The organism is Parabacteroides sp. ASF519, assembly GCF_000364265.2.
Lineage (GTDB): Bacteria > Bacteroidota > Bacteroidia > Bacteroidales > Tannerellaceae > Parabacteroides > Parabacteroides goldsteinii.
Map to the genome: position 1 here is coordinate 57,672 of NZ_AQFV02000006.1, position 57,671 is coordinate 115,342.

Below are 57,671 nucleotides of genomic sequence, written 5' to 3' on the forward strand. Positions count from 1 at the left end.
TATGGTAACCAGATCCTGTTTATCGCCATGACGGTGGAAGCATTGGTATTCTTTATCTCCGCTTTTGAACACCCTTCAAACGAATATCATTGGGAAGAAGTATTCCCCGTACTGAAATCGAAGAACCCGATGGACCGTCCCGACTTTGCCGGCACAGGCATGTCCAACCTGATCAACTCATCGGACAATATGGATGACGACAATACCTCAGGCGGCATAAACATCCATGTAGGCAACGGCAGAAAAGCAGGTGTCGCAGGCAACCTGGGCGGAACCTCCGTACTGAGCAACCTCGATGTCAGCGAAGAAGATACAAAAAACCTGTCGGAAAGCATCAAGAAACTGAGCGGCGCTGCCGAACAGATCTCCAAGATGGCGGAACTGACCGAAGCTACCCAGAAATACCTGGAACAGCTATCCGGCATGTCCGAAAATATGGAACGTTTCAGCCACGTCACCAACTCGCTGACCAACGTATCCGACACATTGCTTAACTCTTATAAAAGCATCACAGACAACTCTGACGGTATCAACCAGAACTCACGCGGCTACGTGCAGCAAATGGAAATGTTGAACCGCAACATCTCCGGTTTGAATACTATCTACGAAATACAGTTAAAGAGTATCAGTTCGCAGATCGAATCGATCGAACATATCAACGGCGGCCTGAACCGCATCCGCGAGATGTACGACGGTTCGGTAACCGACAGCTCGGTCTTCCGCAACGAAACGGAAAAGATGACTCGCCAGCTGGCCGAACTGAACCAGGTATACAGCCGTTTGCTACAGGCAATGACGGTCAATATGGGTCCGGCAACCGCTTACCAGCAGCCTGCCCCCCAGCCGCAACAGCCCAATTACCAGCAACAGCAGCCTAACTATCAGCAGCCCTACCAGCAACAACCGTACGGCTACCAGCAGCAGGCTCCGTATACAAACAATCCCGGACAGCAATCCGGCAGATAATAAACAAACGAAACTGAAAGAAGATGTCCGGAATAGCAAATAATCCCAACTCGCCCCGTCAGAAGATGATCAACCTGATGTATCTGGTGTTCATCGCAATGATGGCACTGAACGTGTCGTCGGAGGTTCTCGACGGTTTCGAGCTAGTGGAAGACAGTTTACGCACCTCCATCAGCAACTCGGCTCACCGAAACGAGATCGTGGCAGGCGAACTGGATACCTACTACCAGTCCAACCCCGAAAAGGTAAAGGAATGGTACGATAAGGGTAAACAGGTAAAGTCCGCTTCCGACAGCCTGTACAACTACGTGCAGGACCTGAAGCAACGTATCGCGGTAATTGCCGATGGGAAAGATGCCAACGTAAACAAGATAGAGCATAAAGACGACCTCGAAGCCGCTTCACGCATCATGCTGGGCCCGGTTACCGGAGAAGGAAAGAAGCTACGCGAAGCCATCGACGCTTACCGCGTAATGATGGGCGAAATGGTACAGGACAGTGCCAAGACCCGCATCCTGGAAGCAAGCCTGAGCACTACACCGCCTCACAAGGCAGGGATCAATACCCGCACCTGGGAAGAAGCGTTGTTTGAAAATATGCCGGTTGCCGCAGCCGTAACATTACTGACGAAACTGCAAAGCGATATCCGCTACGCAGAAGGCGAAGTGCTGAACAACCTGTTGAACAGTGTCGACGTAGGCGACTACCGCGTGAACCAGATGACCGCACAGGTCATACCGGAGAGCCAGATCGTCATGCGCGGAAGCCAGTACAAGGCGAACATCGTCCTGTCTGCCGTCGATTCAACCAAACGTCCGGCCGTATTCGTAAACGGCAAGCAGTTGCCGGAAGACAGCCGCGGACAGTTCACCGCCATTGCCGGTGCCCCGGGTACTTACCCGATCAAAGGGTACATCGAGATGCCCAATAACGACGGCAGCATGATGCGTCAGAACTTCGAAAGCGAATACTTCGTAACGGAACCGAGTGCAACCGTTGCCCCGTTACTGATGAACGTATTATATGCCGGAATCGCCAACGAGATGCGTATCGCCGTACCGGGCGTACCGAGCGGGAACGTAACGGCCACCATGACAAACGGAACCCTGACACGCAAAGGCGATATCTGGGAAGCCCGCCCTCAAAAGTCGGTACCGACGCTGTTATATCCGTCAATGCCCGCATGGCCGACGGTCGCAGCGTGGAAATGGCCAAGAATACCTTCCGCGTACGTGCCCTGCCCGACCCGATGCCTTACATCGAGTATAAGGACCAGAACGGCAATATGCGCAAGTTCCGCGGCGGAAACATGACCAAGCGTAATCTGATCGAGACGGAAGTACTCCAGGCAGCTATCGACGATGAAATATTGAATATAAAGTTTGACGTACTACGTTTCGAACTGTTGTTCTTCGACTCCATGGGAAATGCAATACCTGAAGTTTCTCAGGGTCCCCGGTTCTCGGACAACCAGAAAGACAGGATACGTCGTCTGACAAGAGGAAAACGCTTTTTCATCAGAGGTGTAGTAGCCAAAGGACCTGACGGCCTGGAACGTACCCTCACCCCGATCGAAGTCATTGTAAATTAAGTAGGGGCGGTTCGCGAACCGCCTTCAAACTAAGAATATAAAATATGAAACGTTTTTATTACATACTGGCAATTGCAAGCGCCCTGTTCTTCACAGCTACCTCCATACAGGCACAGGAAGAAACAGGAAACACCCAGCAACGGGCAAGAAGAAGCCCGCAGGCCACCCGCGGAGAACGGGCTAATGATAAGAAAGACACCGGTATACCCGAACTGACCGTGCGGGCACAGGATATGAACGAGCGTATGACACAGGAAGTGGGCAACGCCCGCTGGATGCGTGTCATGTACCGGCAGATAGACCTGATGAAAGAGAAGAATGCTCCTCTGTATTATCCGGTCACCCCGATGAACGGACAGATGAACCTTTTCTCCATCATCTTCAGTCTGATCAGCGAAGGTAAAATAGATGCATACCAGTATGAAGACGGTTACGAAGATTTCAGCGACAACAGCAAGATCAATCTGAAAGACATGCTCGACCGCTTCGGCATCTATTATGAGGAAGTACCCGGACAAGGTAACCAGGGAACCACTTTCGTGATCAACGAAAGCGATATTCCTTCCGAAACCGTCCGCTCTTATTATGTAAAGGAAGCCTGGTATTTCGACCAGAATAACTCCGTATTCGATGTAAAGACACTGGCCATCTGCCCGATCATGACCACTTCAGGTGATGTCGGCGAGTTAACCATGCCCATGTTCTGGATTCCTTACGAAAGCATCCGCCCGTATATCAACACGGCATTTATCATGACATCGAACATCAACAATGCCATGACCTTCACGCTCGACGACTATTTCCGCCGCCGTATGTTCGAAGGCGAGATCTATAAGACACAGAACCTGATGAATCAGCCGTTGATGGCTTACTGCCCGACTCCCGATTCCCTCAAGAAAGAACAGGACCGCATCGAAGGCCAGTTGGTTGCCTTCGAAAAGTCACTCTGGTTCCAGCCCGACACTACTCAGGTAGAAGACCCGAAAGCGGCTAAAAAAGCGAGAAAATCATCAGCCCGCGGACAAGGCGGAGCCACTACCGAAAAGGCTGTTAAAGAAACCAAAGAAAAAACAGTAAAGACAAAAGCGCCGAAAGCCGAGAAATCTTCTCCGGTTCGAAGCGTACGTCGCAGAAGATAAGAACATATAAACTCAAGAAAAAGTAAAGGCTATGTCATCACGATATAGCCTTTACTTTTTTTATCAAATTCTATCTAACAAACCATAGTTTTTACAGAACTATGGCCTTTTGTCCTATAAGAAAGTAGGAGATAAGTAAAACAGGGGCATTTAGCGTGCAAAACACTCTTCTTTAAAGAAAGAACAGAGATTCTATAACTTATTTTTCACAATTTAATACCTAATAAGAAAAATATTATTATTTTTGACACGATAAGATATCATAGTTCTGTAAAGACTATGTCTCTCATCTAAATTACAAGTTTTCACTAGTATAATATTGCGACTTATTAACCTCTTAAATCACAGGCTTATGTTAACTCAACTAAAACTGACCAAAGTGTTGATTATCCTGTCAGTATTCAATTTGTTTGGGAATATTCACACAGAAGCGAATACTCTTTCCCGACAAGCTGCGGTAACTCAACAAAAAAGCAAAGTGACCGGTATCGTAGAAGATGAAAACGGAACCGTTGTCGGAGCCTCCATTTTCATCAAAGACAGTTCCACCGGAACAATTACTGACTCAGAAGGAAGATTTACCCTGACCGATCTCAAAAAAGGCTCGACACTCGTATTCTCTTTCGTCGGTTTAAAAACCCAGGAAATAATCTGGAAAGGGGAAAGTATACTAAACGTCAAAATGGTCAGCGACACCCAGGATTTGGATGAAGTTATCGTAGTAGCCTATGGAACAGCCAAAAAATCAGCATTCACAGGTTCAGCCACAGTTATCAGTGCAGAAAAACTGACACAACGCTCAACCACCAATGTCGTACAATCATTACAAGGACAGGTTGCCGGATTACAAATGACAACTGGTTCCGGACAGCCTGGCGGAGGTTCTCCATCCCTTATCATACGAGGCATAGGTTCTATCAATGCTGATATCGACCCGTTGATTATTGTCGACGGCATGCCTTATGAAGGAGGTTGGAACAATATCAACCCTTCTGATGTAGAATCGGTCTCCGTATTGAAAGATGCCGCATCGAATGCTCTTTACGGAGCAAGAGGTGCCAATGGTGTTATTATTATCACCACGAAACAGGCAAAAGTGGGAGAAGCAAAAGTAACGGCTTCCGCCAAATGGGGCGTAAATACGCGTGGCACCATCGATTACGACTACATCAAAGACCCCGGAGAATACTACGAAGCTCATTATAAAGCATTATATAATCAACTAAGATACGTCAAAGGATTATCTGAAAATGACGCATATACGCAGGCGAATATCAATATGGTAGGCAATACCAAAGAAAACGGCGGCTTAACCTATAACGTATTCAACTATCCGGAAAACGAATACCTGATAGGAAAAGACGGAAGACTCAACCCCAACGCCAAATTAGGACGGGTAGTGAACGGATATACGTTATCTCCCGACGACTGGGTCGATGAAGCATATAGCAGCGCCTTCCGGCAGGAATATAACGTCAATATATCCGGAGGAACCAACAAAATGCAAATGTACGGCTCCTTTGGTTACCTGAACGACGAAGGTATTGTCCCCAATGCCGGATACGAACGCTATTCTGCCCGCTTCAAAGGTTCTTACCAGGCAAAGAGTTGGTTGAAATTCGGTGCTAACGTAAACTATACTCACAGCGAAACATCGACCTTGTCAGAAGACTACAGCACAGATATGGCAAGTGTCGTAGAACAAGTTGCCCCTATCTACCCGGTCTATATCAGAGATGAGCATGGAAATATCATGACCGATGAAAACGGCAAACTGTATGACTACGGAACAACAAATACCGCGTTGGGATTAGCCCGCCCCGTTCTTCCGAACTCATCCATACAAAGCTCCATTCTCAATCTGTCGGAAACAAATGCAAATACGTTTAACGGTAACGGCTTTGTCGATATCACCTTCCTGAAAGACTTCAAATTCACGTTCAACGCAGGAACGACAGTACGCGAACAAAGATATTTCAAAACCAGCAACCCGTTCTACGGTTTCGGGGCGGAGCAAAACGGTACCATATCCGTGTTCCATTACCGCACAACCACACTAAACTTACAGCAGATCTTAAACTATAACCGCAGTTTCGGTAAACATAACGTATCGGCCATGTTGGGACACGAAAATTATAAATACAACTATGTCCAATTATCTGCCGAAAAAAAGAACATGTTCTCTTACTGGGAGAACCATGAATTGAACGGAGCCATCATTGACGCCGCTTCTGCCGACTCCTACGCAACGGATTACAATACGGAAGGATACTTCTTCCGCGGCCTCTACGATTACGACGGCAAGTATTTCTTCTCCGGTTCTTATCGCCGCGACGCTTCTTCACGCTTCCATCCGGATCATTGGTGGGGTAATTTCTATTCCATCGGAGCTGCTTATCTGATCTCGAGAGAAGACTGGTTCAAAACAAACTGGGTAGACTTGTTAAAAATCAAGTTCTCTATCGGACAACAAGGTAACGACAATATCGGTAACTTCCGGTATATCGATACCTATACCATTAAAAACAACAATGACGAGTTATCGCTCGCCTTTGCCAGCAAAGGAAATAAAGATATCACCTGGGAAACAAATACGAACATGAACCTGGGAGTTGAATTTGAATTATTCAAACATAAACTGACCGGTAGCTTCGAATTCTTCAACCGCAAGACGACCGATCTGTTAAACTGGTTCACCGTTCCTCTGTCGTTGGGATATGCAGGTTATTATGACAATATCGGAGACATGAATAACAGAGGTATCGAACTCGATTTGAGATATACCCCGTTCAATAAAAAGAACTTCTCATGGACGATCAACTTCAACATGACTCATTATAAAAACAAGATCACCTATCTGCCTGCCGAGAAAAAGACGACAGAGATGGAAGGCCACGGTGGTTATATGGACGGAAGCAGGTATTACGGAGAAGGATTACCCATCAATACATGGTATATGCGTCAGTATGCCGGTGTGTCGGAAGAAGGTCTGTCCATGTGGTATTACACCGACAAGGAAACAGGAGAAAAAAAGACCACAACCACCAACTCCAGCGCAGACTATTATCTGTGCGGCGACCCCAACCCGGACCTGTACGGAGGTTTCGGTACGACACTGAATGTCTATGGTTTCGACCTCTCTGCCCAATTCAGTTATACGATCGGAGGCAAAACCTACGACTACGGATATGCAGGCATCATGGCTAATCCGACAGCATCAAGCGTCGGTAACCGCTGGCACAAAGACATCGCAGACGCATGGTCGCCCGAAAATACAGGGTCAAACATACCGCGCTGGTATTTCAACGACTTATACACCACCGGCATGTCGGATCGTTTCTTGATGGATGGTAGCTACCTCAGCTTGCAAAACGTACAGGTAGGATATACCATTCCCAAGAAATATACCTCTTATCTGGGCATAGACAATCTTCGTTTATACTTTGTATGCGATAATGTATATTACTGGTCAAAGAGAAAAGGATTGGATCCCAGACGCTCCTACAAAGGGGAGGGCGCTTCCGGAAAAATCTCTCCGCTCCGCACTTTCACCGGTGGCATCAGTTTACAATTCTAAATTCACACAAATTCCATAAAGCATAAAACAATGAAAAAGAAAAATATATTTAAAACAGTAATTGTTTCCAGCGTGTTTTTCCTGGGATTAGGCATGAATAGCTGTATCGAACAAACATTCCCCGAAAGTTCTACGGCCACAGCGGATCAGGTAGCCAACTCGCCAGCCGGTATGCAGGCTATGATGAGTGCAATCGTCGGATATATCAATACGTATAATTCTTATGGTAATAATTATAGTTTCGACTTCGGCTATAGTGCGTTCGGCATAACAAGAGAGACGATGTGCGAAGATTTCTTCGTCTATAATTCAAATTACGATTACTTCAGTTCATTCGGACAATGTCTGGCATTGGCGGAAAACAGTACAGTAAACAGTCTGTATTACTACTACTACAAATTCCTCAATAACACCAACAACCTGATACGCCTGATCGACCCGGAAACGGCCACCGAAACCAACAGGCAGTATTTGGGGATCGCCAAAACATTCCGGGCTTTAATCTATATGGATATCTCCCGTTTCTTCGAGTACAAGAAAACGGGCATAGCCAAACTGGACAACGAAGCCGAAGCGAATAAGATATACGGCCTGACCGTTCCCATCATCTACGAGAATATAACGGAAAGCGAAGCCCGCGACAACCCCAGGGTCCCTTTCTACACCATGTATGAATATATCCTGAAGGATCTCGACGATGCCGAAGAATACCTGAAAGACTACACCCGGCCTGCCAAGAATATGCCGGACCAGACAATCATCTACGGGTTGAAAGCACGCCTATGGCTGGAAATGGGTACGCGTTTCGAAAAATACCCGAATGATTTGTCAGCCCTCACCCAGAACGTCGACCTCGGTGTCAACTCTGCCAAAGATTGTTATGCAAAAGCTGCTGAATATGCCCGCAAAGTCATCTCAAACAGTGGAGCACAACCGTTATCAGAATCGGAATGGTTCGGAGGTAAAAACTATACGGCCGGATTCAATACCATTCAAACCGGCGCCTGGTTATGGGGTTCGATCATGAACCAGGAAAATATCCACAGCACATGGTTGAACTATGCCGGAAATATATGTACCGAACAGACATTCGGTGTAGGCAACTCCACCTACTGGGCTATCCGCACAATCAGCAAGGCCTTATACGATCAAATACCGGATACGGACTGGCGTAAAATTACCTGGATAGCCCCGGAAGATGCCGGAAAAGAACCGAGAAATAAATATCGTACCATATTATCCGATGTCAATTTCAAAAAGCTACCAGCTTACACGAACCTGAAATTCAAACCGAAAGAAGGCAACATGATCGATGCCAACATAGGAGCAACGATCGATTATCTGATGATGCGTGTCGAAGAGATGTACTTCATCGAGGCCGAAGCATTAGCTGCAAGCCAGGGAGTAGCAGCCGGCGTAAATGCCCTCAATAGCTTTATGACTACCTATCGCTATCCGGAATATAATTGCCAGGCGACTACATTGGATGATTTCCGTAAAGAACTCATACTGCAAAAACGTATTGAATTCTGGGGAGAAGGTATCATTTTCTGGGACTACAAACGTTTGGAATTACCTGTTAAAAGAGGATATCCCGGCACCAACGCACCGGTAGGCTACCGCATGAATTCTATTGAAGGGTATTGCGCCCCCTGGTTCAATATCTTCTTCAGTAAATTCGAGTCACTTAAAAACACAGCCATCGTTTTGAATCCGGACCCGTCGGCCGTTATTTCAGACTGGACCGAATAAAAGGGATGAAACATTCTACTTTTGATTAACAGAAAAAATCGAACGCGGAAAACTCATATCGTCCGCGTTCGATTCTTTTTTTAGTTTGCCCCTCTACGTTATCACCTCATCATCTTCACCAAACAACTCCCTACTGCACACAGCATCAGGGTATATCCGGCCGCGACGGTAAGCTGTTTCCGGAATCTTCCCCGGAATCGTTTCCGCACCCCGAGAGTGTCAACAGGGCCCCGATCGAGGCCAGGACAATTTCTGTACGGTCCGCCCACAAAGCCGTCATCCCCAGTATCACCAGGTAACACACGAGCCACCTCCGGCTGATTATCCGGCATAACCACTTTCTCTTTTTTCTCATCTTTCTCCTTCTTTTTCAGGTTCAACAAAAAGCCCAGCAGGGCTCTGATAAATTGCAGGATTTGTCTTAATTTATTCATTGTTTTAAATGTTTATGTTGTTATCAGAAGTGAACTATCTAATTATTGACTGGTTGTAACCGGCTCCCCTCTTGAGAGGGGGAAGGGGGTGTGTCATAGTTTCGCCCTATAACTAGCTTTAACACACCCCTTATCCCCTCTCGAGAGGGGAATTGGTTACTCCCGGCACTATAAACTGATAGCTCAATTATTTCTCTAATTGGCACATTGGCATATTATCCCATTAGCACATTATTTTGCCCTTCCCCGCATCCAATCATACATATCCTTTAATGTGATGATCTTCTCGGTTATGGCAATCAGGTTACGGCGGTATAAGTCACGGTTATCGCCGTTCTGCTCGCTGATATAGGGGCTGTAGGCTATCTCTTTCGCATAGGCTTCGGGCTGGCGGCTGAAACTCCAGGCATGGCGGTAACCGGTGCGGATCAGACGGGCAAAATCAAGGAATGAGAACTCTACACCGGCATAATGACGGAAATAATGCACCCCGCCGGCCCCTTCCACCTTCGCCCGCTCTCCATGCCAATAACCGTTGGATGCCCCGTACCCCATGATACCGAAATAGTTATGATGTTCCCTGGCCAAATGTGAAGTACCCCAACCGCTTTCGAGCGCACCCTGTGCCAGGATTACTACCGGGTTCATGTCATAGGTCCCACCCGCCTTCTCGGCTGCCGGCAGACATGTCTGCAAATACTGTATCTGTTTATCCATTTTATATGATATTAGTTAGTACTTTATTTGAATATGTGCATAATAAATCGTATCTTTATTGATATATAAACCTTCAAATACATGCCGTATGGAAAATTCATTCAATCAGAACAGAGTATGGGGATGGGGCGAGCTTGCCCTGCAATACTTTCCCAATATTTCACAGAAAAGTGCCACGATGCAATTGTTGAAATGGGTCCGCGTAAGCAGGGCACTCGTCGACCAACTGGAAGAATCAGGCTGGCATCCGGGAAAGAAATACCTCACTCCCCGACAAAAGGACTATATCGTCCAGCACCTGGGTGAGCCGTAAAAATGGCTCTCTGCCAGGTTGCCGGGCTATCCCCCTATTCGATCTCCGGACGGTCGCTTCCTCCGCCTCCTTCTCCCCCGCTTCCTTCTTCTTTGTCCGACGGATCGGGAATCTTTTCAAAAGAATAATTGCTGATCGCATCGCGCAGCATCTTGCCGGGACGGAACACAATCCGTTTGCTTTTGATCAGCGCCTGGTTGAACTCCTTTTTCGTCGTCGTACCGGTACTGCCGAACTGCAACTGGAAATTCCCCAGTTCGCCCACCTGTACCACCTCCCCTTTACCCAGGCTGCGTTTCATCACCTCGATCAACGAATCGAGTATCAACCGCACGTCACCCGGTGAAGCGGTGGACGACAGCGAGATCAGATCGCATAACTCATACATACCACACGTCCCTGCCGCTTTCGCGTTCGCATAAAACAACTTGCTGCCTTCCGCAGCCCCTTTGCGCATGTCCTTACGCAATACCAATGTGTACTTTGCTGGCATAATCATACTTTTTAAAGTTAAACATCTTGTCGATTAATCACATAACAAAGATACAACCGGCATACCCCGGCCAACGGAAAGGGACGGAAGGAGGGGGACAGAGTGGAAAGAAAAGGAAAGTTACTGCTTACCCGTATAACCGGAAGGCAACCATTCATCTAAAGAACTATAAATGAATGAACTTTCTGTGGCAATATTTGTATATATAATAATTTAAAGGTAATTTTGCCACAGAATAAAAGAAGAAGATTCATGAAAACGACAAATCAGATCATTGGAGAAAACCTAAAGAAAATCAGAGAATTATCCGGATTCACACAAGATCAGGCAGCCAAATTTATTGGTGTTGAACGCTCTGCTTATAGTAACTATGAAGGAGGTACAAGAGAAGTCCCATATCATATCCTCGAAAATATTTCAAACCTATTCGGTTGTGAGCCTATTCTACTGTTTGAAGATAATATTCAGGCGGAGAATGAAATAATGGCTACAGCTTTCAGAATTTCAGATTTGGAAGACAATGATTTGAAAGCAATAGCAGCATTCAAAGATATTGTAAAGTCTTACCTCAAAATGGAACGTATAGCACAAAATGAAACCGAATAAATTTATCATAGAAAAGCAGGTTTCAGAGTTTCGGACGGACAACGGACTCAGTTCATCCGAACCCATAACCTTAAGAAGCTTACTTCTGAAACTAAACATACTTACGATTTTCAGACCTTTATCCGAAAACTTTTCAGGCATGTGCCTGAAAGATAGTTCAGAGCATCGTTTTATGCTCATTAACTCCAACCAGCCACAAGGCAGACAACATTTTACGATTGCACATGAATTATACCATCTTTATATAGAAGATAAACCGACTCCACACAAATGCAATCCCGGATATGGCAGCAAGAACCTGACAGAACAATGTGCCGACATGTTCGCTTCTTCCTTATTGATGCCGGAAGCAGGTATATGCCAGTTGATACCTGAAACGGAGTTGAAGACTAAAAACATTTCGATCGCTACGGTGTTAAAACTCGAACATTATTTTTCAGTTTCCCGACAGGCTTTATTATACAGATTATTGAACATCGGACTTATAGCGGAAAGCACACGCTCCAAATTAGCGGAAGCAGGAGTAAAATATTCAGCCAGATGTTTCGGATATGATACAGCTCTATACGAACCGGCAAACGAAGGATTAGTCATTGGTGATTTCGGAGAAAAGGCCCGCCATCTATTTGAACAAGAGAAAATTTCGGAAAGTCACTATATAGAGTTACTCCATAAAATAAATATCAATGGGACAGAAGAAAACGAAGATAGTACTCGACGCTGATGTGATTATTCATTTTATGGAGGCAGATTGCTTTTCGCTATTACCTGACATATTTCCGGAATATGAATATCTGATATTGGATGTAGTCTATAGTGAGGTCTCTAAAAACTCCAGAACCAGAGATTTTATAGACAATTACCTTCGATTCTTCCCTACATTGAGAAAAGAAGTTTTTGCTCCCCAAGGGGATTCCAGGAAAGAGTTCTTTTCACTACAACGCACATTAGGAAAAGGTGAAAGTGCATGTATGATTTATTGCAGGAAGAAAATGACAAAAGAGGAATGTTCCGGATTTATGCAAGCTGTAAATAAAGCAGGAAGTAAACTTCCGATCATTGACATTACGCAGTATGCATGTACTGTACAAATCTGATTTTCGCCCTATAGGGAACCTTCTTCTCCCCTATATCCTACCCTTTGTTCCCCTATACCCTGTTGCACGGTAGACTACAGGGTAAAAGGCTGAATGTCAGAGGGAAACAAAAGTTAAGGACAGAAAAGGACAAAAAGGACACCGCCACATTTTCAGAAAACACTCATCCGATCAGGCGGCAGGGGAAGTGTTTTTACGGTAGAGGCCGTGAGACAGACGGGTGATGAAGACCGGCTCCAAACGGGAAAGGTGGCGTCTGACGGAACGGTCGCTTATACCGGCTGCCTGGCTGAGCGCATACAAGTCGGACACGGTGAACTGATCGTCCAGCCGGTCGAATATTTTACGGAAATAATCCGGGCAGGTCAGCTCGGGGATATCTGCCGGGGCGGTAAGCTGCGTCATCAGCAAGCGGCTGTGTTCGAGGCAGACATCGACCATGGAAAGGGCCGCCCGGAAATGAACATCGTCACAGAAACGCTCGTCCACCCCGTAATCGAGCGAAGCGACATCGAGAGCGGTAAAGATCATGCAGAGACGGAAAGTCATCAGTCCATGACGCTTCACGGCACCCAGGAAGTCTTCTTCCCCAAACAGGTCGGTTTCACGCAATAGCTGCGCAAAGTGACGGTTCAGTTCATCCCACTGCCGGAGAGTAAGGCGCACCTGCAAACGTCGTTTACGCAGCAACAGGGCTATATCACGCACACGTTCGGAGAGGCTGTCGATCCAGGCCTCAAAACCTTCCGCTCCATTCTGAGGCGAAACATCCTGCCAGACCGCCTTGCTGCGGCAGGTATACAGCAGCAGACGGCTTGCCAACCCGTTCTCCGCACTCGGCACCAGGCGGGGAAATTGTCCGGGTGTACCCGCCAGCAAAAGAGCCAGACGCGGCTGGGGAACGCGGATCATCTCATTATCCACCTTACGGGAGGAGGCGACAGGTTCATGCTGGAAAGCCTTACGCAACAGATCGTCGAACTGCCCATAGTCCTGACGGCTGGCTGAGATCAGAGTATCGATCTCACTGTCGACCATCAGTCCGCCGACCTCGCCATTCTCAGCCAGGTGAACCAGCAACTTGGCTTTCGTTATCTGGGTAGGGATGAAAAAATAGCAGGTAGAGGCTTTTACAGGGGCATCGGTCACTTTTACCGCCTGTTTCTTCTGATGGGCAGCCGCTTTCTTCAGTTCCCATTCTTCTAACGCCTGAAGATACTCGTCCTCCTTGCGTTTCGTCTCGATCTCGATCTGTGAAGCATAGCTGTCAGCCAGGCGGCGCATGTCATTGATACACCCTTTGCCGTTGGCCGCCGGAGCCACTTCGACCGTGAAAAGATGGGGATAGACACGTTTTCGGTTATAGATACCCCATACTCCCGGGAGGCAGGCACTCAATACGGTACAGGCTGCCAGGAAAGCCATATCATGCTCGCGGCGGTCGGTGTAGAAACGAAGTGCATCGCCCAGCAAAAGGGGAAGACCGGTGGTTATATTTTCCGGTAGAAAAGGGGTTTGTTCGCGAAGCTCTTCACCCGAAAATGTGGCGGTGTCCTTTTTGTCCTTTTCTGTCCTTTTGCTTGGGGGACGGGTAGCCGACTCATCAGTATGTCCCTGATAGGCAGAATATAAAGCCTGACGGATCTCTTCTTCGGGGAAGTCGTCACCGTGCAACAGGGGGATGCAAAAAGAGGCCGTCTCATCGCGGTCGAAGCCTCTCCGGTTAGCTTCGCAACCCAGTCGGTAGACAGTCTGGTTGCGGCTGCCTTCGACGGCAGGATGGGCACGCAGCCAGTCGTGTACAAACACCTGGCCCTGCACAACAGAGGCAGGGGAGAATACCTGAGCTTCCGGATTATAGAAAGCCTCCGGATCATCGCTCACGTAGCAGCAACGACTGATGTCCTTACAGGCACGGTCGCAGAAAACGCCTGAGAGGTGCTCATAATGGGCGGCTACCGCTGCAAATGCAGCGGCATGCTCTTCGCGGGCGGTATCGACACGGACAAAGACTTTCAGCCCCTCGCCTCCGGGACTGATAAATAAGGCCAGCGTAAAAGGCTGCCGGAGGAATAGAGCGATCAATGCAGCCAGGTCGGCCACATGATCGAAATCCAGTCCCACCACCTGGCTATAGGCTTCCAGCTGGTTGGCACGATGTCCTCCTTTGAACAGGCCGGAGGGAGTAAAGCCCGGAAGCTGTGCTTTCAGGGAGCGGGCAGCTTCTTTGTCACCGGAAGCCAGGGCAGTGCGGTAAGCGGTTATTTCATGTATCCAGCGTCGGGTACGGATCAGGATAATGATTTCTTCCAGGGTAAAGGACTGTGATGTCGACAGGTAAAGTTTCACGAAATAAGAGACTGAAGGTGTTGCGTTCATACTATTTAAATTTAGGCTGTTCAGCCGGTTAATATGGACGCAATATAGGCATTCCTTTCTTACACAAAAAGCAGTTAAAAAGACCGGTCATAGTCTTCACCAACGCAGTCTCAAGGCTTCTGGTGCGACTGAGCCACGAAAGCGAGCACTATAAACCGGTCAATTTTAAGGGGAATCGGGAGAAAATTTATTTCCCGTTTTCCTTTTCATCCTCCGACATATAGTAATATCTCAGGAAGGTTCCGCGAGATACCTCAAATTCAAATATGTCGAAGAGCAGAGCGAGCAGCTTGCCGTCATTGATTTCACCGAAATGTTCTTTCAACCGGTTATTCAATTCTCCCATATAGAAGGCCAGCTGCATATGTTCCTTTGCCGGAATATGCAGACGGTCTTCAGGAAAAAGAACGACTGCTCCCAGCAACCCCTGCAACCGAAGTTTGCAGACTTTCAGTTTCCGTTCGTTACTACGCGACAGACAGCCGCTTTCTTCTCTCATCCCGCGCAGACGCTTTATCTCGTCGCACAGCACATCCAAAGAGAGGATGACTTGTTGTTTTTTTTCATCTGTTTATTCTTTATAATTGTCCTGTGATGACACAGGGTTTTGTTAGTAGCAATAATATGCCAATGAGACAATGTGCTAATGAAGATAGCAAGAGGTTCAATTATTATCAGATATGAGTGTCTGTTTAGTGACTGGTTGTAGCTGGCTCCCCTCTGGAGAGGGGAGCCAGCTACAACCAGTCACTAAACAGACAGTTCACTTTTTCTATATTGGCACATTGGCATATTGCCACATTGGCCCATTATTTTCTATATTGCCACATTATTTCTAACGACGAAACCCCGGAGAACGTATTCCCCGGGGTTTGTTTTTGTCTGTCTTCGCTCTTCACAGAGATCGAACAGAAGAACTTTATTTCATTACTTTAGTATTAATATCGACCGCTTGTTCGCCTGTCGCAGGATACTTGTCATGGAGGTGGGTGAACCCCACCTCTACGACACGCAGTCAATTTAAATTTATTGATTATAAATAATTTCTTATTTTACGATAGCAGGTACTGCTGCTTCACCTTCAACCGTTACATAAACTACACCTGCAGGAACTGCGATTGTAGCTTCGCTTGAAGTGATTACCGTGTTAACCACTACCTGACCAAGTACGTTGTTGATAACAACCTTCTTGCCTTCAGCGCCCTTAACAGTTACTGTTCCCTTACCGCCGATTACAGCGATTGTAGAAGTAGTGATATCTTCGTTAGCGACAGATGAACCTTCTGAAGATTCTACATTGTAGATATCAGCAGATGAAGCATCGAAGTTTTCAAAGTTGTCTTTTACAATTACAGGAACACCGTTCTGGACTTTCAACCAACCGCCTTCAGTCATAGGACGAGCAGCACCGGCAAATGCATTGTCATTCTTCCAAGATTCAGACTCGATCAAGAAGTCTTGAGCTTCATCATCATTGATCAGACGGAATTCAAACTTAGCTGCATTATGTTTGTTTTCAGCAATAGTTACTTGTTTGCCATCAACAAACAATTTAGTATAGTTGCCTGTACCCGGCATAGTTCCTTCTTCTTTCACTACATAACCTTTCAGGAAGGCAAGACGAGTATATTTGTTTTCCCAGTCATACTTGTTGTATTTAGCGTCAATCTTCAAGTTAACCAAGAAGTTACCGAATATAGTATCAGGTGTAACATGAGTATGTACGCAAGCCAGAGAATCAGCTAATGAAGCATGGTCTTCGCCACACCATTTAACAGAGCCTTTTTGTTCTGTTACATTGCGGCCAATAAAGTACTGAGGCATCAATACGCCAGTTTCAGTTGTCGGAATCACTGTCATTTCTGCCAAAGCATCGGCATTGTCTCCCTTACCTTCTACTGCCAACAGATTCAAATCAGTAGCTTCAGAAGCATAGAGATATTCTTTATCAGTTGAACGTGTGCGATAGAATTTCAACATATTCTTTTCACCCAGTTCGTCTTTAGTAAATTCACGATAATAACGAGTTGAATCAACGACTAAAGCAAATGATGAAGTACGTGTTTCAGCTGTAATATCTTCAGCTTTGATCAAACCTGTAGCATCAACAACACCGGCTTTCTTGTCCCAGGCGGCATCAATCAATGCATAGTAGTGAGTACCGTCTACATCATTTACTTCTTTCAAATAGAAGTTAGTTGCAGAAGCTGCATCGGATACTACCATCATTTCTGTTCCATCTACATTTGTGATCTGTACATATTTATTATGCTTGTTCAACTTATTCGGATTGTAAAGACTGATCTGATATAAACCGCGTTCCAAAGAGTTGCCATAACCATATTCCCGGTTGTTTCCGACTCTGTGTAATCTGAATTTATCTTCAGAGTTAGCAGATACAACTAAAACAGAATCATTATTGATTGTCTTATCACCTACTTCAACATTCAATCCGGAAGAAATATTCAGATAATTCAATGTAAAGAGCGCTCTCGGATCTTCCGTTGCTGTACGGTAATAACCTTCTTCACTTTCAGGAGCCACACTCAATACGAATGTATCATTTTTCTCTTCAACATAACCCTGATAGATATACTGGCTGATTGTTACATAATATTTACCGTCTTTTTCTTCTACTGTATACGCACCCAGGTTCAGTTTTTCACCTGTTTCCATATTGTAAATATTCGGATAACCACCGAAGTCTGTCGGAGTAGAACCTACATACCACTTCGCAGCCGGCATATGGGTAAAATCCATCTTACCCTGATCAGCCGGAGTCACTTTAGTCAGCGAGTAACCATCAACATCCAACATCAAACGGGCACCGTTTTCCTGAGTATTTGCTTTTACAATATCCAGATAGTACAGACCTGCAGGAACATTAATAACATTTACAGGGCCAGCCAGACTTAAACCGATACGGTCATTGATTGTCCATTCCAATGCATTCGGACGTTTGATATATTCAGAGCTACCAACTGTTACTTCACGATGTTTACCCAGAACTGCTACTTTCACTAAATTCTGTTCGAAGCCCGGAGCAAAAGATGCTCTGTAACGGATTTCACTGTCATCACGATCTTTCCAATTGGCTGTTGTAACATCCTTCTGGTTGTAACCGTCAGCTTCGATACGCAAAGAGTCCTGAGTCGGGAAATACAAGAAACGGAAGTTGAAACGACCATTGATGTCGCGAGCAGCAAGCGGTGCATTCGGATTTTCAAATTTCTTATATTCTCTTGTATTGAATGTCAAGTGGTTTTGACCAGCCACTTCATCTGACAGATAAGCAGTATCAACCATCAGGTATTTACCGTTATCAGCTTTCAGAGATAGCCAATACGGAGTTTTAACTGCATTCAAATTAGTATAAACTGCATATAATCCCTGGGCAGTACGGGCAGCCTTAGCGGCAGCTCTGTCGGCAAGTGCCCATTTATGCATGTGATAAATAACATCACCCTTGTCGAATTCAAGATCCTGGCTTAAAGCGAGAATTCTGTCTATCGAAGTCATGCAAGCTTTATTCAGTGTATCTTCCTTACTTTCTTCTTCTTCAATTGTAGCCTCCAACTCAGATTTCTGATCTTCCAGACGTTTTTGCAACGCTAAAAGGTCTTTATCCAGCTCGCCAGAATGAATAATGCTATTTTTTACGGTAATATATGCTGTACGTGCCTTGCTCTCTGCAGCCTTGGCAGCGTCTAAACTTTCCTCTGCAGCAGCTTTTTTTGTTTCCAGGTCAGCTACTTTTTCTTCAGCCTCCTTTACTGTTTGCTCAGCAGCAGTCACCTCTGCATTAGCCTGATTTAAGGCTTCATCCACTACATTTGTGATATAAGTGGCCGTCGCTGTTTTACATTCAGTCTGATTAAGTGTCCAGGCATCAGCACCAGCTTCTCCTGCTATCACATTTGCGTATAATTCTTTCGCAAAGGCCATAAACAACTCTTTATCTGATTCAGTCTCTATAGCCGCAGCAGTAAAAATCGTATTCCAGGATTTTGAATCGTCAAGATATTCCTTATTGAAAAGATCGAATGTCAAAGCTGCTATATCTGCATTAGCATCATCTTGTAATCCTTTGAAGGCCTCTGCTAAATTTTTCTTTTGCTCAGCAACACTTTGGGTAGTTAATGCTGTTTGTTTTGCAGTTGTTGCAGCAAGGAGTTCCCCATTAGCAGTCATTAACTCTGCCTCACGGTCACTTACAACTTCATTTGCTGCACTCAATGCATCCTCCGCATGTACTAACTCACGAAGTAATCCTTCGATCTTTTGTTTCTGTGCATCACTGATATTTGCATTATTCTTAATGTTTTCTTCAATAGACTGTAATCTTTTATTAAGGTCTTTCAGTTCATATTGATGTCCACGCAGAGAAACACTAACAGTCTGTAATTGTTTTACCAGATCATTATAGTTCCCTTGTTCATCTTTCAGCATCTTCGCTGTTACAGCGTAATCTTCTTTCTGAGAATTCAATGCTTCTAAAGCTGCGTCTACCAGTTTTACTTTGGCTTCGTAAACCGCATAGGCTTTTTCATAAGCTTCATAAGCATCAGCCACTTCGCCATAAGACAATGTACCCGGCTTCGGATCAACAGCTTCATATTCCTGCTCTACCCATTTGTTAGGTATACCTTCGGAAACACCTTTGGCAAATGCGAAAGCGACCTTGTCGTCAGCCTGAGTCTGAAGTTTACTATTCAAATCATACTTACTCAACCATACGGGACCAGCAACAACCGGTTTGATTCTAAAGAAATCAACTCTTTCCTGAACATCTTTTGTTGCATACTTAACAGCAGCCACTTTACCAGAACCATCTGATGCCGGAAGCAAAGTCATGATAGAGTCTGCATGAATATATGTTTCCGGAGTTCTTGCAATTGTCAGGTTTTCACCAGCTTCATCAAGCATCCATGTCCATGAAACATCCTTTCCTCCTAAATGGGAAGCAGTCCGTACTCCACCTTTATAATCCTGTGCTTTTGCAGGATCGAAAGACAAAGTAAGGTGATGAGCCAGGTTTCTGAAAATAAAAGCAGTTCTGGATTTGTCGACATTAGAGTCTTTTTCTACAGTCCAAAGAGATTCTCCAATATTAGCCTGAAAATAAGGGATAAAGGCCAATTCATAGTGAAAACCGCCGCCCTGCAGATCTTTTACTTTCTGCATAACCAGCACATTATAACCATCCGATAACTGATAAGCTCTACCATCGGTAACCTTAGACACAGCTTCTATAGAAGGAGCCGTAGCCTTAGTATACACATCCTGAGTCTGAGCATAACCAGTTCCAACAGTTGTCGCCAGCAACATACCGGCCACCAAAGTAGAAAACTTTTTGTTCATAATCTTTCGTTTAATATTAATAATAGTGTTACTTAAAAAGCCTTTTAACCTTAGATCAGGAACGCTACTCAGAAGCTAATGACTAGAAAAAACGTTCCTTTTTTCTAGTCATTATTTTAGGTATGTTTTGACTTTGTGCAAGAAACAAGCAATTTTATACTTACTTTGCTATCCAATTGATAAGAAAGCACATAGGTTTAGGAAAAAATATTGGGGAATGTATTGCCCATTCAAAAGTTATATTTAATTTTGCTGGCGAGAAAAAAGGAACCTTTCTTTTAGTCATTACTATACATTCGTAATTACACTATAACACAATATATTATCTACCATTTTACACCATAATTATATGTATGGATTTAAACACGCGTACATATATTAATATGCTGATACACAGCATACCTCTTTGTAGGAATTTGGCATGCAAATGTTAAAAGGGTTATTTCAGAGCATTTCAGGCACAAAAAAGGCCATCGTTAAAAACGATAGCCCTGACTCATTGATCCTATAAAAAAGACTTACAAGCTATTAATCTCTTCTTCGGAAAGGCCCGAAGCTGTTGAAATAGCTTTAACATCTATCCCTTGTCTTTTCAAGTTTGCAGCCATAAGACGCATCCCTTCGAGCAACCCCTCGGCACGACCTTCCGCCAAACCTTCAGTCTTACCTTCGTCTTTAGCATAATCAACAATATTCTTGCAGTCACGATACACCTTTAGCGCCTCATCATATTCCAGGCGCTCCTCTTTGGTGAGATTTCCTATACCGGCAATCTGTTCCAGCTTCTCGAATAGTTGTTTTTGTGCCTTAAAAGGCATACGCTCTAGCTTATCCATATTCTTTAATATATATAACCACATTTCAAAAGGGGTTTCACATTCATCCTCCTCTTTCGTAAAGAAGGGCATCTCCAAGTAGACCTGACGGATCTTATCGCTAAACAGCTTTCCTGTCTCCCTATCTGCCAGGATTATATCCGTTCGCAGTTTATCGGTTCGTCCGGACTTGAAGTTCAACAGGAATACTCCGTATACCGGACAGATACCAAATTTCCATTCCGGACCTTTTTCTCCCTGTTCACACACTGCTCTACAAAGATAGTATAATCCGCGTTCATGGAAATAACATTGGGAAGCATTTTGGACCTCTACGATAAATACGGCACCATCAGCATCCTTACATTTCAGATCAAATATGGCACCACGCCCTTCTATCGTCTCGGAAGGCAATTCCACATTCAGGAAAGTAAGATCGACAATACTGTGCTCTCCATCGAACAGATCATTCAAGAAATCTACCAGCAAATCTTTACTGATTTCACGGCCAAACAGGATTTTAAAACCCCTATCGACCCAGGGATTGATAAACTTTCCCATAGTTATTTACGATTTTAGTTGTTAATAATACTAGTACTACAAGGATTTTCATATCCTTGCAGCAAATATAAAGTATTCACCTGATATAAAAAAACTTTTATACAGATTATATTGTCCTTTTAATAAAATGCTAGCCCTTCCATAGAAAAGCCCTGTATCCGGGAGTTTCTTTACTACCGAATACAGGGCTGAATATTTACTTTATGAATGTATTACAACTTATGTATCACCTTCATCAACTGTTCGCCCAAGCCGATGGTGTATCCCTGGGATACGAATACGACACGGTTGAAGGTATCGGCGATGATGAAGATCGGAAGCTGGCTGGCATTCTGTAACTTCATGGCCGATGCGATCTCTTTCTGGATATGACCATCGGCATCGATACCGTATGTGATTGTGCCCGGTAGGTCACCGAACTCTTTCGGATCGAAGTTTTTGTAACCTTTTTCATCCGGGAACAGAAGCACCATGCTACGGCCCCATTCTTCCAGATCCTTCTTCACGGCTGCAATATCACGCATAGCGTGGTTGGTCGGTTCCTGACGGGCGCCCAGGATGGCTACAACGAAATAACCACGGCCGGTTGTTGCCAGTACGCTGGTTTCTTCACCGTTATCGGCACGTTTGAACTTGTTTTCCGAATTGAAGTTACCGATTACCTGTACTTCGTCGGTGTTCTCACGCATTTCCAGTTTAGTATCTGTTGTCTTGTCCGGTTCTACGTTGAAGAAAGATACTTCGGCCAGGACGCTACCGTTTGCCATACGGGTTCCGGTTACCATCATATAGTTACCTTCGTCCATCGACAACGGTTTCTTCAACATACTGCTCCAGGTATCGCCAACGCCCATATCTACATTGCCGGTACGTTCGAAGTTCAATGTCTGCAACTTCGCATCCGGAAGAATCTTGGCAATCGTAAAGTGGCTGTAATATTTCGGATCCTGCAAGGCCTTGATCGGGCTGTAGGAAGCGACCACCTTACCTTGTTTGGCTGTAGTCTGAACGGCTGCTTCGAAGTCAACGTCCATCCAGTTGCCATCCTTCATATACTGTACCTTACGGGCTACCGGTTCGATACGTGCCGGGATACCCAGGCTACGGGCAACTGCGACAAAGAAGATATTACGTGAACCCTTATCGGCAATGCGGGCCTTGAACACACCCATCGGCATAACCGGAATACGCTGCGGATTCAATGCATCATTGATTGTGATATTCTTTTTCACCCACTCAACCAGAGCCTGCGGGTCCTCTTTTGCCTGTTTCGCCAGTGCTGCATCTACATTTGCCTGGAAATAGCTACGATATGGAGTAAGGAATTCGTTAGCTACGCGCGGGTTCAATATATAATTATTGAACTGTTCGCTCTTTACTTCTTCCGTATTATTCAGGTGATCTGCCAGAACGGAAGCCGGCGTATCACGGAGGTCTTTAGCCGAAATCACATCCAGTAACGCCATAGCAACCGGACGTTTATCAGCCGGGGTTTCACGCAGGAACTTTTCGATTTCCATCCAGTTACCGCGACTACCGATCAGAAAGTCGGAAGTCTTCAGCGGGTCGATACCGAGTTCTTTAGCCAATGCTTCAGCTTTTTCTTCGGTATAGAAAGTTGCTACATATTTGTTACGGATAGCATCTTCTTCCAACAGGCGTTTGGCGTTGGCCTCTTTCTGTTCCGGAGTTACTTCGGCAGGGATAGAGCCTTCTACCGGAGGAATAATGTCAAGAGTAACTGCTCCGAGTGCATCCCCCGATTTCTTATCCAGCTTGATCGTCGCGTCACCTTTTCCAAAAGATACTTTATCGAAACCGAATTTACCGTCTTTGGTTGCCCATACGAACATATCACCTTTACCAGCGGTCAGGAAAGTCTTTCCTTCGGCATCGGTTTTCTTATTGGCTACGGTATAGAACTCTGCATAGTTGTAGATTTTAAATTCCACGTTTGCATCGGGGACAGGGTTACCGTCGGTATCGACTACGGTCACGATGGCTTTGCCTGTCGGTGCGTAGTTGTCGATCACATTGATTTCTGTGTAACCGTCTGTTTCAAGCATTACTTCTTCCGGACCGTTATATTTGCCGAATACTTTCGTGTGCATCAGCATACCCCGGTAAGCCGGACCGTTAAACCATCCCAGATTCAGGACCGGTTCCGGTTCGCAGGCCCCCAGGAAATACCATTTGCCGTTCACCCAGGCTTCTACCCAGGCATGATTGTCGTCGGTATGTGCCCAACGCGGGGTATATACCTGGCGTGCAGGGATACCTACCGAACGAAGCGCAGCCACCGTAAAGGTAGACTCCTCACCGCAACGCCCGTAAGCTGTCTTTACAGAAGCCAACGGGGAGCTGGTACGGGCATCGGAAGGCGTATAAATAACCTTTTCATGACACCAGTGGTTTACTTCCAGCACGGCATCGTATAAGGACATGCCTTTCACACGGTCTTTCAGTTCGTCGAAGAAGACCATACGGCTTTCGTCCAGGTTCTCATTGTTTACACGGATAGGAAGAACAAAATGACGGAAGATGTCTTCAGGGATACTGTCACCCCACGGCATTTCCTGCTTTGCCTGGAAAGAACTGCGGATATTATCCAGGTAAAGTTTTCCATCATAGTCGGTAATATCGCCGATCGGCATATAGGCGTACAGGAATGTAAGCGCCTCTTTTTCTTCCGGCGTCATTTGTTGATTGAAAACTGCAAACAGATCTCCGTCAGGCAGGGCTGCCTGTTTGGCCTGGAAATCTTTTTCTACTTCGGCTCTGAATGCATTGTCAGAGATGAAGTGCTTCTCTTTGTTACACGCCGTCCCTATCAGGAGAGCGAACAATAATACGAATAAATGTGTTTTATGCATAGTGTTTATTTTACGCCGGCAAATATACGTAATATATTCATTAATCAGTATATAAGCTTGTTTTTTCGGCATTCAAACCATTGTAGTTTCAGTTTTTTTTCGTTATTTTGAAAGATAATTTAGAGTAAACCGTTTCCGCTTATGTTCCACGACTTAGACATTTTACATAATGCGGAGGGAATCTTGTTGATTGCTTCCGTCATTCTTTTTTTCAGTATTTTCGCCGGTAAGGCAGGTTATCGTTTCGGACTCCCCGCCTTGTTATTATTCCTGGGAGTCGGTATGTTGTTCGGCAGTGACGGACTGGGTATCCAGTTCAGTAATCCCAATGCGGCACAGTTTATCGGTATGCTGGCTTTGAGTATCATCCTGTTCTCGGGTGGTATGGACACGAAGATATCAGAAGTAAAACCGATTGCTCCACAAGGGGTTATACTTGCGACGATCGGGGTATTGGCTACCACCTTTATAACGGGTGGTTTCATCTATTACTTGTCCAAACTGGTCACCGGCTACGAGACGCTGACACTTCCGGAGTCGCTATTGATGGCGGCCGTCATGTCGTCAACCGATTCGGCTTCCGTATTCTCTATCCTGCGAAGCAAAGGGGTGTACCTGAAAGAACGGCTTCGTCCGACATTGGAGTTGGAAAGTGGTAGTAACGACCCGATGGCGTATATGCTGACTTTGTTACTGATCGCTTATATCCAGACGGCAGGGATGAACCTGGCTGATGCTGCCTTATCGCTGGTTATCCAGTTATCGGTGGGTGCTATTGCCGGTTTCCTGTTAGGAAAGATAGCTGTATTTATCATTAACAAGATAGATATCGACAACGAATCGTTGTATCCGATCCTGTTGTTGGCTACTGCATTCTTTACTTTTGCCGCCACTACACTATGTAAAGGAAACGGCTACCTGGCCGTATATATAGCCGGCTTGGTGGTAGGAAATGCCAAGATTGTACATAAAAAGAGTATCGGTACGTTCTTCGACGGTTTTGCCTGGTTATGGCAGATCGTGATGTTCCTTACGCTCGGATTGCTTGTCAACCCGCACGAACTGCTGCCGGTGGCCCCCATCGGGTTAACGATCGGTATCTTCATGATTATCTTCGCCCGTCCGATCAGCGTGTTCCTTTGCCTGATTCCTTATAAAAACTTCTCCTTTAAAGGAAAGTTGTATATATCGTGGGTAGGTTTGCGCGGCGCCGTACCGATCATCTTCGCCACTTACCCGATGATTGCGGGAATAGAACACGCCGGACTGATATTCAATGTGGTATTCTTTATCACCATCCTTTCGTTGCTGATACAAGGCACTACCGTAACACAGGCTGCCAAATGGCTGGATATGATCGACGAACCGGAACGAAAAGATGTATTCGGTATCGAACTGCCGGAAGGCATCAAGAGCGCGATGAGTGAAATCGACATCACTCCGGAAGTGCTTACGCATGGGAATAAACTGATGGAGCTTACCCTGCCCGACCATACACTGGCGGTTATGGTGATGCGCGACGGACGTTATTTCATCCCTAAAGGGAATACGGTTCTTATGGAAAACGATAAGTTACTGATGATCTCCGATAACGACGAAGCGTTGCTCCAGGCTTATGAGGCACTGGGGATTACGGATTATACGCTGACAAAGAATTAATATTACTATAATCTGAATCTTCGTTTCTCCCGAGGAAACCCTTGTTTCTTGCGGGAGAAACTTTTGTTTCCCGCCAAAGAAACTTTTATTTCACCTGGAGAAAATAGGTGAAACACCTGGAGAGGAATTGAACAACTTCCTGAAGACGTTTTCTCGTTCTCGAGTACTTTTTCAATGACACTAGTTCGATTTTAATAGCTCATCTATTGCTTGGGTTATTTCTTTCCCGGTATGTTCCAGATTATAACCTTTTATGATTCGTTTTATAACTCTGTTCTCATCCAGTATGAAGAAAAAAGGAACGCCTCGGTCGCCATTCAGATAAGTATTCACTATTTCATCGTTACCGGCAAGAAACAAGTAGTTTATATGTTGTCTATTTGCATAATTCTGAAGTGACGGCATTTTCCGATTCCAGATTTCAACGGCAAGAACCGTCAGTTGTTCTGCGCTGTATGTCTCTTTCAATTTATTCAGGAAAGGGATAGAAGCTGCGCAAGGGCCGCAACCGATTCCGGTAAATTCCATTACAATGACTTTGCTACTCAGGTCGGACAATGAGACTTGCAGATCTTTGGTATCCGTTAAAGTCCAATCGGGAGCTTTTTGACCAGTAATATTTACCTCTGGCTTGGTGTCATATTTCTTGCCATATTCTCTGACCTCGTAATCTGCCGGGATGTAGTCGGAGGCAGTAATTCCTTTAGCGCTCAGTGTATTAAACTGGCCTTCTATATAAGTATATTCAGTTATGTTATGTGACATTTCTCTTCTGACCTTGTAGGGTAAATTATCCGATTTACGGATGTGTACCTCATATATGGAAGTCGGGTCTTGGTAGAACGGCGGCTTGGGAAGATGGTAAGGTCGTCCGAAAAATTCAACTTGTACATCTTCGTTAATAACCAAACTAAGCAGATATTCATCTCCGCAATCTTTCATGTCCACGGAGATACTGTCCTGGGTTGTCAGCACATATTTAATAATATTCTTCGCATAGTTGAAATAAGGAGTTCCTACGCCTACCAGTCTGAAAGGCAGGTTTCTGCGAGTAAAATCATCAACCATAACTCCGTGTTTATCATGGTAAAAGGATAGACGTACATCCCCATCATAACAGGAACTTATTTGCTTTTTCTCAGCATCCGAATAGTCCGCATAACTGGCACCTACCGCAGTGTCTGCCGGATTATCATATTCTTCTACAAATGTATAGACAGAATAGCCCGGTATTGTGTCGCCCGGTTCCCAAGCTTCACTCTGCAAACGGTAAGTAGCCGTTTTTATCTTCTCCAAATTATCTAATACTTTTCTTAAGTATTCACTCCTGTCCTCCGTTCCGTTCCCCGTCATTACTGCTGACAAAAAGAGAACGATAAATAACAATTTTGTTCTCATGGTATAATTATTAATACTATATGTTCTCTACTACGATATGTACGCAAATATACGACAACATCGTATTTACATGATAAATAAATAATTAAATTATATTAAACAGTACACCCAGGCTTAAAAGTTCGTAAAAAAGCAAGGATTTATATACAAAACCATAGCAAGTAGCGTTATTATATAACTATTCCGATTAAATTTGTAAGAATAATAAGGTAACAAATATGGCAGTAAAGAAAGACAGAGTACTTTGGGCAGATGATGAGATCGATTTGCTGAAACCTCACATTTTGTTTTTGCAGGATAAAGGGTATGAAGTGGTTCCGGTAATCAGCGGGCAGGATGCAATCGACTGTTGCAGGGAACAATCGTTCGATATTATTTTCCTGGACGAGAACATGCCGGGCCTGACTGGTCTGGAAACGCTTGCCCACATTAAGGAAATCAACCCTAACGTACCGGTCGTCATGGTTACTAAAAGCGAAGAGGAAAGCATTATGAACCAGGCAATCGGAAACAAGATTGCCGACTACCTGATCAAGCCGGTCAACCCGAACCAGCTGCTCCTCTCCATTAAGAAGAACGTACATAAAAACGTCATCATATCGGAAACAACAACAGTAGGCTACCAACAGGAATTCAGCCGCATCGGCATGCAGATCAACGATTCGCTGACGACCGACGACTGGATGGAATTATACAAGAAACTGGTGTACTGGGAGTTGGAGCTGGAAAGCAGCCAGGTACAAATGACCGATATGCTCCGGATGCAAAAAGAAGAGGCTAATAACGCTTTCGGTAAATTTGTAAAGAAGAATTACGTAAACTGGATACAGAACCCTGCGGAACGCCCTCTGATGAGCCCGGATCTGTTCAAGAAAAAAGTATTCCCTTTGCTGGACAACGATGAAAAGGTGTTCTTCATCCTGATCGATAATTTCCGTCTGGACCAGTGGCGTGTCGTCAAAGACCTGCTGGCTGAATATTTTACATTCGACGAAAGCCTGTATTACAGTATTCTTCCTACCGCCACACAGTATGCCCGCAACTCTATTTTTTCGGGCCTGATGCCTTTACAGATAGAAAAGATGTTTCCGGACTTATGGGTGGATGAAGAGAGTGAAGAAGGAAAAAACCTGAACGAAGAGCCTTTGATCCGGACACAGATCGACCGTTTCCGCAAGAAGTACACCTTCTCTTATAACAAAGTACACGACTCACAATACGGTGAAAAGCTGTTGAATATGATCTCTTCACTGACGCACAACCAGCTGAATGTCGTTGTCCTGAACTTTGTGGATATGTTATCGCATGCCCGGACAGAAATGAAGATGATCCGTGAACTGGCACAAAGCGAAGCTGCCTACCGCAGCCTGACCCGTTCCTGGTTCCAACACTCGACCACCCTGGAGTTGTTCAGACGCATCTCCGATAAAGGGTATAAAGTGATCGTTACAACCGACCACGGAACAATCCGCGTCAATAACCCGATCAAAGTGATAGGAGACAGGAATACCAATACCAACCTTCGTTACAAAGTTGGTAAAAATCTGAATTACAACCCCAAAGAAGTATTGGAGATACGCGATCCGGAAAAGATAGGCCTGCCCTCTCCTAACCTGAGCAGCAAATATATATTTGCGATGAACGATGACTTCTTCGCTTATCCGAACAACTACAATTATTATGTTTCTTATTACAAGAATACATTCCAGCACGGAGGTATCTCGATGGAGGAAATGATGGTGCCGTTTATTACCATGATACCAAAATAATTGAAAATTGAGAATTGAAAATTGAAAATTAATATACCTTTGCGGGTAGATTACAAATGATCAATAATCAATAGACATCATGAGTATTATCAAGATTGAAAATTTAGATACCATCCGCCAGGCAGCCAAAGAATTCATTGCCGGAATGGATGACCGTACCGTCTTTGCCTTCTACGGAAACATGGGAGCCGGAAAAACAACATTTATCAAAGCGATCTGCGAAGAGCTGGGCGTAGAAGATGTGATCAACAGCCCGACATTCGCCATTATCAACGAATATCGCAGCGATACGACCGGCGAGTTGATCTATCACTTTGACTTTTACCGCATCAATAAGATCAGTGAAGCAGAACAGATAGGAACCGAAGATTATTTTTACAGTGGCGCCCTCTGCTTTATCGAATGGCCGGAAAAGATCGAAGAGTTGCTGCCGGGAGACGTGGTAAACGTTACGATCAGCGAAAATTCCGACGGATCACGAACCGTAGAAGTGAAATAACCGATGGAACCTACCGATTATTTCATACTAGCCATCTTCATTACCCTGGGAGCATTTTCCCTGGTCGCTGCCATCTTTAACTTCGACTGGTATTTCGAAACCAGCGGAGCAACAACTTTCGTAAACAAATTCGGAAGAAAAGGAGCACGTATATTTTATGCTTTACTGGGATTAGCGCTAATTGGCTGCGGCACACTCGGTTTGATTTACTGGTAAAAAAATAATGCATCATAAACAAGGAACAGAAGTCTGTCTTAGGATTCCTATTCCTTGTTTTTCTTACCTTTGCACCCAACTAGTATTGCTATTGTATTTACCTGTCTAAATAAAAACTTATGAAGCGAATTAATTGTATCCATTACATCGTAGCATGTATGCTACTTATGTGTATTACTGCCTGTGATAAAGAGAACTCAACAATAGAAGATGAGATTCCCGCAGCAATCAAAAGCGACTTCTCCAAAAGATATCCATCTGCAGAGATCACTTCTTTCATGAATTATTCGGATGGCATCGACCAAATAAAATTTAAAGATCCGGAACAAAATGAGGCATTGATCTCGTATGTCAATGATAGCTGGAAAATGACCTATACAGAGATCAGCGATATCCAACAACTCCCCATTGAAGTTCAGACTGCTTTCCTGCAAGCCGGATATATTGGCGTACAGGACATTGAGATATTTAAAACAGAACGAGCAGGGATAACAAGGCCCCTTTACACATTACATTTCACGTATCCCTGGAAAAAATCCGACAACATGCAACATTATATTTATATCAATGACGACGGACTTTACTTGAGAACCCTTAGATGTACTCCAAACGATACACGCTGGTTTGTAAATCTGCCCGAAGACCATTTTAATTTTATACACGAAAAATATAAAGGGGCAGAGATAAGAGGATACATGAATGACGGAGAGCATGAATACTTCATCCTTCACAATGATACAATTAAACATGTTTTCTTTCATGGGGAAATAGCAACAGACAGAGGTTTCTGGAGAAGGACAGTGTATGAATTAAGCATGGATACTCCTATCCCGGACAATGTTGCCAAAGTATTAAAACATGACAACCCGGACTTTATCTATACAAACCTTTACTATATCGAATCTGAAGAAGGAAACTCATATCTTTTCCAGGATAAAAAACGGGATGACGAATTAGGATACACTATCGGCGAAAACCTCCAGCCTGCTGAAGAATAATACGACTTTATCACTTTCCATATAAAACAAAAAGAGACAACTGATGCATTAATGACCGGTTGTCTCTTTTATTTTATCCAATAATATCTTCTTTATTCCATCAACATAAAGTCAAGCTGCTTACGTTCCAGATTGGCATTTGCGATCTTCACCGTTACAGGATCACCCAGACGGAAGCGGCGTTTCTTACGACGACCGATCAGGCTGTATGTCTCTTCATCCATATCGTAGAAATCATCTCCTAAGTCACGGATAGGAACAAGGCCTTCGCACTTGTTCTCATTCAGCTCAACATACAATCCCCATTCGGTAACACCGGAGATCACACCGTCGAACACCATGCCCAACTTATCCTGCATAAACTCAACCTGTTTATACTTGATAGACGCACGTTCAGCATTTGCCGCAACCTGCTCCATCGTAGAACAATGGTCGCATTTCTCTTCATATTTTGCTTTTACCACGCTGCGTCCGCCTTCAAGATAACGTTCCAGCAAACGGTGCACCATCATATCCGGATAACGGCGGATAGGAGAAGTAAAGTGGGTGTAATATTCAAAAGCCAAGCCATAATGGCCGATATTCTCTGTCGTATAACGTGCTTTCTGCATCGAGCGGATTGCCAATGTTTCAATCAGATTTTCTTCCGGTTTATCATGTACTTCATCCAGCAAACGGTTCAGGTTGCGGGAGATATCGATCTTACTGCTGCCTTCCGTTTTCATCTTATAACCGAAGCGGCGGATAAAGGCGGCAAAATTCTCCAGTTTATCCGGATCGGGCAGATCGTGGATACGGTAGACAAACGTTTTCTTTGTCTTTCCTTTAGGCACTTTACCTACAAATTCTGCTACTGTACGATTCGCCAGCAACATAAATTCTTCAATCAGTTTGTTGGCATCTTTCGATTCCTTGATATAAGTACTGATCGGTTTTCCGGTTTCGTCAATTTCAAACCTTACTTCAAAGCGGTCGAAGTTAACGGCTCCGTTCTTAAAACGTTTTTCACGCAACTTCTTTGCCAATGCGTCCAGGACCAGTATTTCGTCTTTATAATCACCTTCGCCTGTTTCGATCACCAACTGCGCCTCTTCGTAGGTGAAGCGGCGGTCGCTCTTGATCACGGTACGTCCGATACGCGATTTCTTCACGTTGGCCTCTTCGTCCAGTTCAAAAATAGCGGAGAAGCATAACTTCTCTTCGTCCGGGCGCAAGGAACATATCTGGTTACATAACCGTTCGGGCAACATCGGAATCGTACGATCCACCAAATAGACGGAAGTCGCACGGCTTTCCGCTTCACGGTCGATCAGACTTTCAGGTTTTACATAGTGAGTTACGTCGGCAATATGCACACCCACTTCCCAGTTTCCGTTATCCAGCTGGCGAGCCGAAAGGGCATCGTCAAAGTCCTTGGCATCTTTCGGGTCGATGGTAAAGGTCAGGACTTTACGGAAATCCTCACGCTTGGCAATTTCTTCTTCCGGAATAATCTCCGATATCTTATTTGCCGCCTTCTCCACATTTTCCGGATAAGTATACGGCAGGCCGAATTCTGCCAGTATCGCATGCATTTCGGCTGTATTCTGACCGGCCACACCCAGGATATCGACCACTTCACCCAGCGGGTTCTTGGCTTCGTCCGGCCATTCAACGATACGGACAATGGCTTTATCGCCATTCTTGCCGCCTTTCAGTTTTTCTTTCGGGATAAATATATCGTTTGCCAGCGTCTTGTTCTCGGTGATGAGGAAGGCAAAGCCTTTCGTTACCTGCAATTTGCCGACAAATGTCTTTTTCTGGCTTTCCAGTACTTCGATCACTTCGGCTTCCGGTTCAGCGCCCTTGCGTTTGGCAAACAACTGCACCTTCACTTTATCACCGTCCATCGCATGTCCGGAATTCCGTTCCGCCACGAAAACCGGCGCACCACCATCTTCCGGTATAAACGAGTTTTTCCCGTTGCTCCGGCGTCCGAATGTACCGATCGCAGTGGTACCCAGACCGTTATACCGATAACGTCCGCGGTCTATTTCTGTAATAAAATTTTCGGCAGAGAGATCATACAGCAGGTCTACAACCTGTAGCTTCTGCACCTGGCTCTCTACGCCAATCAGTTTGCTAATCTGTTTATAGTTAAATGGTTCCTTGGGAGAGGATTGAAAAACGGACATAACGGAGTGGAGCATGGCTTCTTTCTTCATACGTTTAGCCTTGTTCTTCTTCGGTTTGTTTTCTCTATTATCCTTCTTCCCGGATTTGTTTTTCGTCATATATTTTTTGTAATTAAATGAGAGATAAATCATCTCTCTCACAAAATAAACAAATATAATCGATATACTGTTTACAAACAGGTTAAATTATATTGTTCACTTTGCCGGTTGTTTAAATTTGTAAGGCTCCGGCCCGCTTGCTCCGGGTTTACAAACAAAAAGACTACCGCTAAGGGGATATTCTTCCAGTTGTTGTTCCGAAAGTCCGGCCCGTGCCGTTGTAATGTAGAGCGTATCCATATCCTTGCCGCCGAATGCACAAGAGGCCACATTGGGAGCCGGAACTTCTACTTTTCCCAGTAACTCACCCGTATAAGGATTGTAGCAGTACACACCGAAACCGCCCCACTGAGCTACCCATAAATTATCGTTGCTATCGATCGTCATCCCGTCAGGAGCCCCTGAACCGGGAGGTAAGGTGACGGCAACGCCATCAAACAGGATTTCGCCTGTCTTTTCATCATACCGGTAACGAGCCACCTTACCGGTCGGAGTATCATTGTAATACATGTATTTCTTATTGGCCGACCAGACAATCCCGTTAGAGATGGTAACTTTCTCCAACTTGGTCTCCACCGTTCCGTCAGGCACAACCGTATATAATGTTCCGGCACCTTTAGGCGCCCCGAATCCCATCGTTCCGATCCATAAACGGCCTGCCGGATCACATTTTCCGTCATTACATCTTACTTTTCCTTCATAATCGGGAATAGGTGCCACAGATGACAAACTTCCGTCATTCAAGTTCACCCGTACAATCTCATCCTGAAGAGAGACAACCACCGTGCTGTCCGTCTCCGGCACCACCGTCGAAACCATACGGTCGAACTCCCACGTTTTACAGTCCTGCTTGTCCGGATAATATTCATACAAGGTTTTTCCTTCGATATCAACCCAGAATAGGGTATTTCTGTCCGGATGCCAGATAGAACCTTCACCGGTTGTTGCTTCTGCTTTAAATGCCAGATCCGACTGGATCATTTTAGGAGCCGAGGAACATGATGTTCCTGAAAGAAAAGGGACTGTTAACATAAGGGTCACTATTAAATTTTTCATGGTAAATAATCAATTTCGCTGCTCATTATATCAATGCAAATATAAAGTATTTTAATCATTCATAAAGAATAGGCAGGAATTTATTCCTAAAGAAAAAAAGTATTCGTCCCGCCCGGTAGCCCGCCGGCAACAGTGTTTTTAACCTGCAATCAGATCGTTTCACTTATTACCTTCAGGAGAAACAGTTGTTTCATCATAGTGAAACAACTTGTTCCTAGTAATGAAACAACTGTTTCTACCTAATGAAACTATATACACATGCCTAGGTAATACTATTTTCCTCCTAAAACAGATCCGAACAGGCACAGGGTATCATGTTAAAAGTCCTAATCTTAAGTCTAAAAGGTCGATGTAACGAATTTATTATGTAAATTTGCCGTTCTAATAAAAATAACCAATGGGTGTAGTAATTAAAGAAGTTACCAGCAAAAAAGAACTGAAGAAATTCGTTAAGTTCAATATTGATTTATATAAAGACAACCCCTACCATATACCGGGATTGATCGAGGAGGAGATGGTTACACTGGACAAGAAGAAGAATCCGGCATTCGAAGTTTGCGATGCCATCTATTTTCTTGCCTACAAAGACGGTAAAATCGTCGGCCGTATCGCCGGAATGATTAACCGCCGTAGTAACGAAGTGTGGAACCAACAGCGCGCCCGCTTCGGTTTTCTGGATTTCATCGATGACGCAGAAGTCGTAGACGCTTTGTTCAACGCCGTTGAAAAATGGGCTGAAGAACAAGGAATGAAAGAGATTCACGGCCCGCTGGGATTTACGGATATGGATCATGAAGGTATGCTGATCGAAGGATTCGACCAACTCGGAACCATGGCCGCCATCTATAACTTCCCTTACTACCCGCAGCATCTGGAACGTATGGGATACGAAAAAGATCAGGATTGGCACGAATTTAAAATATATATCCCGGAAGGTGTACCCGACAAACACCTGCGCATCGGAGAAATAGTAAAAAAGAAATATGGCCTTAAAACAATGAAGTTCAAAAAGACGAAAGAGATATGGCCGTATGCACAAAAGATTTTTGAAACACTAAACGAAGCGTATGCACCATTATATGGTTTTGCTCCACTGACCCAGAAGCAGATCGACTATTATGTAAAAATGTATATCCCGATGATCCGTCTGGATCTGGTGACTCTTATCATCAGGGAAGAGGATGACACCGTAGTCGGTTTCGGAATCTCATTACCCAGCCTTTCACATGCCATGCAAAAGGCAAAAGGACATTTATTCCCTTTCGGCTGGATACATCTGCTGAAAGCATTGAAAACAAAGCCCAAAGTAATCGATTTGTATCTGACGGGAGTATTGCCTGAATATCAGAACAAAGGGGTAAACGCATTGCTGTTCAACGACCTTATTCCCGTATATATCGGTCTGGGAGTCGAATATGCCGAAAGTAATCCGGAATTGGCAAGCAACAATGCCGTACAGGCCCAATGGGACTATTTCAAACGTGAACATCACAAAACAAGAAGAGCATTTATCAAAAAATTAAAATAAGGATTTTCTATGGAAGAACTGAATTCAACAATGCAACAACCGACAGCGTATAATGACGACGATATCAAGACGCTGGACTGGATGGAACATATCCGCCGGCGCCCTGGTATGTATATTGGTAAACTGGGAGATGGTAGCTATGCGGATGATGGGATCTATGTATTGCTGAAAGAAGTACTCGATAACTCCATCGACGAATATATGATGGGGTATGGCAAAACTATAGAAGTGACCGTCGAAGAAGGAACTGTTTCCGTCAGGGACTATGGTCGTGGCGTTCCGCTGGGAAAGGTGGTCGACGTATCCAGTAAAATGAACACTGGTGCCAAGTACGACAGCAAGGCATTTAAAAAGTCTGTCGGACTGAACGGTGTCGGTATCAAGGCTGTGAATGCCCTGAGCAGCTATTTCCTGATTACCAGCTTCCGCGAAGGAGAGTGTAAACGGGTCGAATACAGCAAAGCCATCATTACAGAGGAGTCTGGAATCCAACCGACTGACGAAGCAAACGGAACACTTATCTATTTCATTCCGGACAAGGAAATCTTCAAAGAATATCAATACAAGGACGAATTCATAGAAAGCCTTTTGAAGAATTACGTCTTTCTGAATTCGGGCCTGACCATTATGTTCAACGGCAAGAAATTCCATTCACGCAATGGACTGGTCGACCTGTTGAACGAAAATATGACCACCGAGCCCTTATATCCGATCATTCATCTGAACGGAGAAGATATCGAAGTGGTTATCACACACAGTAACCAATACGGTGAAGAATATTATTCGTTCGTAAACGGACAATACACGACTCAGGGCGGAACGCATCTTTCCGCTTTCCGCGAAACGCTGGGACGTGTCATCAAAGAATATTATAATAAAAACTTCGAATATTCGGACATCCGTGCCGGTATCGTTGCCGCCATCAGTATTAAGGTGGAAGAGCCTGTGTTCGAGAGCCAGACAAAAACCAAGCTGGGTTCGAAAGATGTCGGTCCCGAAGGTCCTACCGTGGCAAAATTCGTCGGCGACTTTATCAAGAAAGAACTCGACAACTACCTGCATAAGAACACAGATACTTCGGAAGCCCTGCTTCGCAAGATCCTTGAATCGGAAAAGGAACGTAAAGCGATTGCCGGTGTAACGAAACTGGCCCGTGAACGAGCTAAGAAGGCGAACCTGCATAACAAGAAACTCCGTGACTGCCGCATCCACCTCAACGATGCCAAAGGCGACCGGACAGAAGAAAGTTGTATCTTCATCACCGAGGGTGACTCGGCCAGCGGATCGATCACCAAAAGCCGTGACCCGAACTTTCAGGCTGTTTTCAGTCTACGCGGTAAACCGCTTAACAGCTACGGCCTGACTAAAAAGATCGTTTATGAGAACGAGGAATTCAACCTACTGCAAGCCGCCCTCAATATTGAAGACGGACTGGACGGTCTGCGATATAACAAAGTTATCATCGCTACCGATGCCGACGTCGACGGTATGCATATCCGGTTACTGCTGATCACGTTCTTCTTGCAGTTCTTCCCCGACCTGATCAAACGGAATCATGTCTATATCCTGCAAACCCCGCTTTTCCGTGTACGCAACAAACAAAAAACGTATTATTGCTACACCGAAGAAGAACGTCTGGCTGCAATTCAGGCAGTAGGAAAGAATCCGGAGATCACCCGATTCAAAGGCCTGGGAGAAATTTCACCGGACGAGTTCAGAAACTTTATCGGCAAGGACATGCGTCTGGACCCGGTAACGATGAAAAAAGAAGACTTGGTTAAAGATATGCTCGAATTCTATATGGGTAAAAACACCATGGAAAGACAGAACTTTATTATTGACAATCTGGTTGTAGAAGAAGACGTTGTCAATTGAAAATTAAATATTGAACATTGAAAATGAAAAAGCGTATCGCTTTGTTCCCCGGAACGTTCGATCCTTTTACGATCGGACACCAATCGTTGGTAAGCCGTGGGCTAGCCCTGGTTGACGAGATCATCATTTCTATCGGTATTAACGATAAGAAGCAGACTTACTTCACACTTGAAAAACGCTTGGAAGCGATCCGGTGTCTTTATAAAGACGAACCACGGGTAAAAGTGATGTCGTATAACTCATTGACTGTCGATTTTGCAGAAGAAGTCGGTGCCGAATTCATTATGCGCGGTATCCGTACTGTCAACGATTTCGAGTATGAAAAAAGTATTGCCGACGTCAACCGGAAGTTGAGCGGTATTGAAACATTCATTCTTTTTACAGAACCCGAACATACACACATCAGTTCCAGTATTGTACGTGAATTGTTGCGGTATGGCAAAGATATTTCTCCCTTCGTTCCGAAGGAGACCAATTTATATTGACTATTTACGAAACAAAAATTAAAATGAAACGAATCGTAGTATCCCTGCTCGTTGCAATGATTGCCATTACAACGGCTGTGGCCCAGAAACCGAATCAGGATGCCCGCAAATTATCCATGGCTTTATATGCCATCTCGAATCTATATGTAGATCCGGTGGATGATTCCAAGCTGGTAGAAGATGCGATCACCGGTATGCTGGAAAAGCTGGACCCACATTCAAACTATATGGATCCGGAAGAGACAAAAGAGATGACCGAACCTTTGCAAGGCAACTTCGACGGTATCGGTATCCAGTTCAATATGCTGACCGATACCTTATATGTCATTCAGGTAATTCCCGGCGGTCCGTCCGAAAAGGTCGGCCTGATGGCTGGCGACCGTATCATCATGGTCGACGACACCCTGATAGCCGGTGTAAAAATGAAGACGACCGACATCATGAAACGTCTGCGTGGTCCGAAAGGAACTGAAGTGAACATCAAGGTATTGCGAAATAAGAATCCGGAACTGATCGAATTCAAGATCATCCGCGGAAAGATACCCGTAACCAGCCTGGACGCCGCTTATATGGCAGACAAACAGACCGGCTACATCAAACTGAACCGTTTTGCCGCCTCATCAGCCGATGAGTTCCGCGACGCACTTGCCAAGTTGCAAAAACAAGGTATGAAAAACCTGATCCTCGACCTGCAAGGTAATGGGGGTGGTTATCTAAATATTGCCATCGAACTGGCAGACGAGTTTCTCGATAAAGACAAACTGATCGTGTATACCGAAGGTAACAAACAACCGCGCGACGAAGCCAAATCGACAGCCAAAGGCAATTTTGAGGAAGGACGCCTGGTCGTTATGGTAGACGAATCATCTGCCTCTGCCAGCGAAATCCTTTCGGGTGCCGTACAGGATTGGGATCGTGGTGTCGTAGTAGGACGCCGTACATTCGGTAAAGGTCTGGTTCAGAAACCGATCCCGATGCCGGACGGTTCTATGATCCGTCTGACAGTAGCCCGTTATTATACGCCTACCGGACGTAGTATCCAGAAACATTACGAAAACGGTAAACTGGAAGATTACCAGCATGACCTGATCGACCGTTATAATCGCGGCGAGCTAATGAGTGCCGACAGCATCCATTTCCCGGATTCTATGAAATACAACACACTGGAAACCAAACGTATCGTTTACGGCGGTGGCGGTATCATGCCGGACGTTTTCATTCCGGTAGACACAACCCGTTATACGGATTATCACCGCAACCTGGTTGCATCCGGTCTTGTAAACCGTGTTTCCATGAGTTACCTGGACCGTAACCGTGCGGCAATGAACAAGAAATATCCGAAATTCAGCCAGTACAAGAAAGACTTTGTTGTCCCCGAAGAAACTTTTCAGGAGTTAATTAATCTGGGTAAAGAAGATAAGATCGAATATAAAGAAGAAGAATACAACCGTTCAAAACCGCTTATCGCCTTACAGATAAAGGCTTTGATAGCCCGTGACCTGTATGATATGGCAGAATATTTCCAGGTAATCAATGATGATAATGCCAGCTTCAAAGAAGCACTCCGCATTATTAATGATGAAGAAGTCTATAATAAAGAATTGGGTAGGTAACACGTACATTCATATATATAAGAAGAGGTGGAACATTGGCTTGAAGCCTTTGCACCACCTCTTCCATTTTTTACCAGCCCGAAAAAAAGCCAGGAAACACCTCAAAAAAGTCAGGTCTTTACATTTCAAAACATAGGACCTTTATCTGACACTCACCACTTCACCACGTAAATACTTATATTTTTCCCAACAGATGCAACTATCCCAATTACTATCGCATCATATTTATAAAACTATAAACAACTAATTATTATGAAACTATTCATCCATACCCTTGTCTCGACAGCTCTGATTGCTGTAAGTTTTTGTCTGTTTTCCTGTGATGAGAATACCGAAGGCTTCGGTTCGACAGGGAGAGACGGTCTCCCCAGTGCATTCAAAACAGAGAATCAAACAACCTACCTATCGTATTCCGGTAACCGGTTGCTGCAAATGATGAACCAAGACGGTTTCACCACTACTTTCAACTACGAAGGCAATGAACTTCGCGGTATCTCCTACGCTCCTCCTGCTGATCCCAATATAGCGGACGGACACGGCTATACAGGTTTCGAAAAGGAAGAAAATAAAATCATTGTAAATCAAAGTGGAGAACCAAGCATGGATATTTCCTATAATCAGGAAATTGAACTGGATGGAAACGGATTTCCTACAAAAATAACAGATCTGGGTGCATTTCAAATAACTAGCGAAGGGTATAAGAAAGTATGGGATGGAAAATATTACTATGCCTTAACTTTCGAGCCATCTACGAAAAACCTGTTAAAACTCGAAAAGTTCAGCCTCGAAGATTCGACACTTATCACGACCTCTAGTTTTCAATACAGCAACCAACCCGGTTCAATGAGCCAAGTGGAATTACCGTTATGGTTTTTCAGTTATCATTCACTTACATCAGGAATATCTTCCCGCCAGTACCTCAATTATCGGAATACACTTACGGAAGAAACCGTGACAGATGGAAAAACCGGCAACACCCATACGACTTATTACAAATATACTTATAATAAGAACGCATATCCGGTAGCTGTTGACAATGGAGAAGAGAAAATGGATATAAGATATTGACCGGTAATAACGAAGTTAATAATCATAAGAACGTAGGGGTAAACTCTATTCCAAGAGCACGAGCAATACGAAAAAAGCTCGAAATCTGAATATCAGTTTCCCCTTTTTCTACACGGGCAATATAACTTCTAGCTGTACCAACCTTTTCCGCCAACTCTTGTTGGGTGATCTTTAGCTGTTTCCGACGATCACGCAGTATCTCACCATAATACCATGCGATTGATTTCTCATGAAAAGCTGTACGGGATTCGGTTCCAAGTTCCCCATATTTATTATCCAATAATTCACCTGCTGTATGCAGTTTACTCAACTTATTTTCATCTAACTTTCTCATAACTCAAAGTCTTTTAATATCCGTTCTGCTATTTTTATTTGCTTATTATAGTCTTTCGTAGATTTCTTCAGAAATCCATTCAAAAGTAATATTTTCTTTGAAAGAATGATATTATCATCATCAACAGCAAAAAGAATAGTCCTATATTCATTAGTACTAACAGACACTCTCATTTCGTATAAATCTGTATTTTCCAGGTGTTTTACAAACTTCGTACTCAGCACATATTCAGTTCTGATAACATCCATCGTATGCTCAAACTTAGCCTTCACTTTATCCTGCAACATATCATAGAACTTTACAAACTCATCCGAGAAATATAATTCACGTATATCGTTATCTTTTTTACTTGTTGCTTTCATCTCGCAAATGTAACTAATTAGATACAACTAAACAAGCATAATATAAACTCTTGAAAATATTTAACTCTGATTATTATCTTAAAACTTACGAGATATCCGATATCAACCAACAATGAATCACAACTCTACAATCAGTATATCATCTTTGTAGGCTTCACATTCCCCGACAATCTTCCCTTCGGGAGACAAGAGGTAAGAATCGCCTGCATAGATGATACCTCCCAGATCAGTCCCGGCACAATTGACTGCGATAATATTGGCCTGATTCTCTATAGCCCGTTCACGAAGAAGACGATTCCAATCATCACGCCGGGACTCCGGCCAGTTCGCTATATAAATAGCCGTATCATAGCGGCCTTCATTCCGGCTCCAATCCGGGAAACGGAGATCGTAACAGATATAAGTAGCCAAACGGTGTCCTTTCCAGTTCAGGACCAACTGCTTTTCTCCGGGAGAAAAACTTCCTTTCTTAAAACAGTTATGTTTGTCATAATATTCATAATGCTTATCAGGAAAGACAGCAAGTAAGCGATTATAAAATTTCCCTTCTTCTTTATATATTGTAGAGCCGATTATCAAGGCTCCGCTACCAGCCGCCCATTCCTTCATTTTCTCAATGACAGTCGGGTAATAACCCGCTATTTCATCTTTCGTCTGTACAGCGACTTCCTTATCCTTCTTTTTCATTTCGCATCCGGAAACAAACAACTCGGGGAACACAATCATATCACATCCCCGGCATTTCTCTACCCGCTTCTGAAAAGCTTCAAGGTTTGCATCAACATCTCCCCATGCAAGATGTGCTTGTACCAAGGCGACCCGACAGGTTTCTTTCGTTTGTGCCTGAACGGCCATATTAGCCAATAAAATAAGAACAGTCAGCAGACATTTCATACATTCACAGGATTTAGAGACAGGCGCAAATATAAAAATAATGTACCACAACGCGACCGAAACAACCGGATTATATAAGAAATCTGCCTATCTTTGTCTACTATCTTTCTCCAAAGAAGACGAGTAAAAACACTTAAACTAAAAAAATGATTTTATCAGAAACAGAAACTTTAATCTGGGATTGGAACGGAACGTTATTAGACGATGTAGAAGTAAACGTCAAGGTTATCAACGAAATGCTCTCAAAAAGGGATTTACCCCTACTGGATATAAATACCTATAAAGAGATATTCTGCTTCCCCGTCAAACAGTTCCATATCCGGATAGGCATCGACTTCGAAAAAGAATCGATCGAAGAGATATCCGCAGAGTATATGGAACGTTATAAAAACTACGAGAAAGATATAAAGCTGCATGTTGATGTCCCTTTTATCCTGGATGCGATCAATGCAAAAGACATCAGCCAATATATTCTATCTGCTGCCGGAACAGACGATCTATTGCGCATGCTTAACCGTTTCCACCTGACGGATAAATTCAAAGGAATATACGGTTCAGATAACATCTGTGCTACCGGAAAAATCGGAATCGGCCAAAGACTGATAAAAGAGAACTCCCTGGATCCGGGAAAAGCGCTCATAATAGGAGATACATTACACGATGCAGAAGTGGCAAAAACTTTGGGAATAAACTGTATTCTGTATTCGGGAGGACATAACAACTACAATTTGTTAACGAACAAGTCTAAAACAATCAGAAATCTGAAAGACATCCTACCTCATTGAATAGCATGCAGAAAATCCAGCCTATAGCAATGTAATTTTCAAAGCTCACCTTTCAGGCGTCAGTCGTAATCTCCCATTGAAAGATAAACGGTCCGACTGAAAGGTGATATAACCGGACTTAGATTCCGCCAGATAGTTATCCGTTTGCCAATCAATAGTTATCCATTCTCCAACCAATAGTTATCCATTTGCCTGCAGGCAGTTATCCTGCTCGTAAAACATAGGTGTTTCGAAATGTTAAGTCAGGACCTTTGACGACAAAACATATATGCTTTGAAGACAAAAGTCATATGTTTTGCAGAAAGTTATTTTACCTTGAATTTTCGTATACACTTTTTCACAGTTTCATCCCTTCAGCCGGGTACATTGAAAAAACAGGCCATCCCGAACAACTGAAAGCTGAAAGCAGTAGTCTGAAATGACATAGAGAACAGCCCGGACATACAAACTGACACAGTATATAGAATTAATTCTAAAAAACAATTGTTTTTGATCCCGAAAATAGTTGTTTTAATTTTGTGTTAGAATTCCGAACGCACAGTAGTTGTTTCAACACCAGGCTGAAAGGAGTTGATAAAAACATTTTCGTAGAGGATTCCGAGTGTGCCGGAGACTACACAGACAGTCTTGTAAATAGTGCCATCGCATGTCCACTCTAATTCCACCTCTTCCAATCCAAGCCGCAACCGCAACAATTGATCCAAAGTCTTCCTTACATCTTTCCTCATATTTTCTGCCTTTTCTTTGTCGATGGAAGAGAACTCTTTCAAACTCATCAATTTTGTTTTTCCATACGCAACAGCAGGATAGCCTGTACCATCAAGTATAGCAAGCTTTGCCCTCTCCAGCTCCTCTTCCGTAGAAATCTTGCCGATGTATTTATAACCTGTAAGGACATACCCCAGATGATATTCAGCCGTATTTTTCTTTATCATATCCAGTTGTTGTTTCCATAAAACAGAATCGGCCGGTTGGCCAGCGGAGAGATAGGGCGTAGCTCCACACAAAAAGGATGCGCCCATGAACAAGCAAAAAAAGAGACTGATAATAATTGCTTTTGTCTTCATGATGTTAGAGTATATAAAAAGTATGTCATGCACAAATGTAACAAGATTACAGACTAATAAGCAAAACGCCTCTGTGTTTTAATTAATTTTAATCAATTTATTTAAGAAATGAAAGCAAATATAGGAAATGACAGCATTGAGGCTCTCTTTTAGTATGTAGTTAAAAATAACAATACAAACAACACACCATACATTTTACAAATAAACGATTAAATAACAAGGATTATATAAACAACAAAATAAAATTTAAAGGAACAAATCATTCTTCATACCCAATTCAAATTAAGTAAAAACTGAGACAAATTAATTTGATACAGCATAATTCTTATTGATAACAACACCATAGTCTTCGTAGAACTATGGCATTATTTCTCATATTATTTAATTAATAATACAAAAGAACAAGCTTTTTAAAGGCATAAAAATGGACAATATTACTACAATGATGGACAATATTTCGATTTCTCATAAATAAATGCAATAAATTGCCATTTATGTCTCCCAATTCTTCGCCTAATGCCATGGTTCTACGAAGACTACAGCATTAAAGTTAACGTATACTAATTACAAACCAGAAAGACTACAGTCTTTCACAAATAACATTATAACATGACCTGAAATACCCTTAGTCGCATTATTCAATTACATACTCTAAGAGAATGTGTAATCTTTATTTGTTAAATTAGATCTAATATGATCCTCTTTTGCTATACCATGCAAAAGCCTGCTTACATACAATCATCATTATTCAGTTGCAAATGAATAATTACTGATTGTACTAACGATACTTTGCACCTAGTATTAAACATAGTACATTAGACAATGAAAACCTCAAAAATTAATGTAACCTTATTCTATCTATTTACCGCATTTCTTTTCATAGGAGGACTTACAGCTTGTAATGATGACAACAGTTCTTCTGAAGATAATCCGTATTCCCCTGATAAACCGTTGGTTGTATCAAGCATAGGTCCCGAAAAAGGAGGAATAGGAACCCGTGTAGTGGTGAGTGGCTCCAACTTCGGAAATGATATATCCAAAGTAAAATTGTTTTTCAATCAAAAAGAGGCCTTGATCCTTAAAGTACAAAACAACGCTATCTATGCCATGGTCCCCAAACAACCCGGAGAACATTCTACCATCAAAGTAGCAGTAGAAGATGGAGTAAATTCAGACGGATCACCCAAATACAGGGAAGAAACGCTTAAAGATAAATTATTTAAATACAACATTAAAGCCACCGTTACTACTGTAGCCGGACAATTAGACGTGAAAACGGCTAAAGACGGCCCGGCTCTGGAAGGTTCATTCGGACGTCCCGTCATGCTAGCTGTCGATGATGAAGGGACTGTATTGATTGCTGACGATGGAGGCAAGATGGTTAGGATGCTTTCCATCCAGGACAACAAACTCAACACTGTAGTTTCCGGGATGCATGAGCCCTGGCAATGTTCATTCAATCTGGACTTTACAAATTATTATGTACTGGAAAGACGTACATCCATGCGCCCGCTTCTTTTCTACGGATTGTATAAATCGAGCAACTGGCAGGAAGCTGAAGCTTATTATGATCAAAAAAATGACAAAGGTGACTACATCGCCGGAGCCATAGATTATTTTGGGCTGGCTGCCGACAATGACTATGTTTTCCTGTTATCCTCTTCAGGTAAACGCCTGATCCGTGTAAGCATTGCAACAAAAAAGGTAGAGCTGATCGGAGAGAATCTGAATATGGATTCATGGGCACACATCGCCTATAATAAGAAAAACGGATATCTCTATATCACTTCCGAAGCCTGGGGACGCCTCTATCGCCTGAATCCTTATCATACTCCTGCCGGACATTCTACTCCATGGATTACACAAAACGAGATAGAACATATCGTTGGAACAGGTAAAGGCGCGGCTAAAGAAGGAAACGGAAAAGCCGCACAACTCGGAGAGATCGAAGGAATGGCCGCCGACCAGGAAGGAAACGTCTATCTGGCAGACTACACCAACCATGTAATCTGGAAAGTAGATGAGGAGTTCAATGCAACCATCTTCGCCGGAGTTCCGGGAGAATCCGGATATAAAGACGGTAAACCCCAGGAAGCACTTTTCAATAAACCTTATGATGTAGCAGCTACCCCCGACGGTATCCTATATGTGGCCGACACCTACAATTATTTGATCCGTTGTATAGCTATTCAATAACCATAGATTAAAGTACATAAAAATGAAAAAATATATAGCATTGATCGTCTTGTTTTTGACGATGCTGCCGGCTTTTGCCTCAGCGCAAAAAACAATTAATATTCAGGGAGTAGTCACCGACTCTAATAATGAGACTCAGATCGGTGTAAACATATATCCGCGAAACGACCAGTCACATGGAACCGTTACAGATATAGACGGCAAATATACCATTCAGGTCAAACCTGGCACAACGCTCGTTTTTTCTTATATCGGATTCAAAACACAAGAGATCAAAATCGGCACGGCCAAGGAACAAACAATCAATGTGGTACTGGATGCCGATGCACAGCAACTGGAAGAAGTCAGTATCGTAGGATATAGCACACAACGAAAAGTCAGCGTAGTCGGAGCCATTACAAGTATTAAACCGACGACATTGAATGTGGGTGGTGTAACTTCAGTCAGTAATGCGCTAGCCGGACGTGTAGCCGGGCTGATCGGCGTTCAGCAGAGCGGCGAACCGGGCAGCGATGTATCCGAATTTTGGATCCGTGGTATCAGTACATTCGGAGCCAATAGCAGTGCCTTAATACTGATAGACGGGATAGACCGCGGAAGTTCCAGCCTGAACGAACTGGCTCCCGAAGATATCGAGAGTTTCTCCGTTCTGAAAGATGCAACAGCAACTGCCGTATATGGTGCCAAAGGAGCGAATGGTGTGGTACTGATCAATACCAAACGCGGTGTTGAAGGAAAAGTTTCGATCAACGGCAGTGTTAAGACGATGATAGAAACACTACCCAGACTTCCCAACTATCTCAGAGCTTACGACTATGCCAGACTGGCCAACGAAGCCAAAGTAGTGAGAGGCGATAAATCGGTTTATTCTCCCGAGATTTTTGATATCATAAAATACAACATGGATCCGGACCTCTATCCGGATGTTAGCTGGCAGGATGAGATATTGAAAAAACGGACACTGGGTGTACAGGGCAATATCAATATTTCCGGCGGTAGCAAACTGGCCCGTTATTATATGAGTGCCTTTTACCGGACCAACGATGCCATTTACAAACAAACCGGCATGGAACGCTATCACTCGAATGTAAGACGTAATCAATATACTTTCAGAAGCAACATCGATGTCGATCTGACCAAAAGTACACTGATTAGTTTACTCTTATCCGCCAAATTGGTTGATATGAACCGTCCGGGCATGGGCACGACCAAAGAGATATGGGGTGCACAAGCATCCTTAACCCCGTTGACTGTTCCGGTACGCTATTCGAACGGACAGCTTCCCGCTTACGGAAAAGGAGACATGACCTCCCCTTCCGTATTGCTAAATGAAACCGGCTTCCTCACTGACCGTGATAATTCTATAGAATCTTTATTGAAAATAGAACAATCGCTAGATTTTATCACAAAAGGCTTAAAAGCGACGGCATCTCTGTCGTTCGACAACTACAACAATCATCTTACCAGCCGTACCAAAATGCCGGATCTGTATAAAGCGACTGACCGCAACTGGAATACCGGGGAACTGATGACACTCAAAACTGTTGTTGCCGAGCCAATGACTTTCAAAAGTACTTCGTACGGTATCCGTACGATTTATGTCGAAGGTAAAGTGGAATACAACCGGTTATTTGCCGAAAAGCACCGTATCGGCGGACTGTTCCTCTACAATCAAAAGGACTACCAACGCACGGATGCAGACGGTGAACTGGCATCTATCCCGCATCGTAATCAAGGGATAGCCGGACGCCTTACTTATTCTTATAATGATATCTACTTTATAGAAGGTAACTTCGGATATAATGGTTCCGAAAATTTCCCGAAAGGAGAACGCTTCGGATTTTTCCCCTCAGCCGCTTTGGGGTATGTTATTTCCAACTATCCGTTGGTGAAAAAGAAATTACCGTTCATCACGACCCTAAAACTCCGCTATTCATACGGATTGGTAGGAAACGACCAGATCAGTAACGATGTCCGTTTTCCTTATCTTACAACCGTAAATATGAGTGCACCCGGATATGTCTTCGGCGACCAGTACCAAAATTCGGGAGGTGGAGTGACCGATGCCGTACTGGGTTCCACCGGCCTTGTCTGGGAAAAAGCGATCAAACAGAATTTCGGTATCGACCTTACCCTTTGGGAAGCGCTTGACATCACGGTAGATGCTTTTATCGACAAACGAAATAATATCTTCATGGAACGTGCCACACTGCCCGGAACCATCGGCGTAGGCACAAAACCCTGGGGAAACGTGGGCAAGATGAAGAGCTGGGGAGCAGACGGTACAGCCTCTTATACCCATCGTTTTGGTAATGTAGACGTTGAATTGCGCGGAAACTTCACACTGACAAGAGATAAGATCATCGATTACGACGAGGTACCTCCCCGCTACCCTTATCTGGCTAAAAAAGGAACCAGCTATGGTGTGACCCGTGGTTTAATCGCTCTGGGACTCTTCAAAGATGAAGAGGATGTTAAAAACAGTCCTACCCAATTCGGCAAAGTCCTCCCCGGAGACATTAAGTATCAGGATATAAATGGCGATGGCCGTATCGACGATTATGATATTGCTCCTATCGGTAATTCCAACATACCAAAAGTTCAGTACGGATTTGCGACCAGTGCCAAATGGAAAGGTTTCGACATCAGTGTATTTTTCAGAGGAGCAGCACAGGTTGATTATTTCATGGGAGGAAACGGATATTACCCGTTTGCCGGAGGTGTGACCGGCAACGTTCTTTCCATCGTGAACGATCAGAAAAATCGCTGGACACCGGCTTCTTACTCAGGAGACCCGTCGACAGAGAACCCTAACGCCCGTTTTCCCCGTCTTACCTACGGAGAAAATGTAAACAACAATCGGCCCTCTTCTTTCTGGCTTGCCGATGCAGGATACCTCCGTTTAAAAACTCTTGAAATAGGATATACGATCCCTAAAAAAATATTATCGAAAATAAACATGAGCAATTTACGTATATCTGTGCTCGGAGATAATTTATGTGTCTGGGATAAAGTAAAATTATGGGATCCCGAACAAGCAAGCGACAACGGTGCCGTTTATCCTATTACCCGTTCTTATTCAATGGTCTTACAAGTCTCATTTTAATTCATCGAATCATGACAAGCAAAAAAATAAAAACAAGTCTATTTGCCTTCTTATTCGTTATCCTCAACAGTGCAGGAATTACTTTCCAATCGTGTAACTTTTTGGATATAGATCCGTATGTAGCCGATCTGTTCACCCTTGACACTGTGTTTGCAAAAAAAGAATATACACAGAAGTATCTGAATAACGTATATAGTTACCTGGTCGACTACGGTTCGCCAAGTGCATGGACAGACAATGCGCAACCCTGGGTTCTAATTAGCGATGAAGGTGTAGCAGGCTACAAGAGAAACAGACACAACTACAATTATTTCTGTAACAATGAAATGAAAGCGGAAGATCTGGACCACTTCGACTATTGGAATTATTTTTATGAAGGAATCCGCAAAGCCAATACTTTTATTCAAAGAGTAAATGAATGTCAGGAAGTAAGCGCTTTACAACGATCGGAATGGATCGGACAGGCGACATTCGTTAAAGCGATGATCTATTTTGAACTGATGCTGGCCTATGGTCCCGTCCCCATTGTTCCTGATACGCCTGTCGACTTCGACACACCTATCGACCAGATGATGGTCGAACGCAACACATGGGATGAATGCAGCGATTATGTATCTGCCTTGCTGGAAGAAGCAATCAAACTATTACCCACACAGGTCAGGGATAATTCAGAAATCGGCCAGGCAGTAAAAAATTCTGCACTGGCAGTACTGTCACGCCTGACGCTTTATACGGCCAGCCCGCTTTATAACGGTGAAAATTCAGAATTCAGCGATTTTATAAACAATGAGGGAGTACCTTATCTCAATCCGGTAAAAGACATAAAAAAATGGGCCATCGCTGCTGCCAATGCTAAACGATTGGTCGACATCAAACCCAACGATCTCTATACTGTTCCCAAAATGGAGAATACTCCGACTTTCCCTGTAACGGCAGCCGAACAAGGTGATTTCCCGGATGGCGTAGGAGGTATCGATCCTTACCATTCTTACATAGATATGTTCAATGGCGAATGTGTATTAGCATCATCTAACCGGGAGATACTTTTTAGCCGCCAAAGTACGGGAATCAACGGCATGAATAAATATGCCGCCCCGGGTGTACTGAATGCCTGGAATGTATTCTTCGTACCGCAATCACTGGTCGATGCTTACTACATGGCCGACGGACGTACCATCAATAATGCAAGTGAAGCCTATCCTTATGAAGAAGGTTACACAAATACGGATCTGGTATTTTCCGGAGAGAAAAACAGTAATGGCTTTACGCTGCTGAGCGGAACTCATAAATGGTATGCGAATCGTGAAATGCGCTTTTATGCAACGATTGCCTTCAATAACTCCTACTTCCCCTCCACCTCAACTCCTCCCGACAAAGTGGACCAGCAGGATGGCAAAGTGGCCAAATATTTCAGCGACTCAAAAAGTGGACGGGACTATGCCCTGAACCGTCCCCAAGGCGAAGCCGAAGAATACCCGATGACCGGATATCTCTGCCGGAAATTCCTTCATTACGAAGATTCATGGATCAGCGGCGGAAGGCAGAAAACCAAATATTGTCCGGCCTACCGTATGGCCGAAGTATATTTAAACTATGTAGAGGCGATGAATGAACTGGATCAGGCATATACCATCAACGACATTACAGTGACACGCAACACAAGCGAAATGAAACGTTGTTTCAACCTGATCCGTTACCGGGCCGGATTACCGGGCATCACCGACGCCGATGTTGCCAATGTAGAAAGAATGAGGGAGTTGATTGCACGGGAACGTCAGATCGAATTTGCCTGGGAAGGACGTAGATATCACGACCTGCGACGTACTAAAAAAGCAATTATCTACGAGAACGCACCGGTTATGGGATGTGATGTAAGCGCAACAGAAGCAGAAAAGGATAAATTTTACAACATTATCCAGGTAAAAGAAAGAGACTGGATCTACAAGGTCTTTACCCGCAGACAGACTTTCTTCCCCATACCTAAAAGTGAAGTGGATAAAAATCCTAATCTGGACCAGATGCCCGGATTTTAATAACATGTTTTTAGACAAATACATTAATACAGTTTATTATGAAACCAGATAAATTAAAGCTCATATTATTTTCCCTGTCAGCCTTCATATTTTGGAGTTGTTCAAGTGAACCGGCTGATTTTGGTGAACAATATAAAAAAACACTCTATATCGTAAACAGCCGTGATATGCTCTACGTGGGTGAACATGCGTATGGAAGTGAAAACAATTCCATGTCATTTTCAATTTATTGCGCCTCTTCCGAACCTATCAAGTCCGACCTGACGGTTCAACTGGCAATCAACCCGAATGCGCTTGACTCGCTCAATAAAAAAAGTGCATTGGGGAACCCTCTATACATCGACAAAAAATTGTTACCGGAAGCAAATTACACATCGACGGATTTATCGGTGACCATTCCGGCAAATGCTCAATACGGAGTACTTCATATCCCCTTAAAGCCACAAGGGCTTGATCCCGACATCTCGTATGCCCTACCTCTCACGATCGTCTCAAACAGCGAAGGATATGATGTGAACGAAGAATTGAAAACAATGGTTTACGAAGTTAAAATGGTCAACGGATTCTCTGGAAATTATGCGGGTAGTTCTATTGAGTTACCTAAAACAATCCGTTCGGTACAGCCAACCCTGAAAGCCATGTCTTCCAATTCTGTACGGATGCCTATCCATTCATTGTCCGGAGAAGCCAGATACATAAAAACCAATTTTATGCTTCTCACTATCGGCGCGGATAGCACATCTGTTACTATAAAACCCTGGCTGGATGCCCAAATAACTGATCTGGGTAAAAGTACTTACGATAAAACAAGACAAAGTTTCTATCTAAGATACAGTTACACAGATGCAGACGGCAAAACATTCGATATAGAAGAGAAAATAACGAATCTCGACGCTCCTGTAATCGATACGGAGGAATAAGGAAGATTGAAGAAAAAGGGCACATGCTATTCCGAAAAAGCATGCGCCCTTTCTAAAAAAAGCCTGCATCCCTTTGCAACATTTTTATTTATCTGTAACTTCGTATATTCTTCCATATAAGGGAAGTACGAAGTCGCATGAAAACACATTACAACGTTATCAACTATATTTTTCTCTTACTATTTTGCCTTAAAGCATCGGGGCAGGAACCGGACATTGTACTCAATAAACTAACCCAGTTTATTCGTGCGACCGATCAGTTTTCCCAATATATTCCCCACGAAAAAGTCTACCTGCATTTCGATAACACCAGTTACTATCAGGGCGATAATATTTGGTTTACATGTTACGTCGTAACCTCCGAATTGCACCAGGCAACCGAACTGAGCAAAACCCTGTATGTCGAACTGCTCAATCCCGGAGGAGAAATAGTGGACAAGCGTGTCTTGAAAATAGAAGACGGCCGGTGCCATGGTGATTTCACGCTAGGCCAGCTTCCCTTCTATTCCGGATTTTATGAAGTCCGTGCCTACACGAAATATATGTTGAACTTCGGCGAAGACGTTATCTTCTCCCGGCTACTGCCCATATTTAACAAGCCCAAAGAAGAGGGAAACTTCGAAGAGAAAAACATGCTGAAATACGGATACGGCAAATACCCGAAGAAACGGGAGAAGCCTCAAAAGGACAAGAAAGTAACCCTGAAACTCTATCCGGAAGGAGGAAACCTGATCCACGGCATCACTTCACGGATTGCATTCGAAATAACCGACGCATTCGGTAACCCGCTGGAAGCCTCCGGAAAGATCATCAATGAAGACAAAGAAGATATCTCCACCTTTTCAACAGTTCACGAAGGACGAGGTTTCTTCGACTATACACCTGACGAAAGCAAACGAAAAGCAATAGTCGACTACAACGGCAAACAATACCAATTTGATATGCCCAAGCCATTACCACAAGGATTCACCTTCCATGTGGACAACCTGTCTTCTCCTGACAGTCTCGAAATCTCCCTACAGAAAAATAAATATACTCCCGCCGAGAAACTGGGCCTGGTTTTTATCAGCAGAGGACAACTACATGGCTACAGCCTTATTAATGTCATCCATAATGAAACAATCCGGTTCAAAGTAGATAAAACAAACTTCCCGGCAGGTGTTGCACAAGCCATATTATTCAATTCCGATGGAGAAATACTTTGCGACCGCCTCCTATTCAACAACAAAGACAACCAATTTAGTATTCAGTCAAAAACCTCGAAAGAGACATACGAGCCTTACGAAGCAGTCGATATGGAATTTACCCTAACCGACCGGGAAACCAATCCCGTACAAACTCCTTTCTCCTTATCGGTGAGAGACGGCATGAACGAAGTTGCGTGGAATCATACTATCCTGACCGATCTACTGCTGATGTCCGAAATCAAAGGGTACGTCCGCAACCCGTCTTACTATTTCGAAGCGGACGACTCTACCCATCGCTCAGCTCTCGACCTTCTTATGATGGTGCAAGGCTGGCACCGTTATTCCTGGAAGCAGATGGCAGGTATAGAACCATTCGACTTGAAATACAGGCCGGAACAAGGTATCGAAATGCACGGCCAGGTAGTTTCATTTGTCAGGAAAATACCCAAACCGAATGTCACCGTCTCTTCCTTCCTGCTCAAAAGGGGCGAAGAGGAAAAGCCCGGCAATGCGTTCGATGTATTTGTTACAGACAGCCTGGGACGTTTCGCTTTCCGTACAGATATTACCGGGAAATGGAATATGATACTGGCTGTAAGCGAAAAAGGGAAAAAGAAAGACCACCGGATCATACTGGACAGGCTTTTCACTCCGGAACCTAAGAGATACCGCTATGCCGAGATGCAAGTGAACATCGCCGATAGAGCGGAAGGAGATAAAGAAGAAAAAACTGAGCCGGAAGATGTTCCCGATATTCAGGAACCGGAAGAAGATATCAACGCCCTGCTGACTTCTTACGAAGATTCATTGGCCAAAGCGGGAAACAAAGAAAAAATCCTCCGCCTGGATGAAGTAACCGTTACCGCTAAAAAGAGATCACGTGAAAAGGATATCTACAACAACCGATCGAAATCTATCGCCTATTACGACGTTCAGTCAGAATGGGATGATATCACGGACCAGGGCAAATACATCGGAAAAGATATCCATGAACTGATGATAAATATGAATAATAATTTCAGAAAAGCCTTCTCCAGACAGGACGAATATCTGCAATACAAAGGCAGAATGCCTCTTTTTGTAATCAACTATGAACCGACGATGGCTACTGAAATGGATTACAACAAATACAAACTGATCCGGCTCGAAGCCATCAAGTCTATCTACATTAACGAGGATATCTCCACTATGTGTAAATATGCAGACCCAAGAATATCTCCGCTGGAAATAGATAAGATATATGGTTGTGTCGTTTTTGTTGAAACATACCCGGAAGACAAGATTCCGACAGATGCCGGTAAAGGGGTACGAAAAACCTGGCTGGAAGGTTATAGCCAGGTCAAAGAATTTTATAGTCCCGATTATTCAGTGCTTCCTCCCGAACCGGATTACCGTCGCACTTTATACTGGAATCCATCCGTTACTCCGGATGAAAAAGGCAAAGCCAGTATCCGGTTCTACAATAACAGCAGATGCCGGAAGTTCAAGGTAAGTGCCGAGACAATTACAGCAGATGGAATAATCGGGGTTTACAAGTAATCAATACAAGTATAACTGTTTCATCTTCTGGATATCGACTCCTAACGTTTCTGTCAGGAACTTAGTCATGGAGCCATACTTTTCGTCTATCTTATCATAGGCGGCATTCAGATATTTTTCATCGACAGTTACTAACGGGGCGATCTGAGGATAATATTTCAAATACGAATCATATTTACCCTTAATATATTCTTTACTAAGCAAATAATCCTTCATAATCGTCGCCTTATCCACATCGAGAGCCGACAGGATAAGCATGGTCGCAACCCCGGTACGGTCTTTACCAGCTGAACAATGATAACTTAACGGTAAAGAATTTTCATCCTGAAGATATTTAAAGAACTCTTTGTATTTGGCCACATAATCATCATAACTGATCATTTCGATATACCCGTCAATCATGATCTGTGCAGTTTCTTCCTCACTAAGTCCCTTAGATATACTTCCGATAATTTCATCAGAAAATATATTACCGGCATTAATCTCTAAATCATAAGGATTCTTTACAGTAGAAGGCAATTTATCCGGAGCAGCCGGCATCATACCGCCAAATCCACCTTCTTTTTCTGTTGCAGTACGAAAATCGACAACGGTTTTCAGTCCCGTACTTGCCAGATATGTCAGGTCGGCATCAGTCATCTTATTCATTTCGTCCGTACGGAACAATTTTCCCCAACGAACAAATTTCCCCTCTTTATTTTTTATACCACCCAAATCCCTGAAGTTATACGCAGTGACCGGCAACAATCTTTCCGCTAATAAAGCCTGACCTTCAGCCGTCTTAAACAAGAATACGGATCTTTTTCCGGCATCGACGCTCAAATCGAAAGAGCCTTTTCCGTCACCGGTCAGACAAGGTGTATTCATATCGATATCTTCAGCTGTAGAACCGGCATATAATTCCCAGGCTTTATCGGTATCCACACTCAGCACAGCCTTTTTCGTCTCTTTATCACGGGTAATCCCAGCATCTCCGCTTATATCCTTACCCGAATATCCAACAGTCGTTTTCTCATCATCGTCCCCACAAGAAACAAATACTCCGGAGGCACAAAATAGTAGCAATAAACAGCTAAACAAATTCTTCTTCATAACACGCTTTTACTCATTAATAAATATTTTAAAAGGCGCGCAAGATACAGGTTTAAAACCAATTACACAAAAACAGAACCGATTTTAGCCCCATAAATGAAATTTAGAATATCGTTTATTTATTTTGGAATATAAAAAAAGGTAACCTCGTTTGTCATCTTATTTTATCAATGCAAAGCATTCATTAAATTGCAATATAATTGATTTCTGGTCAATCAGTATTTCCATATACCTTAATTTTCTCCTCACAAATCCGCATTGTAATATCTCGAAGCATTTCCACCTTTGGTATAAGTGCATCAATATCTTCTTTTGTGACTACAAAATGAGGATTATAGCGGGCATCCACATAGGCAGCTTTTAATAGTTTAAAAAATCGTTTCTCTTCGGAGGTGTTTTGAGGAAATACATTATTCAGATCATCGGAATAACGTCTTACAGAAGATATTAATTTGGAAAGGTTATGCTGTTTACTGTTTCGTAGTGTATGTGTTAAACGGATAGCATAGTAATAATTTTCACAGGATTGATGAAGAAAAAAAGATGCCTCTTTATAATCTGTCTCTTTGTCAGCCATTATTGCATACTTTAAAAAGTTATTTGCTCTCACACACTTTTCATCAAAATACTCTTGTGCCTGCTCTCTGATCTCTTCAAAGTTTAATTTCCGACGACGAGATAATTTATATCTCCCACTATCATAAAGAATAATTCCTTCCTGCTTTATTTGTGTATAGAAATACCGCCCCTCTTCAATGAACTTATTAAGCTGCTTAATATCATCATTGATAAACTCAACAGGGGTATCGCGGTCAAAATCTTTTCCGGCAAAGAAGATATCTTCTACGTTATCCAAGATGGTTTCCGCTTTTTTACTGTTTATTCCGCTTGTTATCACGTAAATGTCATAATCTGATATTTTAACGGTAGGAATACCGCCGTCTTCAATCCGTATACTACGGCGAACATAATTGCCCCTCGCATAACTTCCATACAGAATAATAAACTCCGTCTGAGGTAAGCGACGAAGTATCTCCGTTACAAG

Annotated in this window: 41 protein-coding genes and 1 pseudogene (2 of these 42 cut by a window edge); 25 read left to right on the top strand and 17 right to left on the bottom strand. The window is 43.7% G+C overall.

What is annotated here, in order from left to right; all coding sequences use genetic code 11:
* The 5 genes and pseudogenes from porL to C825_RS00670 all read left to right on the top strand — a co-directional run.
* Positions 1 to 966: the 3' portion of a type IX secretion system motor protein PorL/GldL gene (porL, locus tag C825_RS00650; RefSeq protein ID WP_224264082.1), read on the top strand. Its footprint begins 141 nt before the window's first position; only the last 966 of its 1,107 coding nucleotides appear in the window; its start codon lies off the left edge, out of view; its stop codon occupies positions 964 to 966.
* 23 nt (positions 967 to 989) lie between these two features.
* Positions 990 to 2,557: pseudogene (gene porM / locus C825_RS00655) on the top strand (type IX secretion system motor protein PorM/GldM).
* Between the two features lie 44 nt (positions 2,558 to 2,601).
* Entirely contained in the window at positions 2,602 to 3,696 is a 1,095-nt protein-coding gene (gene porN, locus C825_RS00660; protein ID WP_010800990.1) for a type IX secretion system ring subunit PorN/GldN, read from the top strand.
* 352 nt (positions 3,697 to 4,048) lie between these two features.
* Complete coding sequence (locus C825_RS00665) at positions 4,049 to 7,273, top strand: SusC/RagA family TonB-linked outer membrane protein (protein WP_010800991.1); 3,225 nt, start codon at positions 4,049 to 4,051, stop codon at positions 7,271 to 7,273.
* A 30-nt stretch (positions 7,274 to 7,303) separates the two neighbouring features.
* Positions 7,304 to 9,025, top strand: coding sequence for a RagB/SusD family nutrient uptake outer membrane protein (locus tag C825_RS00670; RefSeq protein WP_010800992.1), 1,722 nt, complete (start codon positions 7,304 to 7,306; stop codon positions 9,023 to 9,025).
* Between the two features lie 101 nt (positions 9,026 to 9,126).
* Here the strand turns inward: C825_RS00670 and C825_RS00675 are convergent, their stop codons facing one another.
* Positions 9,127 to 9,459, bottom strand: a complete 333-nt coding sequence (locus C825_RS00675) for a hypothetical protein (protein ID WP_010800993.1) — start codon at positions 9,457 to 9,459, stop codon at positions 9,127 to 9,129.
* Between the two features lie 231 nt (positions 9,460 to 9,690).
* Positions 9,691 to 10,176: a glucosaminidase domain-containing protein gene (locus C825_RS00680; protein ID WP_010800994.1), complete on the bottom strand. Its 486-nt coding sequence runs from the start codon at positions 10,174 to 10,176 to the stop codon at positions 9,691 to 9,693.
* Between the two features lie 88 nt (positions 10,177 to 10,264).
* Between C825_RS00680 and C825_RS00685 the strand changes: the two genes are divergently transcribed.
* Complete coding sequence (locus C825_RS00685) at positions 10,265 to 10,489, top strand: DUF4248 domain-containing protein (protein ID WP_010800995.1); 225 nt, start codon at positions 10,265 to 10,267, stop codon at positions 10,487 to 10,489.
* Positions 10,490 to 10,523: 34 nt separating this feature from the next.
* Here C825_RS00685 and C825_RS00690 read toward each other — a convergent pair whose 3' ends face one another.
* Positions 10,524 to 10,982 carry an HU family DNA-binding protein gene (locus tag C825_RS00690; protein WP_010800996.1) on the bottom strand — a complete coding sequence of 153 codons (459 nt, stop codon included), beginning with the start codon at positions 10,980 to 10,982 and terminating at the stop codon, positions 10,524 to 10,526.
* A gap of 252 nt (positions 10,983 to 11,234) precedes the next feature.
* On the opposite strand from C825_RS00690, the gene C825_RS00695 reads away from it, so the two are divergent.
* From C825_RS00695 to C825_RS00705, 3 genes are read left to right on the top strand one after another with little or no spacing between them, the layout of a single operon-like run.
* Positions 11,235 to 11,588: a helix-turn-helix domain-containing protein gene (locus C825_RS00695; RefSeq protein WP_010800997.1), complete on the top strand. Its 354-nt coding sequence runs from the start codon at positions 11,235 to 11,237 to the stop codon at positions 11,586 to 11,588.
* Complete coding sequence (locus tag C825_RS00700; RefSeq protein WP_010800998.1) at positions 11,575 to 12,312, top strand: ImmA/IrrE family metallo-endopeptidase; 738 nt, start codon at positions 11,575 to 11,577, stop codon at positions 12,310 to 12,312. Before C825_RS00695 ends, C825_RS00700 begins: the two co-directional genes overlap by 14 nt.
* Positions 12,275 to 12,685: a hypothetical protein gene (locus tag C825_RS00705; RefSeq protein WP_010800999.1), complete on the top strand. Its 411-nt coding sequence runs from the start codon at positions 12,275 to 12,277 to the stop codon at positions 12,683 to 12,685. Before C825_RS00700 ends, C825_RS00705 begins: the two co-directional genes overlap by 38 nt.
* 171 nt (positions 12,686 to 12,856) lie before the next feature.
* On the opposite strand, the gene C825_RS00710 is transcribed toward C825_RS00705, so the two are convergent.
* From C825_RS00710 to C825_RS00730, 5 genes are all read right to left on the bottom strand, one after another.
* A complete protein-coding gene (locus C825_RS00710) occupies positions 12,857 to 15,064 on the bottom strand; it encodes a DUF3987 domain-containing protein (protein ID WP_010801000.1) in 2,208 nt (735 codons plus the stop codon).
* Positions 15,065 to 15,251: 187 nt separating this feature from the next.
* Positions 15,252 to 15,563, bottom strand: a complete 312-nt coding sequence (locus C825_RS00715; protein WP_135033540.1) for a hypothetical protein — start codon at positions 15,561 to 15,563, stop codon at positions 15,252 to 15,254.
* Positions 15,564 to 16,111: 548 nt separating this feature from the next.
* Positions 16,112 to 20,425, bottom strand: coding sequence for a DUF6383 domain-containing protein (locus C825_RS00720; RefSeq protein ID WP_010801002.1), 4,314 nt, complete (start codon positions 20,423 to 20,425; stop codon positions 16,112 to 16,114).
* Between the two features lie 518 nt (positions 20,426 to 20,943).
* Positions 20,944 to 21,801, bottom strand: a complete 858-nt coding sequence (locus C825_RS00725; RefSeq protein ID WP_010801003.1) for an Rpn family recombination-promoting nuclease/putative transposase — start codon at positions 21,799 to 21,801, stop codon at positions 20,944 to 20,946.
* A 212-nt stretch (positions 21,802 to 22,013) separates the two neighbouring features.
* Complete coding sequence (locus C825_RS00730) at positions 22,014 to 24,674, bottom strand: transglutaminase-like domain-containing protein (protein ID WP_044215124.1); 2,661 nt, start codon at positions 24,672 to 24,674, stop codon at positions 22,014 to 22,016.
* A gap of 141 nt (positions 24,675 to 24,815) precedes the next feature.
* Here C825_RS00730 and C825_RS00735 point away from each other — a divergent pair, with 141 nt between their 5' ends.
* On the top strand, positions 24,816 to 26,333 hold the full coding sequence (locus C825_RS00735) for a potassium/proton antiporter (RefSeq protein ID WP_009860174.1): 1,518 nt from the start codon (positions 24,816 to 24,818) through the stop codon (positions 26,331 to 26,333).
* Between the two features lie 180 nt (positions 26,334 to 26,513).
* On the opposite strand, the gene C825_RS00740 is transcribed toward C825_RS00735, so the two are convergent.
* A complete protein-coding gene (locus C825_RS00740) occupies positions 26,514 to 27,731 on the bottom strand; it encodes a peroxiredoxin family protein (RefSeq protein ID WP_010801005.1) in 1,218 nt (405 codons plus the stop codon).
* A 218-nt stretch (positions 27,732 to 27,949) separates the two neighbouring features.
* On the opposite strand from C825_RS00740, the gene porX reads away from it, so the two are divergent.
* The 4 genes from porX to C825_RS00760 all read left to right on the top strand — a co-directional run bounded on the left by porX (position 27,950) and on the right by C825_RS00760 (position 31,213).
* A complete protein-coding gene (gene porX, locus C825_RS00745) occupies positions 27,950 to 29,500 on the top strand; it encodes a T9SS response regulator signal transducer PorX (protein WP_010801006.1) in 1,551 nt (516 codons plus the stop codon).
* Positions 29,501 to 29,579: 79 nt separating this feature from the next.
* Positions 29,580 to 29,999 carry a tRNA (adenosine(37)-N6)-threonylcarbamoyltransferase complex ATPase subunit type 1 TsaE gene (tsaE, locus tag C825_RS00750; RefSeq protein ID WP_009860177.1) on the top strand — a complete coding sequence of 140 codons (420 nt, stop codon included), beginning with the start codon at positions 29,580 to 29,582 and terminating at the stop codon, positions 29,997 to 29,999.
* Between the two features lie 3 nt (positions 30,000 to 30,002).
* Entirely contained in the window at positions 30,003 to 30,215 is a 213-nt protein-coding gene (locus C825_RS00755) for an immunity 17 family protein (RefSeq protein ID WP_010801007.1), read from the top strand.
* A gap of 119 nt (positions 30,216 to 30,334) precedes the next feature.
* Entirely contained in the window at positions 30,335 to 31,213 is an 879-nt protein-coding gene (locus C825_RS00760) for a hypothetical protein (RefSeq protein WP_010801008.1), read from the top strand.
* 92 nt (positions 31,214 to 31,305) lie between these two features.
* On the opposite strand, the gene rnr is transcribed toward C825_RS00760, so the two are convergent.
* On the bottom strand, positions 31,306 to 33,486 hold the full coding sequence (gene rnr, locus C825_RS00765; protein WP_010801009.1) for a ribonuclease R: 2,181 nt from the start codon (positions 33,484 to 33,486) through the stop codon (positions 31,306 to 31,308).
* Positions 33,487 to 33,582: 96 nt separating this feature from the next.
* Positions 33,583 to 34,518: an SMP-30/gluconolactonase/LRE family protein gene (locus tag C825_RS00770; RefSeq protein ID WP_010801010.1), complete on the bottom strand. Its 936-nt coding sequence runs from the start codon at positions 34,516 to 34,518 to the stop codon at positions 33,583 to 33,585.
* A gap of 421 nt (positions 34,519 to 34,939) precedes the next feature.
* Between C825_RS00770 and C825_RS00775 the strand changes: the two genes are divergently transcribed.
* The 5 genes from C825_RS00775 to C825_RS00795 all read left to right on the top strand — a co-directional run bounded on the left by C825_RS00775 (position 34,940) and on the right by C825_RS00795 (position 41,111).
* On the top strand, positions 34,940 to 36,070 hold the full coding sequence (locus C825_RS00775; protein ID WP_010801011.1) for a hypothetical protein: 1,131 nt from the start codon (positions 34,940 to 34,942) through the stop codon (positions 36,068 to 36,070).
* Between the two features lie 9 nt (positions 36,071 to 36,079).
* Positions 36,080 to 37,945, top strand: coding sequence for a DNA topoisomerase IV subunit B (locus tag C825_RS00780; RefSeq protein ID WP_010801012.1), 1,866 nt, complete (start codon positions 36,080 to 36,082; stop codon positions 37,943 to 37,945).
* Between the two features lie 23 nt (positions 37,946 to 37,968).
* Positions 37,969 to 38,430 carry a pantetheine-phosphate adenylyltransferase gene (coaD, locus tag C825_RS00785; RefSeq protein WP_010801013.1) on the top strand — a complete coding sequence of 154 codons (462 nt, stop codon included), beginning with the start codon at positions 37,969 to 37,971 and terminating at the stop codon, positions 38,428 to 38,430.
* A 23-nt stretch (positions 38,431 to 38,453) separates the two neighbouring features.
* Positions 38,454 to 40,043 (top strand): S41 family peptidase, encoded by a 1,590-nt coding sequence (locus C825_RS00790; protein ID WP_010801014.1) that lies wholly within the window; start codon positions 38,454 to 38,456, stop codon positions 40,041 to 40,043.
* A gap of 252 nt (positions 40,044 to 40,295) precedes the next feature.
* Positions 40,296 to 41,111, top strand: coding sequence for a hypothetical protein (locus C825_RS00795; protein WP_010801015.1), 816 nt, complete (start codon positions 40,296 to 40,298; stop codon positions 41,109 to 41,111).
* A gap of 22 nt (positions 41,112 to 41,133) precedes the next feature.
* On the opposite strand, the gene C825_RS00800 is transcribed toward C825_RS00795, so the two are convergent.
* From C825_RS00800 to C825_RS00810, 3 genes are all read right to left on the bottom strand, one after another.
* Entirely contained in the window at positions 41,134 to 41,445 is a 312-nt protein-coding gene (locus C825_RS00800) for a helix-turn-helix domain-containing protein (protein ID WP_009860187.1), read from the bottom strand.
* The gene (locus C825_RS00805) at positions 41,442 to 41,807 is read right to left on the bottom strand and encodes a type II toxin-antitoxin system RelE/ParE family toxin (protein WP_009860188.1); all 366 of its coding nucleotides are present in this window, start codon (positions 41,805 to 41,807) and stop codon (positions 41,442 to 41,444) included. Before C825_RS00805 ends, C825_RS00800 begins: the two co-directional genes overlap by 4 nt.
* Before the next feature lie 117 nt (positions 41,808 to 41,924).
* Entirely contained in the window at positions 41,925 to 42,701 is a 777-nt protein-coding gene (locus C825_RS00810) for a nitrilase-related carbon-nitrogen hydrolase (RefSeq protein ID WP_010801016.1), read from the bottom strand.
* A 146-nt stretch (positions 42,702 to 42,847) separates the two neighbouring features.
* Between C825_RS00810 and C825_RS00815 the strand changes: the two genes are divergently transcribed.
* The gene (locus C825_RS00815; RefSeq protein WP_010801017.1) at positions 42,848 to 43,486 is read left to right on the top strand and encodes an HAD family hydrolase; all 639 of its coding nucleotides are present in this window, start codon (positions 42,848 to 42,850) and stop codon (positions 43,484 to 43,486) included.
* A 521-nt stretch (positions 43,487 to 44,007) separates the two neighbouring features.
* Here the strand turns inward: C825_RS00815 and C825_RS00820 are convergent.
* Entirely contained in the window at positions 44,008 to 44,553 is a 546-nt protein-coding gene (locus C825_RS00820) for a hypothetical protein (RefSeq protein WP_009860191.1), read from the bottom strand.
* A gap of 822 nt (positions 44,554 to 45,375) precedes the next feature.
* On the opposite strand from C825_RS00820, the gene C825_RS00825 reads away from it, so the two are divergent.
* The 5 genes from C825_RS00825 (at position 45,376) to C825_RS00845 (ending at position 55,534) form a co-directional block, all read left to right on the top strand.
* Entirely contained in the window at positions 45,376 to 46,749 is a 1,374-nt protein-coding gene (locus C825_RS00825; protein WP_010801018.1) for an IPT/TIG domain-containing protein, read from the top strand.
* A 22-nt stretch (positions 46,750 to 46,771) separates the two neighbouring features.
* Entirely contained in the window at positions 46,772 to 49,855 is a 3,084-nt protein-coding gene (locus C825_RS00830) for a SusC/RagA family TonB-linked outer membrane protein (RefSeq protein ID WP_009860193.1), read from the top strand.
* A gap of 11 nt (positions 49,856 to 49,866) precedes the next feature.
* Entirely contained in the window at positions 49,867 to 51,888 is a 2,022-nt protein-coding gene (locus C825_RS00835) for a RagB/SusD family nutrient uptake outer membrane protein (protein WP_010801019.1), read from the top strand.
* Positions 51,889 to 51,926: 38 nt separating this feature from the next.
* Positions 51,927 to 52,808: a BT_3987 domain-containing protein gene (locus C825_RS00840; protein WP_010801020.1), complete on the top strand. Its 882-nt coding sequence runs from the start codon at positions 51,927 to 51,929 to the stop codon at positions 52,806 to 52,808.
* Between the two features lie 137 nt (positions 52,809 to 52,945).
* The gene (locus tag C825_RS00845) at positions 52,946 to 55,534 is read left to right on the top strand and encodes a hypothetical protein (protein WP_010801021.1); all 2,589 of its coding nucleotides are present in this window, start codon (positions 52,946 to 52,948) and stop codon (positions 55,532 to 55,534) included.
* Here C825_RS00845 and C825_RS00850 read toward each other — a convergent pair whose 3' ends face one another.
* Both C825_RS00850 and C825_RS00855 read right to left on the bottom strand, forming a co-directional pair.
* Positions 55,535 to 56,626, bottom strand: coding sequence for a tyrosine-protein phosphatase (locus C825_RS00850; protein ID WP_010801022.1), 1,092 nt, complete (start codon positions 56,624 to 56,626; stop codon positions 55,535 to 55,537). It abuts the gene before it with no gap.
* 211 nt (positions 56,627 to 56,837) lie between these two features.
* Positions 56,838 to 57,671, bottom strand: the 3' portion of a protein-coding gene (locus tag C825_RS00855; protein ID WP_010801023.1) for a HEPN domain-containing protein. Its footprint extends 54 nt past the window's final position; 834 of the gene's 888 nt are visible here — the last part of the coding sequence; the start codon falls outside the window, past its right edge; the stop codon is at positions 56,838 to 56,840.

Bases quoted from the DNA above. Each gene is read 5' to 3' on its own strand.
- C825_RS00770 (WP_010801010.1), bottom strand. From the start codon at position 34,518: ATGTTAACAGTCCCTTTTCTTTCAGGAACATCATGTTCCTCGGCTCCT.
- C825_RS00740 (WP_010801005.1), bottom strand. From the start codon at position 27,731: ATGAGAACAAAATTGTTATTTATCGTTCTCTTTTTGTCAGCAGTAATG.
- C825_RS00735 (WP_009860174.1), top strand. From the start codon at position 24,816: ATGTTCCACGACTTAGACATTTTACATAATGCGGAGGGAATCTTGTTG.
- C825_RS00720 (WP_010801002.1), bottom strand. From the start codon at position 20,425: ATGAACAAAAAGTTTTCTACTTTGGTGGCCGGTATGTTGCTGGCGACA.
- C825_RS00780 (WP_010801012.1), top strand. From the start codon at position 36,080: ATGGAAGAACTGAATTCAACAATGCAACAACCGACAGCGTATAATGAC.
- C825_RS00815 (WP_010801017.1), top strand. From the start codon at position 42,848: ATGATTTTATCAGAAACAGAAACTTTAATCTGGGATTGGAACGGAACG.
- rnr (WP_010801009.1), bottom strand. From the start codon at position 33,486: ATGACGAAAAACAAATCCGGGAAGAAGGATAATAGAGAAAACAAACCG.
- coaD (WP_010801013.1), top strand. From the start codon at position 37,969: ATGAAAAAGCGTATCGCTTTGTTCCCCGGAACGTTCGATCCTTTTACG.
- C825_RS00830 (WP_009860193.1), top strand. From the start codon at position 46,772: ATGAAAAAATATATAGCATTGATCGTCTTGTTTTTGACGATGCTGCCG.
- C825_RS00680 (WP_010800994.1), bottom strand. From the start codon at position 10,176: ATGGATAAACAGATACAGTATTTGCAGACATGTCTGCCGGCAGCCGAG.
- C825_RS00685 (WP_010800995.1), top strand. From the start codon at position 10,265: ATGGAAAATTCATTCAATCAGAACAGAGTATGGGGATGGGGCGAGCTT.
- C825_RS00835 (WP_010801019.1), top strand. From the start codon at position 49,867: ATGACAAGCAAAAAAATAAAAACAAGTCTATTTGCCTTCTTATTCGTT.
- C825_RS00700 (WP_010800998.1), top strand. From the start codon at position 11,575: ATGAAACCGAATAAATTTATCATAGAAAAGCAGGTTTCAGAGTTTCGG.
- tsaE (WP_009860177.1), top strand. From the start codon at position 29,580: ATGAGTATTATCAAGATTGAAAATTTAGATACCATCCGCCAGGCAGCC.
- C825_RS00840 (WP_010801020.1), top strand. From the start codon at position 51,927: ATGAAACCAGATAAATTAAAGCTCATATTATTTTCCCTGTCAGCCTTC.
- C825_RS00725 (WP_010801003.1), bottom strand. From the start codon at position 21,801: ATGGGAAAGTTTATCAATCCCTGGGTCGATAGGGGTTTTAAAATCCTG.
- C825_RS00675 (WP_010800993.1), bottom strand. From the start codon at position 9,459: ATGAATAAATTAAGACAAATCCTGCAATTTATCAGAGCCCTGCTGGGC.
- C825_RS00760 (WP_010801008.1), top strand. From the start codon at position 30,335: ATGAAGCGAATTAATTGTATCCATTACATCGTAGCATGTATGCTACTT.
- C825_RS00810 (WP_010801016.1), bottom strand. From the start codon at position 42,701: ATGAAATGTCTGCTGACTGTTCTTATTTTATTGGCTAATATGGCCGTT.
- C825_RS00695 (WP_010800997.1), top strand. From the start codon at position 11,235: ATGAAAACGACAAATCAGATCATTGGAGAAAACCTAAAGAAAATCAGA.
- C825_RS00730 (WP_044215124.1), bottom strand. From the start codon at position 24,674: ATGCATAAAACACATTTATTCGTATTATTGTTCGCTCTCCTGATAGGG.
- porX (WP_010801006.1), top strand. From the start codon at position 27,950: ATGGCAGTAAAGAAAGACAGAGTACTTTGGGCAGATGATGAGATCGAT.
- C825_RS00805 (WP_009860188.1), bottom strand. From the start codon at position 41,807: ATGAAAGCAACAAGTAAAAAAGATAACGATATACGTGAATTATATTTC.
- C825_RS00690 (WP_010800996.1), bottom strand. From the start codon at position 10,982: ATGCCAGCAAAGTACACATTGGTATTGCGTAAGGACATGCGCAAAGGG.
- C825_RS00775 (WP_010801011.1), top strand. From the start codon at position 34,940: ATGGGTGTAGTAATTAAAGAAGTTACCAGCAAAAAAGAACTGAAGAAA.
- C825_RS00665 (WP_010800991.1), top strand. From the start codon at position 4,049: ATGTTAACTCAACTAAAACTGACCAAAGTGTTGATTATCCTGTCAGTA.
- C825_RS00670 (WP_010800992.1), top strand. From the start codon at position 7,304: ATGAAAAAGAAAAATATATTTAAAACAGTAATTGTTTCCAGCGTGTTT.
- C825_RS00705 (WP_010800999.1), top strand. From the start codon at position 12,275: ATGGGACAGAAGAAAACGAAGATAGTACTCGACGCTGATGTGATTATT.
- C825_RS00710 (WP_010801000.1), bottom strand. From the start codon at position 15,064: ATGAACGCAACACCTTCAGTCTCTTATTTCGTGAAACTTTACCTGTCG.
- C825_RS00845 (WP_010801021.1), top strand. From the start codon at position 52,946: ATGAAAACACATTACAACGTTATCAACTATATTTTTCTCTTACTATTT.
- C825_RS00715 (WP_135033540.1), bottom strand. From the start codon at position 15,563: ATGAGAGAAGAAAGCGGCTGTCTGTCGCGTAGTAACGAACGGAAACTG.
- C825_RS00795 (WP_010801015.1), top strand. From the start codon at position 40,296: ATGAAACTATTCATCCATACCCTTGTCTCGACAGCTCTGATTGCTGTA.
- porN (WP_010800990.1), top strand. From the start codon at position 2,602: ATGAAACGTTTTTATTACATACTGGCAATTGCAAGCGCCCTGTTCTTC.
- C825_RS00850 (WP_010801022.1), bottom strand. From the start codon at position 56,626: ATGAAGAAGAATTTGTTTAGCTGTTTATTGCTACTATTTTGTGCCTCC.
- C825_RS00800 (WP_009860187.1), bottom strand. From the start codon at position 41,445: ATGAGAAAGTTAGATGAAAATAAGTTGAGTAAACTGCATACAGCAGGT.
- C825_RS00755 (WP_010801007.1), top strand. From the start codon at position 30,003: ATGGAACCTACCGATTATTTCATACTAGCCATCTTCATTACCCTGGGA.
- C825_RS00820 (WP_009860191.1), bottom strand. From the start codon at position 44,553: ATGAAGACAAAAGCAATTATTATCAGTCTCTTTTTTTGCTTGTTCATG.
- C825_RS00790 (WP_010801014.1), top strand. From the start codon at position 38,454: ATGAAACGAATCGTAGTATCCCTGCTCGTTGCAATGATTGCCATTACA.
- C825_RS00825 (WP_010801018.1), top strand. From the start codon at position 45,376: ATGAAAACCTCAAAAATTAATGTAACCTTATTCTATCTATTTACCGCA.